This is a genomic window from Streptomyces graminilatus (genome assembly GCF_001418565.1).
Classification (GTDB): Bacteria; Actinomycetota; Actinomycetes; order Streptomycetales; family Streptomycetaceae; genus Streptomyces; species Streptomyces graminilatus.
Genome location: NZ_LIQQ01000103.1, coordinates 1 through 46651, shown reverse-complemented (window position 1 = coordinate 46651; position 46651 = coordinate 1). Strand labels below are relative to the sequence as shown.

Below are 46651 nucleotides of genomic sequence, written 5' to 3'. Positions count from 1 at the left end.
GGACCGTGAACAGCCCCTGTATCTCGGGTCGTTGAAGTCCAACATCGGCCATGCCCAGGCAGCGGCCGGTGTCGCCGGTGTCGTCAAGACGGTGCTGGCGATGCGCAACGGCGTGCTGCCCAGGACCCTGCACGCGGACGAGCCGTCGCCGCACGTGGACTGGTCGGCGGGCGCGGTGGAGCTGCTGACGAGTCAGCGGGAGTGGCCGGAGACGGGACGCCCCCGGCGCGCCGGTGTGTCGTCCTTCGGGATCAGCGGCACCAACGCCCACGTCATCCTCGAACAGGTCCCCGAGGAAGAGGAGTTGACCGCCCTGGCATCGGGCGGCGCCGACACCGCTCCCGCGCTGCCCGTACCCCTGGTCCTCACCGCCGCGACCGAGGAGGCGCTGCGCGCCCAGGCGCGGACACTGCACGCCCGGCTGTCCGCCGGCCCGGAGCACACGGCGCTCGGCGCACTCGGCCGCACACTGGCCGTCGGTCGCAGCGCGCTGCCGCACCGGGCCGCCGTCGTGACCGCCGACCGCGAAGAGGCGCTGGCCGGCCTGGCGGCCCTGGGCGCCGGGAACGACACGCCCACGGCGTTCCACGGGCTCGCCCACACAGGACGCACCGCGTTCCTCTTCACCGGCCAGGGCAGCCAACGGGCCCGCATGGGACTGGAGTTGTACGCCGCCCAGCCCGCCTTCCGCAGCGCCCTGGACGACATCGCCGTACACCTCGACCAGCACCTGGCGCACCCCCTGCTGGAGCTGCTGGCCGACGGGTCGGGACCGCTCGACCGCACCGAATACGCCCAACCCGCCCTGTTCGCCCTCGAAGTGGCCCTGTTCCGGATGCTGGAGCACTGGGGGATCGTCCCCGACCACCTGCTGGGGCACTCCGTCGGAGGGCTCGCCGCCGCACACGCGGCCGGTGTCCTGTCGCTGCCCGACGCCTGCGCGCTCGTCGCCGCTCGCGGCCGGCTGATGCAGGCCCTGCCCGCGACCGGCGCCATGGCGGCCGTCGAGGCCACCGAGGCCGAGATCCTGCCCTCGCTCGCCGGACGCGGACACCGGATCGCGCTCGCCGCCGTCAACGGGCCGTCGGCCGTGGTGGTCTCCGGTGACACCGACGCGGTGCGCGAGATCGCCCGCACCTGGGCGGAGAAGGGCCGCAGGACCCGCGAACTCCGGGTGTCCCACGCCTTCCACTCGCCCCACATGGACGCCATGCTCGCCGAGTTCGAGGCCGTCGCCCGTTCCGTCACCTACCATCCACCGGTCCTCTCCGTGATCAGCGACCTCACCGGGGAGGCGGCCACCGGTACCGACCTGTGCTCACCGGAGCACTGGGTGCGCCACGTCCGGCAGACCGTCCGCTTCCACGACGGCGTACGCGCCCTGCACGCCCTGGGCGTGACCAGGTACGTCGAACTGGGACCCGACGGTGTGCTGTCCGCGACGGTCCAGGACACCCTGGACTCCCTCGCAGAGGAGACGGGCGAGCCGCCCCGCACCGCACCGCTGATCCTGCCGGTGCTGCGCCGCGACCACTCCGAGACGGCGGGCGCCGCCGCCGTACCGGCCCGGCTGCACCTCACCGGCCACACCCCCGACTGGGACGCGGTGTTCGCCGCACACCCGTACGCGCACCCCGACACCCTGCCCACGTACGCCTTCCAGCGCCGCCGCTACTGGGTCGCACCCGGCGCGGCACGCTCCACGACGGCGCCCGGCACGACCCCGCTCGACCACCCGGTGCTCACCACCGCCGTCACCCTCGCCGGTACCGGGCACACCCTCCTCAGCGGTCTGGTCTCCGCGGCCACCCACCCCTGGCTCGCCGACCGCACCGTGCACGGCACCGCGCTCGTGCCGGACGCCGTCCTGCTGGACCTGGCGGTCACCGCGGCACGGGAGACCGGCGCCGGACAGGTGCTCGAACTGCGGCCCGTCACACCGCTCGTACTGCCTGCGACGGGAGCGCTGGAAGCGCAGGTCGTGGTCGGGTCTGGGTCCGGATCCGACGGACACCACCCGGTGTCCGTGCACACCCGGCCAGTCGGCGGCGCCGCCGACTGGACCCGGCACGCCGAGGGCACGCTCGCGCCCGCCCCGCCGGCCGCCCCTGTCACCGGCGACCCCGGACAGCCGTGGCCGCCCAAGGACGCCGAGCTCGTCGAGGACCACCTGGCCGACGGCCCCCACGGCCGGATCACGGCGTACGGCCCCGCGTTCGGCGGACCGCGCGCGGTGTGGCGGCGCGGCGACGAGGTCTGGGCCGAACTCGCGGCGCCCGAGACGGACGGCACCGAACCCGGCGACTTCGCCCTGCACCCGGGACTCCTGGAGAGCGCGCTGCACGCCCTGCGGCTCGCCCGTCCGGACACCACCGAGCCCCGGCTCGCCGTCGAGTACGGCCGCGTCACCGTGTCCGGCCCCGCGACCGGCCCGCTGCGGGCCCGGATCACCCCCGGCGACGGCGACACCGTGAGTGTCCGGATCACCGACGCCACGGGACGTCCTGTGGCGACCGTCGGCACACTCACCCCACGGCCACTGCCGTCCGGCTTCGAGGAGACCACGCGGGCTTCGTACGAGGGGGAGGCCCCCTTCGAGCTGGCCTGGCGGCCCGTCGAACCGGCGCCGCCCGCAGCGGGCGCGCGCTGGGCGGTGCTCGGTGAGTCCGCACTCGTGCCCGCAGGGGCCCTGCCCGACGCCGAACGCCACCCGGACCTGCCCTCCCTCCTCGCGGGCGGCAGCGCACCCGACGTGGTCGTGATCGGCTTCGATGCCAATCCCGAAGCCGTACGGACGGCGAACGAGACGGTGAATGGGGCGACGACCGGCGCGACCGATGTCGTGGCCGCGGCGCGCCGCGCCGCGTACCGGGCCGTTCTGCTGGCCGGTACCTGGCTCGCCGAGGACCGGCTCGCCGACACGCGGCTGATCGTCGTCACCCGAGGCGCGGTCGCGGCGGGTGAGGGCCCCTGCGATCCCGAACAGGCGCCCGTCTGGGGCCTGTTCCGCTCCGCCCAGACCGAACACCCCGGCCGTTTCCTGCTCGTCGACCTGGACGACTCCCTGGCATCGGCAGCCGCCCTGGCCGCCGTACCGGGCTGCGGCGAACCCCAACTCGCCGTACGGCACGGCCGGTTGAGCGCGCCGCGCCTCGTGCGCCCGGCGCGGCCGACCGGCCAGAGGCCGCCTGAGGGCAGCGGTGCCGAGGGGCCCGAGGCGGTTTTCGACCCCGACGGGACGGTGCTGGTCACCGGTGGCACCGGAGCCCTCGGGCGACTGGTCGCCGGGCATCTCGTCGCCCGGCACGGGGTCCGGCACCTGCTGCTGGTCAGCCGCCGGGGCCTCGACACCCCGGAGGCCCGGGAAACCGTCGCCGAACTCACGGCGCGGCCGGGCGTACGGGTCACCGTCGCCGCCTGCGACGCGGCGGACCGCGACGCGCTGGCCGCCGTACTCGCCGACGTGCCCGCCGGGCATCCGCTGACCGGGGTCGTCCACACCGCCGGTGTCGTCCAGGACGCGGTGGTCGAGGCCATCGGCGCGGACGACCTGGACCGGGTACTGCGGCCCAAGATCGACGCCGCCTGGAATCTGCACGAGCTGACCGCCACCGCCGACCTCTCCGCCTTCGTCCTGTTCTCCTCCGTCTCCGGAGTCAGTGGGGCCGCCGGACAGGGCAGTTACGCGGCGGCCAACACCTTCCTCGACACGCTGGCCCAACTGCGCCGGCACCAGGGGCTGCCCGCCCTGTCGCTCGCCTGGGGCCCCTGGGCCCCGACCGGCGGCATGACGGCCGGGCTCACCGGGACCGACCTGCGGCGGATGCGCGACACCGGGCTGCTGCCCCTCGACGCGGCACATGGCCTCGCGCTCCTCGACACCGCCCTGCGGCGGCCCGGCCCCGCGCTGCGGGTGCCGCTGGCGCTGAGCCTGCCGGTCGTGCGCCGCGCGGCCCACGAGGGCCGGGCCCTCCCGCTCCACCGTGAACTGGCCGGCTCCGCCTGGCGAGCCCGCACCGCGACACACACCGACGCCGCGCCGGCCGGTGAGCCCGCCGCCGGGGCGAGCACGCTCGACCAACTCCTCACCGGCCGGACCGCGCAGGAGCAGGAGGACCTGCTGCTCGAACAGGTCCGCGCCCACGCCGCCGCCGTACTGGGCCACCGGGACGGCAGACGGGTCGAACCGGCCCGCACCTTCAAGGAACTGGGGTTCGACTCACTGATGGCCGTCGAACTGCGCAACCGGCTGAGCGCGGCGGGAGGTGTGCGCATGCCGGCCGGGCTGCTGTTCAACCAGCCGACCCCGCAGGCGGTAGCCCGCTACCTGCGCACCCGGATCGCCCCGCCGGACGTGCCCGCGCCCGGCACCCTCGACGCGGAGTTCGCCCGCCTGGAGGAGCTGGTGGCGGGCGCGACCGCCGGCGGGCCGGAGCTGGACCGTACGGCGGAGCGGCTGCGGATTCTGCTCGCGCGCTGCGAGGAGCGGTCCACGGCCACGGTCGGGGACGCGTCCACGGACGCGTCCGGCCCGGGAGAACCGGCCGAAGGCGTCGGGGTCCGCGCGGCGCTCGAAACGGCGAGCCTCGACGAGGTCTTCTCCTTCATCGACCAGGAATTCGGCCAGGAATTCGGCCAGGAGTTCAGTCAGGAATTCGGTACCGGCCGGCAAGAGCTCGGGGAGTGACGGAACATGGCTGAAACAGAGAAGCTGGTCGAATACCTCAAGCGTGTCACGGCCGAACTGCACGAGACGCGGGGCCGGTTGCAGCGCTCGGAGGCGAGCGCGCACGAGCCCGTGGCCGTCGTCGGCATCGGCTGCCGGCTGCCCGGCGGCGCCGAATCGCCCCAACTGCTGTGGGACCTGGTGGCCGCGGGCCGCGACGCCGTCGGCGAGGTCCCGGCCGACCGGGGCTGGGACGTGACCTACCCCGGCGGCTTCCTGTCCGACATCGCCGGGTTCGACGCCGCGTTCTTCGGCATCTCGCCGCGCGAGGCCGCCGCGATGGACCCGCAGCAGCGGCTGCTCCTCGAAACGGCCTGGGAGGCCTTCGAACGCGCGGGGATCGACCCCCGCTCACCCGAGGCTCGCCGCACCGGTGTGTTCGCCGGACTCGTCACCCAGGACTACGGACCCCGGCTCGACGAAGCCGCCGACGACATCGGCGGACACGTCCTCACCGGCAACACCGCGAGCGTCGCCACCGGCCGCCTCGCCTACACCTTCGACTTCGAGGGCCCGGCGGTGACCGTGGACACCGCCTGCTCGTCGTCCCTGGTCGCCCTGCACCTGGCCGCCGCCGCCCTGCGGCGCGGCGACTGCGACCTCGCCCTGGCGGGCGGCGTGGCCGTACTGCCCACCCCCGGGATGTTCCTCAGCTTCGAACGCCAGGGCGGACTCGCGGCGGACGGCCGCTGCAAGGCCTTCGGCGCCGGCGCCGACGGCACGGGCTGGTCCGAGGGCGCGGGACTGCTCCTCGTCGAGCGGCTGTCCGACGCCCGCCGTAACGGGCATCCGGTACTGGCGGTCATCCGGGGTACGGCCGTCAACCAGGACGGCGCCTCCAACGGCCTCACCGCGCCCAGCGGCCCCGCCCAGGAGCGGGTCATCCGGGCCGCGCTCGCCGACGCCGGACTCACGGCCGCCGAGGTCGACGCCGTCGAGGCGCACGGCACCGGCACCCGCCTCGGCGACCCCATCGAGGCCGAGGCCCTGCTCGCCGTGTACGGACAGGACCGTGAACAGCCCCTGTACCTCGGCTCGTTGAAGTCGAACATCGGGCACACCCAGGCAGCGGCGGGCGTCGCCGGGATCATCAAGACGGTCATGGCGATGCGGCACGGCACCCTGCCCAGGACCCTGCACGTCTCCGAGCCCACCCACGAGGTCGACTGGTCCGCGGGCGCCGTCCGACTGCTCACCGAGGACCGGCGCTGGCCGGACACGGGACGGCCACGCCGGGCCGGTGTGTCCTCGTTCGGGATCAGCGGCACCAACGCCCACGTCATCGTCGAAGCACCCGCCGCCGAGGACGACCCCGGGCACGACAACGCACCCGGGGCCGCCCCGGAACCGGCCGCCGGGACGGAGTCCTCCACCGTCCCGCCCTTCACCACCCCGCCCCTCCTGCCCTGGCCGCTCACCGCCCGCTCCGAATCCGCCCTGCGGGCCCAGGCCGACACCCTGCACCGGCACCTCACGTCCACCACGGCGTCCGGCACCTCGGCGGCCGACGTCGCCTGGACCCTGGCGACCACCCGCACGGCGATGGAACACCGCGCGGTGGCCATCGCACCCGGCCGCGACGAACTGCTGGCCCTCCTGGTGCGGGCCGCCGAAGGCGCCACCCCGCAGGGCGTCGTGCGCGGCACCGCCCCCGGCACCACCCGTACCGTTCTCGTCTTCCCCGGCCAGGGCTCCCAGTGGCCCGGTATGGCGGTGGACCTGCTGGACGCCTCGCCGGTCTTCGCCCGCCGCATGGCCGAGTGCGAGGCCGCCCTCGCGCCGTTCGTCGACTGGACACTCACCGACGTCCTGCGCGCCCCGTACGCCGCCGACGCGCTGGCCCGCGTCGACGTGGTCCAGCCGGTGCTGTGGGCGGTCATGGTGTCGCTCGCCGAACTGTGGGCCTCCTGCGGGGTGCGTCCCGACGCCGTCGTGGGGCACTCCCAGGGCGAGATCGCCGCCGCAGTCGTGGCAGGCGGGCTGAGCCTGGAGGACGGAGCCCGGGTCGTCGCACTGCGCTCACGGGCACTGACCGCCCTCTCCGGGCTCGGCGGCATGGTGTCCGTCTCCGCGCCCGCCGCCGCCGTACGGGAACGCCTCGCGGCCCTGGCTGGCCGGGCCGACCTAGCGGCGGTCAACGGACCCGCCTCCGTCGTCGTCGCCGGTGAGCCCGACGCCCTGGACGAGCTGCTGGCGTCCTGCGAACGCGACGGCATCCGCGCCAAGCGCGTCGCCGTCGACTACGCGTCGCACTCCACGCAGGTCACCGCGATCGAGCACGAGCTGGCCGGACTCCTGGCCCCCGTCCGCCCGCGCCCCGCCCCGACCGCCTTCTACTCGGCGCTCACCGCCGGCCGCCTCGACACCACCGGCCTCGACGCCGGCTACTGGTACCGCAACCTGCGCCACACGGTCCGCTTCGAGGACGCCACCAGGTCCCTGCTCGACGACGGGCACACCCTCTTCATCGAGGTCAGCCCGCACCCCGTACTCGTCCACTCCCTCCAGGACACCGTCGACTCCACGGCCGACGACGACACGCCGGGCACGCCCGCCGCCACGGTCCTCGGCACGCTGCGCCGTGGCCCCGGGGGCCGTCCCGAACGGTTCGCCGAGGCACTGGCCGAGGCGTACGCGCACGGTGCCACCGTCGACTGGAGCGCGCTCCTCGCCGGTTCGGGCGCCCGCCGCGCCGAACTGCCCACGTACGCCTTCCAGCGCACCCGCCACTGGCTGGACAGGCCGACGCCGACCGCCACGGACGACCCCGCGTCGACCGCCCTGTGGGAGGCCGTCGGCCGTGGCGACACGGCGGCGGTGGCCGACCAGATCGGCGTACGGGCGGACGACGCGCTCGGCACGACCGTGCGCGCCCTGGCCACCTGGCGCGAGCGCGCCCGCGACGGAGTCGCCGCCGACCGCAACCGCTACCGCGTCACCTGGAAGCCGGTACCCGTCCCCGCGTCGGGGCCGACCCCGCTCACCGGCGACTGGGTACTGCTGGAACCGGACGTCCCCGGCGGATCCGGTGCGTCCGGTGCGTCCGGTGCGTCCGGTGCGTCCGGTGCGTCCGGTGCGTCCGGTGCCTCAGGCGATGGCATCGGTGGCATCGGTGGCATCGGTGACTGGGTGGCCGAGGCGCTGACCGGGCACGGTGCCGCCCACGTCCACCGGATCGTCGTCGGCTCCGACACCGGGCGCGCGGAACTCGCCGCGCTGCTGGCCGGGCACGCGTCGGCCACCGCGATCGTCTCCGTCCTGGGCACCGACATCCGCCCGTACCCCGGCCACCCGACCGTCCCCACGGGCGTCGCCACCACCCTGACCGCCGCCCAGGCCGTCGCGGACACCGGCGGCACCGCACCGCTGTGGTGCCTGACCCGGGGCGCGGTCGCCACCCACGACGGCTCCGACGATCCGGACGGCCCCAGTCCCGAGCAGGCCCAGGTGTGGGGGCTCGGCCGTGTCATCGGCATGGAGAGCCCGGCGGTGTGGGGCGGGCTGATCGACCTGCCCGCGCGGCGCGCCGAACCCGACGCCGACGCCCTGTGCGCCGTACTGGCAGCTCCCGGCGACGAGCAGGAGTGGGCGCTGCGCGAGACGGGCCCCCGGGTCCGCCGTCTCACCCGCGCCCCCCGCGCCGCCGGAACCAGTTGGAAGCCGCACGGTACGGTCCTCGTCACCGGCGGCACGGGCGCGCTGGGCGCCCATGTCGCGCGCCGCCTGGCTCGCGAGGGCGCCCGCCGTCTCGTACTGACCGGACGACGCGGCCCGGACGCGCCGGGAGCCGCCGAACTCGCCGCCGAACTGCGGCAGTCCGGCGTGGACGTGACCCTCGCCGCCTGCGATGTCGCGGACCGCGAGGCACTGGCCGCCGTACTCGCCGCGATTCCGGCCGAGCACCCCCTCACCGCCGTCGTGCACGCGGCCGGCGTCAGCAGCCTCGACCGGTACTCCGCCCTCTCGCCCGCCGACCTCGCCGCGATGGCCGCGGGCAAGGTGGAGGGAGCCCGTCACCTCGACGAACTCCTCGCCGGCCACGACCTCGACGCCTTCGTGCTGTTCTCCTCCGGCGCCGCCGTCTGGGGCGGTGCCCGCCAGGGCGCCTACGCGGCGGCCAACGCCCACCTGGACGCCCTGGCCGCCCGCCGTCGGGCCCGTGGCCTGGCCGCCACCTGTGTGTCCTGGGGGAGTTGGGCCGACGGCGGCATGGTCGACGCCAAGACGCAGCGCGTGTTCGACCGGATCGGCGTACGCGCCATGGCTCCGAGGACCGCGCTCACCGCGCTGTTCGACGCCGTGGGCGCGGGCGAACTCCAGCTCACCGTCAGCGACATGGACTGGCAGACCTTCGCGTCCGGGTACACCCTCGCCCGCCGCCGCCCGCTCCTCGACGACATCCCCGAGGCCGCCCTCCCGGCGCCGGCCGCCGAAACGGTCCCGTCGGCCGTCTCCCCGCTCACCGAGCGGCTGAACGGCCTCACCGACCGCGACCGCGACCGACTCCTGCTGGGCCTCGTACGGTCCGCCGCCGCCGGCGCCCTCGGCCACGAGAGCCCCGACGCGGTCGGCGCCTCCGACGCCTTCCGCGACCTCGGCCTGGACTCGGTCACCGCCGTGGACCTGCGCAACCGGCTCGCCGACGACACCGGACTGCGCCTGCCGACCACCCTCGCCTTCGACCACCCCACCCCGGCCGCCGTCGCCGCCGAGTTGCGCACCCGGCTGCTCACGGCGCCGACCGCCGCCCCCACGGACCAGGTACCGGCCGCCGTACGGCCCGTCGACGACCCGGTGGTCGTCGTCGCCATGGCCTGCCGCTATCCCGGGGACGTGCGTTCGCCCGAGGACCTGTGGCGCCTGGTCGCCGAGGGCCGCGACGGCATCACCGGCTTCCCCGCCGACCGGGGCTGGCGCGTCAGCGACTCCCTGCCCACGGCCGAGGGCGGGTTCCTCCACGACCTCGCCGACTTCGACGCCGCGTTCTTCGGCATCTCGCCTCGCGAGGCCCTCGCCATGGACCCCCAGCAGCGGCTCCTGCTGGAGACGTCCTGGGAGGCCCTGGAGCGCGCCGGTATCGACCCGCTGTCCCTGCGTGGCAGCCGCACCGGCGTCTTCGTCGGCGCGGGCAACTTCGACTACGCCACGGTGGCCATCAACACCGAGGAGGGCAAGGACTACGCCCTCACCGGTTCGGTGGGCAGCGTCGCCTCCGGCCGTATCTCGTACACCCTGGGCCTGGAGGGCCCGGCGGTCACCGTCGACACGGCCTGCTCGTCCTCGCTCGTCGCGCTCCACTCGGCCGCCCGCGCCCTGCGCGACGGCGAGTGCGGCCTCGCCCTCGTGGGCGGCGCCGCCGTCATGGCCACCACCACCGCCTACGAGTCCTTCGCCCGGCAGGGCGGCCTCGCCGCCGACGGCCGGTGCAAGGCCTTCTCCGACGATGCCGACGGCACCGGCTGGGGTGAGGGGGCCGGTGTTCTGGTGGTGGAGCGGTTGTCGGACGCGCGGCGCAACGGGCATCCGGTGCTCGCGGTGGTGCGGGGGTCGGCGGTGAACCAGGACGGTGCGTCCAACGGGCTCACCGCACCGAACGGGCCGTCCCAACAGCGGGTGATCCGGGCTGCGTTGGCGAGTGCGGGACTCACCACCGCCGATGTGGACGCGGTTGAGGCGCACGGTACGGGAACCCGGCTCGGGGACCCGATCGAGGCGCAGGCACTGCTCGCGACGTACGGGCAGGACCGTGAACGGCCCCTGTATCTGGGCTCGTTGAAGTCGAACGTGGGTCATACGCAGGCCGCTGCGGGTGTCGGTGGCGTCATCAAGACAGTGCTGGCACTCCAAGAAGGTGTACTGCCGCCCACGCTGCACGCGGACGAACCCTCGGGTGAAGTCGACTGGTCGGCCGGTTCGGTGGAACTGCTCACCGAGGCCCGGGAATGGCCGGAGACGGGCCGTCCGCGCCGGGCGGGTGTCTCGGCGTTCGGCATCAGCGGCACCAACGCCCACGTCATCCTCGAACAGGCCCCGCAGGACGCGAAGGCTTCGCAGGATGTGCCGCCTTTGGCAGCCGCTCCCGAACTGCCGTTGCCCGCCGTCCCGTTGCTGCTGTCCGCCCGGGGCGCCGCAGCCCTGCGCGCACAGGCAGAGACTCTGCGGGACTTCCTCGACGGCGCGGCCGAGGCCCCCGCCCTCCAGGACATCGGCCTGACGCTGGCGGCCCATCGTGCCGCCCTCGATCACCGTGCCGCCGTGGTGGTCACGGACGGGGAGACGCTCCGCGCCGCCCTCGACGCACTCACCGAGGACCGTCAACACCCGGGCCTCGTCACGGGATCGGCCGCACAGGGCGACCTGGCGGTGGTCTTCTCCGGACAGGGATCGCAACGGGTCGGCATGGGAAGGGAGTTGTACGAGGCCTTCCCGGTGTTCGCCGCCGCCTTCGACGAGGTGTGCGCCGCCTTCGACGGGCTGCTGCCGGACCCGCTGAAGGAGTCGGTGTTCACCGGTCCGGCCGACCGTCTGGACGGCACCGGACTGGCCCAGCCCGCCCTGTTCGCCGTGGAAGTGGCCCTGTTCCGGCTCCTGGAGTCATGGGGCGTACGGCCTGACGTCCTGCTGGGACACTCGCTCGGCGAACTGGTCGCCGCACACCTGGCCGGGGTGTGGTCGCTCGGCGACGCCTGCCGGGTGGTGGCCGCCCGTGGCCGCCTGATGGAGGCACTGCCGTCGGGCGGCGCGATGTGGGCGGTCGAGGCGACCGAGGACGAGATCGCCAACGCCGACCCGAATGAGGACGGGCACCCGGCGGACGTGTCGGTGGCCGCCGTGAACGGGCCGTCGTCACTGGTGCTGTCGGGCGCCGAACCGGCGGTACGGGAGGTGGCGGACCGGTTCGCCGCCGAGGGCCGCCGGGTGAAGCGCCTCGCCGTCAGCCACGCCTTCCACTCCACGCTGATGGAGCCGATGCTCGCCGAGTTCGCCGAGGTCCTGCGCCAGGTGGAGTTCGCCGAGCCCGTCGTCGCCGTCGTGTCGAACGTGACCGGCGAGGTCGCGGGGGAGGAGCTGTCCACCCCCGAGTACTGGGTGCGGCACGTCCGCGCCACGGTCCGCTTCGCCGACAGCGTGCGCACCCTGCGCGCCCAGGGCATCGGAACCGTTCTGGAGTTGGGCCCTGGAGGCTCCCTGGTCCCGATGGTCGAGGCGACCGAGCCGGACCTCGCCGCACTGCCGGCCCTACGGCGTGACCGGCCCGAGCCGACCGCCCTGCTGGCGGCCCTCACCCAGGCCCACGTCCAGGGCGTACGGGTGGACTGGTCCGCCGTGTTCGCCGGTACCGGCGCCCGCCGCGTCGAGCTGCCGACGTACGCCTTCCAGCGCCGCCGCTACTGGCCCGCGACCGCCGGTACGCCCGCCGCCGAAGCGCTGGCCGCCGTCGGACTCGGGGCGGCCGAGCACCCGCTGCTGAACACGTGGCTCGTCGCCGCCTCGGGCGGTGAGGCGATCGCCACCGGACGTCTCTCCCTCGCCACGCACGCCTGGCTGGCGGATCACACCGTGCTCGGCACCCCTCTGCTGCCCGGCACCGCGTTCGTGGACCTGGCCTGCTGGGCCGGACAGCGCCTCGGCTGCCCGGAACTGGCCGAACTGACCCTGTACACCCCCCTGGCGATCGAGGGCGACACGGCGTCCGATCTGCAACTCGTCATCGGCGCGCCCGATGGGACGGGACGGCGTACCGTCGCCGTCTATTCCCGGCCCGCCACCGCCGGTTCACGGCTCGACGACTCCACCTGGACCCGGCACGCCGAAGGCGCCCTCGCGCCGGCTGCCGACCGGGAGACGGAGGCCGCCTTCGACGCGCTCGTGCCATGGCCGCCCGCCGCGGGCACCCGGGTACCGCTCGACGGCTTCTACCCCGGCCTGATCGAGGCGGGCTTCGACTACGGGCCCTCCTTCCAGGGACTGCGCTCGGTGCTGCGCTCCGAGAACACGCCCGAGGTGCTGTTCGCCGAGGTGGAACTGCCCGAGGAGGAGCGGGAGTCGGCCGCCGCGCACACCGTGCACCCCGCGCTGCTGGACGCCGCCCTGCACGCCCTGGGCGTGGACCTCCCAGCCGGTACCCCGGCACGGCTGCCGTTCACCTGGACCGGCGTACGCGTCCACGCGACCGGCGCGGACGCCCTGCGCGTCCGCCTGAACCGGGCCACGGACGGGACTGTCACCCTCACCGCGGTCGACGTCGAAGGCGGCCCCGTCGTCACCGTCGACGGACTGGTGCTGCGCGAGGTGACGGCCGACCGCCTGCCCGGCCGCGCCGCGCCGGACCGCGACGCCCTCTTCCGGATCGAGTGGACGGCCCTGGCGGCAGTAGGAGACCCCGTGCACGCCGAGCCGGTACTCCTGCCGCTCGACGCCGACGGACAGCCCGACCTCCACCGGCTCGACGGCACCCCCGCCGCCGTGACCGTCCGCTGCCCGTCCGGTGAGGTCGCCGACGTCACCGCCTTCGTCCTGCGGGCGCTCCAGGAGTGGCTGGCCGACGAACGGTACGCCGACACACCCCTCGTGGTCGTCACGCACCGGGCCGCGACCGTGCGCGAACCGGGACTGCTCACCGAGACCCGGGCAGCCGCCGCAGGTGACCCGCACGAGGCGCTCGCCCACGCGGCCGCCGCCGGACTGGTCCGCGCCGCCCAGGCCGAACACCCCGGCCGCTTCGTCCTGGTGGACACCGACGGCGAACTGCCGTCGCCCGCACAGGTCCTGGCGTACGGCGAACCCGATCTCGCGGTCCGCGCCGGGCGTTTCCACGGCCGACGGCTGGTACGCGCCACGGATAACGCGCCGTTGGTGGCACCGGCCGGCCCCTGGCGGCTGGACGCCACCCGGCGCGGCTCGATCAGCGACCTCGCGCTGGTGGACGACACGGGGGCGGGGGAGCGGAAGCCAGGACCCGGCGAGGTCCGGATCGCCGTCCGGGCCGCCGGAGTCAACTTCCGCGACACCATGATCGCCCTCGACATGTATCCCGGACAGGCCGAACTCGGCATCGAAGGCGCCGGAGTCGTCCTGGAGACCGGGCCCGGAGTCACCCGCTTCGCCCCCGGCGACCGGGTGATGGGCCTGCTCGACGCGGCCTTCTCCGCCACGGCCGTCACCGACCACCGGCTCCTCGCCCCCGTGCCCGCCGACTGGACGTTCGCTCACGCTGCCGCCGCGCCCGTCGCCTATCTGACCGCCTGGTACGGACTGCGCGACCTCGCCAGCGTTGCATCCGGCCGACGGGTCCTGGTGCACGCCGGAGCGGGCGGAGTCGGCAGCGCCGCCGTCCGGCTCGCCCGGTACCTGGGCGCCGAGGTCTTCGCCACCGCGAGCGCGGCCAAACAGCCGGCGCTGCACGCGGCCGGGCTCGACGCCGAGCACATCGCCGACTCCCGCGACACCGGATTCCGCGAGCGGTTCCTGGAGCGCACGGGCGGACGCGGCATGGACGCGGTCCTCAACTCGCTCGCCGGTGAGTTCGCCGACGCCTCCCTCGAACTCCTGCCGCACGGCGGCCACTTCATCGAGATCGGCAAGACCGACGTACGCGACCCCGACCGGGTCGCCGCCGACCACCCCGGAGTGCGCTACCGCGCCTTCGACCTCGGTGACGCGGGACCCGACCGCATCCAGGAGATGCTCGGCGAACTGACCGAACTCTTCGCCGCCGGACTCCTCGCCCCGCCGCCCGTCACCACCTGGGACATCACCAGGGCACCCGAGGCATTCCGGGCCGTCGCCCAGGCCCGGCTGGTCGGCAAGGCCGTCCTCGTCGTCACCCCGCCGCCCGCCGACGACGGCACGGTTCTCGTCAGCGGCGGAACCGGCACCCTCGGTGCCCGCGTCGCCCGCCATCTGGCCGGCCGGCACGGCGTACGCCGTCTCGTGCTCACCTCACGGTCCGGTACGGACGCGCCCGGGGTACCCGAGCTGCTCGCCGACCTCGCGGCGGACGGCGCCACCGCGCAGGTCGCCGCCTGCGACATCGGCGACCGGGCGGCCGTGGCCGCCCTGCTGGACCGGCTCGCCGCCGACGGCCACCGACTCACCGGCGTCGTGCACTGCGCGGGCACCGTCGACGACGGCGTCCTGACCTCCCTCACCCCCGAGCGACTCGCCCCCGTCCTGCACGCCAAGGCCCACGGCGCCCGGCACCTGCACGAACTGACCCGAGGCCTGGACCTGGACCACTTCGTGCTCTTCTCCTCCGCGTCCGCCACCTTCGGCGCGGCGGGACAGGCCAACTACTGCGCCGCCAACGCCTACCTCGACGCCCTCGCCGAACAGCGCACCGCGCGCGGACTGCCCGCCGTCGCCATCGCCTGGGGACTGTGGGAGGAGACCAGTGGCATGACCGCCGCACTCGGCGAACGCGACCGGGAGCGGCTGCGCCGCACCGGAACAGCCGCGCTCCCCACCGCACGCGCCCTCGCCCTGTTCGACACCGCGCTCACCGCCACCGCGGCCAGTGTGACGGCGGCCCCGCTCGACCCGGCGGCCCTGCGCGCCCGGTACCGGGACCAGCCGGTCCCCGCGCTCCTGCGCGACCTCGCCGGCCCCGCGCCGCGTCGAGCGGCAGCCACCGCCGTGCGCCAACTCACCGACCCCGGCCCTGACTTCGCGGCCAAGCTGGCCGCGCTGCCCGAAGAGGACCGCCACTCGTACGTCCTCAGGCTGGTCCTGGACCGCACCGCGCAGGTCCTGGGGCACACCGGCGTCGCCGAGGTCGATCCCGACCAGGCGTTCAAGGACCAGGGCTTCGACTCCCTGACCGCCGTGGAGCTGCGCAACCAGCTCCGGGCGGCCACCGGGCTCGCCGCCCCGGCGACGCTGATCTTCGACCACCCCTCGCCCGTGGCCCTCGCCGAGCACCTGCTCCGGCAGGCGGTACCCGCCGGGCCCGCCCCCGAGGAACTGCTGCGGCGCGACCTCGACCGGCTGGAGACCGCAGCGGAAGCGCTGGCCTCCGACGATCCGGCCCACGCCGAGGTGGCCGACCGCCTGCGCAGGATCCTGCGCCGTCTCGACGCGGCGACGACGCCCACCGAGACCGACCCCGACGACGACGCCACGCTCGGCGCGGCAAGCGCCGACGAGGTCCTCGCCTATATCGACAGCCAGTTCGGCGACCTCACCTGACCCCCGTACCGCCTGACCCCTGTACCGCACGGTCGAATCGGAGTACCAGTGGCGAACGACGACAAGGTTGTTGACTACCTCAAGCGGGTGACCGCCGACCTTCAGCGCACCCGTAAGCGGTTGCAGGAACTGGAGGCGGGGCAGCGGGAGCCGGTGGCGATCGTGTCGATGGCCTGCCGCTTCCCCGGCGGGGTGAACGCCCCCGAGGATCTGTGGAACCTGGTCCGCGAGGGGCGGGACGCCGTCGGCGCGTTCCCCGAGGACCGGGGCTGGCGCACCGACGGGCTGGCCGCCGCCGGAGTCCGCCTCGAAGGCGGATTCCTGTCCGGCGCGGCCGAGTTCGACGCCGAGTTCTTCGGCGTCTCACCGCGCGAGGCGCTGGCGATGGACCCGCAGCAGCGGCTCCTCCTGGAAACCTCCTGGGAGGCCGTCGAACGCTCCGGCCTCGACCCGGCCGCGCTCAAGGGCACCGACGGCGGAGTGTTCGTCGGCATGGCCGACCAGAAGTACGGGCCGCGCGACGACGAGGCGCTGCGCGAGGTGGAGGGCCATGTCCTCACCGGCACCACCAGCAGCGTCGCCTCCGGCCGCCTCTCCTACTTCTACGGCCTCGAAGGCCCCGCGCTGACCGTCGACACCGCCTGCTCGTCCTCCCTGGTCGCCCTGCACCTCGCCACCCGCGCCCTGCGCGCCGGGGAGTGCTCCCTCGCCCTGGTCGGCGGCGCCGCCGTGATGGCCAACTCCGGTCTGTACGAGGAGTTCCTGCTCCAGGGCGGACTGGCCGGCGACGGCCGCTGCAAGTCCTTCGCGGACGCCGCCGACGGCACCGGCTGGGGCGAGGGCGTCGCCGTCCTCGTCCTGCGCAGGCTGTCCGACGCACGGCGCGACAACCAGCCCGTGCTCGCCGTGGTGCGCGGCACCGCCGTCAACCAGGACGGCGCGTCCAACGGACTGACCGCCCCCAACGGGCCCGCCCAGCAGCGGGTCATCCGCGCGGCCCTCGCCGACGCCGGGCTCAGCCCCGCCCAGATCGACGCCGTCGAGGCCCACGGCACGGGCACCCGGCTCGGCGACCCCGTCGAGGCACAGGCCCTGCTCGCGGCGTACGGCCAGGACCGCCCCGAGGGACAGCCGCTGTGGCTGGGCTCCCTCAAGTCGAACATCGGTCACACGCAGGCCGCGGCCGGCGCCGGCGGTGTCATCAAGACGGTGCTGGCACTGCGGGAGGGCGTCCTGCCGCGCACGCTGCACGTGGACGAGCCCACGGCCGAGGTCGACTGGTCGTCGGGCGCGGTCGAACTGCTGACGAGTGAGCGGGAGTGGCCACGGACGGGACGTCCGAGGCGTGCGGGTGTGTCGTCGTTCGGCATCAGCGGCACCAACGCCCATGTGATCCTCGAACAGGCACCCGACGACGAGGCGCCCGCCCAGGACACCCCGCAGTCCGGCACCCCCAGCGCGGACACCCCTGGCACGGACACCCCTGGCACGGACACCCCCGTGGCCCTGCTGCTCTCCGCCCGCGACCTGGAAGCGCTGCGCGCCCGGGCCGCCGACCTGCGCGACCTCGTCGAGTCCCCGGCGGCCCCGGCACCCCTGCCCCTCGCGCGCGCCCTCGCCGGGACACGGCCCCGGTTCACGCACCGCGCCGTCGTCGTCGGCACCGGGCACGAGCAGCTCCGTACCGGACTCGACGCCCTCGCGCTCGGCCGCCCCGACGCCCGGGTGGTGCGCGGCACCGAGGCACCGGCCGGACCGCTCGCCTTCCTCTTCACCGGCCAGGGCGCCCAGCGGGCCGGCATGGGACGCGAACTGTACGCCGCGCACCCGGTGTTCGCCGAGGCCTTCGACGCCGTACGCGACCGGCTCGACCGGCACCTGGAACTGCCCCTGGAGGAGGCCCTCGCCTCCGACGAACTGCTCGGCCGGACCGCGTACACGCAGACCGCCCTGTTCGCCTTCGAGGTCGCCCTCTACCGGCTCCTCGAACACTGGGGACTGACCCCCGACTACCTGCTCGGCCACTCCATCGGCGAACTGGCCGCCGCGCACGTCGCCGGAGTGCTCTCCCTCGACGACGCCTGCACCCTGGTCGGGGCACGCGCCACCCTGATGCAGGCACTCCCCGAAGGCGGCGCCATGCTCGCCGTGGAGAGCGCCGAGGACGACGTACCCGCCCTCCTCGACGCGAGCGGAACCACCGGTCTCCTCGCCGTCGCCGCCGTCAACGGGCCCCGCGCCACCGTGCTCTCCGGCCCGGCCGACGCCGTCGACACCCTGGCCGCCCTCTGCGAGGAACGCGGCCTGCGCACCCGCCGCCTCCAGGTCAGCCACGCCTTCCACTCCCCGCTGATGGAACCCATGCTGGACCGGTTCCGCGAGATCGCCGCCGGCCTCACCTTCCACGCGCCGCGCATCCCCGTCGTCTCCAACGTCACCGGCGTCCTCGCCACCGACGAGCAGCTCCGCTCGCCCGACTACTGGGTGCGGCACGTCCGCGAGACCGTACGGTTCCACGACGGTGTCCGCGCGCTCGGCGAACTCGGTGTCGGCGCCTGCCTGGAGATCGGCCCCGGCGGTGTCCTCAGCGTCCTGGCCCGCGAATGCCTGCCGGACGCGGCGACGGCCCCCGCCCTCGTCGCCTCCCTGCCGCGAGACCAGCACGAACCGACCGCCCTGCTGACCGCCCTCGGCGAACTCCACGTCCGTTCGGTCGCCGTCGACTGGACCGCCGTGCTCGGGCCCGCCGACGGACCCCGGGTGGACCTGCCGACGTACCCGTTCCGCCGCGACCGCTTCTGGCTCCCGGCGACCGCGGGTACGGGCGGCCCTCTGCTCGGTACTCCCCGGCCCGCCGCCGAACCACGGCCGACGGCTGCCGACCGGCCCACCGGGACCGGCCCGGTACTGGACCTGGAACTCGTCCGCAGCGTCACCGCCGCCGTGCTCGGTCACTCCTCCCCGGATGCCGTCCGCGCGGACCGCACCTTCAAGGAACTCGGCTTCGACTCCCTCTCCGCCGTCCGGTTCCGCGACCGGCTCGCCGAGGAGAGCGGACTGACACTGCCCGCCACCCTGGTCTTCGACCACCCGACCCCCGAGGCGGTCGTCGCCCACTACAACGGCGAACGCGCCGACTCGCCCGAGGCCGCGCGCGCCCGCCACACCGACGAACCGCTCGCCCTGGTCGGCATGGCCTGCCGCTACCCGGGCGGCGTCACCGGCCCCGCCGACCTCTGGCGACTGGTCGCCTCGGCGGGCGACGCCGTGACCGCCTTCCCCCGCGACCGGGGCTGGGACCTCGCGGCACTGCGCCAGATCGACGGCGGCTCCCCGGCCACCGGCGGATTCCTCCATGACGCGGCCGACTTCGACGCCGACTTCTTCGGCATCTCACCGCGCGAGGCACTGGCCATGGACCCCCAGCAGCGACTGCTGCTGGAGACCTCCTGGGAGGCCCTGGAGCACACCGGTCTCGACCCGGCCTCCCTGCGCGGCACCCGTACCGGCGTCTTCGCGGGCATCGCGGGCTCCGACTACGCGGAGGTGCTCGCCGCCACCCCGGAGGCCGAGGGCCACCTCATGACCGGCACCGCCGGCAGCGTCGTCTCCGGCCGGGTGTCGTACGTACTGGGCCTTGAGGGTCCGGCGGTGACGGTGGACACGGCGTGCTCCTCGTCGCTGGTCGCCCTGCATCTGGCCGGGCAGGCACTGCGCGCGGGGGAGTGCGACCTCGCACTCGCCGGAGGCGTCACCGTGATGAACACCCTCGGCGGCTTCCTGGAGTTCGCCCGCCAGGGCGGCCTCGCCGCCGACGGCCGCTGCAAGGCCTTCTCGGACACGGCCGACGGCACCGGCTGGGCCGAGGGCGTGGGCGTCCTCGTCGTGGAGCGACTGTCGGACGCGCGCAGGAACGGCCATCGCGTGCTGGCCGTGATGCGCGGCTCGGCGGTGAACCAGGACGGCGCGTCCAACGGGCTGACCGCCCCCAACGGCCCGTCCCAACAGCGGGTCATCCGCGCCGCGTTGGCGAGCGCGGGACTGTCGACCGCCGACGTGGACGCGGTCGAGGCACACGGCACGGGAACCCGCCTTGGCGACCCGATCGAGGCCCAGGCCCTGCTGGCGACCTACGGCAGCGACCGCGCCGGGGACCAGCCCCTGTGGCTCGGCTCACTGAAGTCCAACATCGGCCACAGCATGGCCGCCGCCGGTGTCGCCGGGGTCATCAAGACGGTGCTGGCGCTGCGCGAAGGCGTACTGCCGCGCACGCTGCACGTGGACGAGCCGACGCGCCAGGTGGACTGGTCCGCCGGTACGGTACGGCTGCTGACGGAACAGCGTGCGTGGCCGGAGACCGGGCGCCCCCGCCGCGCCGCCGTCTCGGCGTTCGGGATGAGCGGCACCAACGCCCACGTCATCCTCGAACACGACCCCGAGAGCGTGGTCGACGCGGACCAGCAGGCTCAGGTGGACGACGGCCCTGCCGTGCGCCCGTGGCTCCTCTCCGCCCGAGCCCCGGAGGCCCTGCGTGCCCAGGCCGCACGCCTAGCGGACCATCTCGACGGGCCCGGCACTGACATCACGGTGTCGTCCGTGGGCAAGGCACTGCTGCACAACCGCTCGCTCTTCGACCACAGGGCGCTCGTCATCGGCACCGACCGTGCCGAACTCCTGACCGGCCTGCGCGCCCTCGCGGACGGCACGGCCACCGCCCCCACGGTGATCACCGGAGCGGCCGGCCCGGTCGGCCGAGGCCCTGTCTTCGTGTTCCCGGGCCAGGGGTCGCAGTGGGTGGGCATGGCGGTGGAGCTGCTGGATTCCTCGCCGGTGTTCGCGGCGCGGATGGGGGAGTGCGAGCGGGCGCTGTCGGAGTTCGTGGACTGGTCACTCGCTGAAGTGCTGCGCAACGAGCCTGAGTTGGGTCGCGTGGACGTGGTCCAGCCGGTGCTGTGGGCGGTGATGGTGTCGCTCGCGGAGGTCTGGCGCTCGTACGGCGTCGAGCCGGCTGCTGTGGTCGGTCACTCGCAGGGTGAGATCGCCGCCGCCGTCGTGGCGGGTGCGTTGTCACTCGAAGACGGTGCCCGCGTGGTCGCCCTGCGTTCGCGGGCGATTCTCGCCCTCTCAGGCCAGGGCGGCATGGCCTCTGTGCAACTGCCCGTCGATGACGTACGGGGTCTGACTGCCGTACTGGATGGCCGTGTTGAGGTGGCCGCTGTGAACGGGCCTTCCTCGGTGGTCGTGGCCGGTACGCCGGAAGGCCTGGACTCGGTGATCGCCGAGGCAACCGCCCGGGGGGCTCGCGCCAAGCGGGTTGACGTGGACTACGCGTCGCACTCCGCTCAGGTGGAAGGCATCCGCGATGAACTGATCGACGTACTCGGCGGGTTGGAGCCGGTCGCGTCGAGCGTGCCGTTCCATTCGACGGTCGTTGCCGAACGCCTGGACACGGCCGGTCTGGATGCCGAGTACTGGTACCGGAACCTTCGCTCGACGGTCCGTCTCGAAGAAACCGTGACAGGCCTGGTCGAGGCCGGACACCGCGTGTTCGTCGAGATCAGCCCCCACCCCGTGCTGACCTCTCCCATCGCGGAGACCATCGAGCGTGCCGACGTCGAGCCGCTCGTCGCGGGCACGCTGCGCCGGGGCGAAGGTGGCCTCGCGCGGATATTCGCCTCGATGGCCGAACTCTCCGTGAGCGGGATACCCGTGGACTGGACCTCGGCCTATGGCGCCGATGGCCGCTCCCAAGTGTCCGGTGCCCAGGTCGAGTTGCCGACGTACGCCTTCCAGCGGCGCCGCATCTGGCCGCAGACCCTCCCGGGCGCCCCGCTGGCCGATCCGGCGCACGAGGAGTTCTGGCAGGCCGTCGAACAGCAGGACATCGGAGCCGTGGCCACCGCACTCGCCCTGCCCGCCGACGAACCCGCCCTGCGCACTCTCCTGCCCGCGCTGTCGACCTGGCGGCGGGGGCGCCGCGAGCGCAACGCCGTGGACGCCTGGCGGTACACCGTCGACTGGCGTCCGCTGACGCCGACGGCCGCTCCCGCCGTACTGCCCGGCACCTGGCTGGTGGCCGTACCGGCGGCGCTGAGCGACGATCCGGCGCTCGCCGGGGTCGCCGCCGCCGTGCTGGAGCGCGCCGAACACGGCGTGCTGCTGACCGTGGGCGCCGACGACGACGCCGACACCCTCGCCGGGCACGTGCGGACCGCCGCGCCGACCGGCGTGATCGCCCTCACCGGCGCCGACACCACCCCACACCCGGCCCACCCGGCGGTGCCGACCGGCCTCGCCACCACGCTGTCGCTCTTCCAGGCACTCGTCAGGACGGGCACGGCCGCCCCGCTGTGGTGCGTCACCCGGGGCGCCATGAGCACCGCCGACGACGCGGGTCCCACCGACCCCGCCCAGGCCGCCGTCTGGGCGCTCGGGCGCTGCGCCGCCGTCGAACTGCCCCAGCACTGGGGCGGGTTGATCGACCTGCCGACCACCGTCGACCCGGCCGTCCACGAGCGGCTGATCGCCGTCGTGGCCGCCGGTGACGGGGAGGACCAGGTCGCGCTGCGGCCCACCGGAGTCCTCGCCCGCCGACTCGTCCACGCCACCGCACCGGCGTTCCCGGAGGGCGGCTGGACACCGCGCGGCACCGTCCTGGTCACCGGAGGCACCGGCGCCCTCGGCGCCCATGTCGCCCACTGGCTCGCCCGTGACGGCGCCGAACACCTGGTCCTGCTCAGTAGGCGGGGCGCGAGTGCCCCCGGCGCCGCCGAACTCCGCGCCGAGCTGGAGGAGTCGGGCATACGCGTCACCCTGGTCGCCTGCGACGCCAACGACCGTGACGCCCTCGCCACCGCCCTCGCCGACGTCGAACGCGACGGCGACCGGATCCGTGCCGTCGTGCACGCGGCGGGCGTCGGTGTCCTCGGTCCGGTCGCCGAGGCCCCGTTCGAGGACCTGGCCACCGTGCTGGCCGCCAAGGTCGCCGGCATCGAGAACCTCGAAGCCGTCATCGACCCCGGGCAGCTCGAAGCCGTCGTCTACTTCTCGTCCATCACCGCCGTCTGGGGGGCGGGCGACCACGGCGTGTACGCGGCGGGCAACGCCGTGCTCGATGCCCGCGCCGAACGGCGCAGCGCCGACGGCGTGCCCACCCTCTCCGTCGCCTGGGGCCCCTGGGCGGGCGGCGGCATGGTCTCCGACACCATCTACGACCAGCTCCGCCTGACCGGCCTGCCCGTCATCGACCCGCAGACCGCGATCGCCGGTCTGCGCACCGTCCTCGCCGACGGCGAGACCGCGGTGATCCTCGCCGACGTCGAATGGGAGAGGTTCACCGAGGTCTTCACCAGCGCCCGGCCCAGCCACCTCCTGGACGACATTCCCGAGGCCCGCCCCGCCGCGGTCGAAGAGACATCGGGCGCCCCGGCGTCCGCGCTCGCCGGCCGGCTGACCGGCCTGGACCAGGCGGCACGCACCCGCGCCCTGCGCGACCTGGTGCGCGAACACGCCGCCGCGGTCCTGGGCCACCCGGGCGCGGACTCCGTGGACGCCAAGCGGGCCTTCAAGGAACTCGGGTTCGACTCGCTCACCGCGGTCGACCTCCGCAACCGGCTCGCCGCCGCCACCGGTGTACGGCTGCCCAGCACGCTCGTCTTCGACCACCCCACCCCGACCGCGCTGGCCGGTTTCCTCGGCGACCGTCTGTTCGGCGCGCAGGACCGCGCGGCGGCGGCACCGGTCGTGGTCAGGACCGTCGACCACGAGGACCCCATCGCCGTCGTCGCCATGGGCTGCCGCTATCCCGGCGGAGTCGGGTCCCCCGAGGACCTGTGGCGGGCCGTCAGCGAGGAGGCGGACCTCATCACCGCCTTCCCCACCGACCGTGGCTGGCCGCTGCACCGCCTTTACGACCCGGAAGGCGTCTCCGCCGAGTCCAGCTACGTCGACCACGGTGGCTTCCTCGGCGACGCGGCCCTGTTCGACCCGGCCTTCTTCGGTATCTCGCCGCGTGAGGCGCAGGCCATGGACCCGCAGCAGCGGCTCCTGCTGGAAACGTCCTGGGAGGCCCTGGAGCGCGCCGGCATCGATCCGTCGGAGCTGCGCGGCAGCCGTACGGGCGTGTATGTCGGCCTGAGCGAACAGGGGCACACCGCCCGGCTGCTGGACGCGGCGAGCGACGTGGAGGGCTACTTCGCCACCGGCGCCGCCGCCAGCGTCGCCTCCGGCCGGATCTCGTACACCCTGGGCCTGGAAGGCCCGGCGGTCACGGTCGACACGGCCTGCTCGTCCTCGCTGGTCGCCCTGCACCTCGCCGTACAGGCCCTGCGGGCCGGAGAGTGCGACCTCGCGCTCGCGGGCGGTGCGACCGTGATGTCCGAGCCCGCGTCCTTCGTCGGGTTCAGCCGTCAGCAGGCGCTGTCCCGCGACGGCCGCAGCAAGTCCTTCGCCGCCGCCGCCGACGGCTTCGCCCTCGCCGAGGGTGCCGGGGTGCTGGTGGTGGAGCGGTTGTCGGACGCGCGACGCAACGGGCATCCGGTACTCGCGGTCGTGCGGGGCTCGGCGGTGAACCAGGACGGCGCGTCCAACGGGCTCACCGCGCCGAACGGACCTTCGCAGCAGCGGGTGATCCTCGCCGCGCTGGGGGACGCCGGTTTGACCACGGCTGATGTGGATGCTGTGGAGGCGCATGGTACGGGGACCCGGCTGGGCGACCCGATCGAGGCACAGGCCCTGCTGGCGACATATGGCCAGGACCGTGAACGGCCGCTGTATCTCGGGTCGTTGAAGTCGAACGTGGGCCACACGCAGGCCGCTGCGGGTGTCGGTGGCGTCATCAAGACGGTGCTGGCACTCCAGGAAGGTGTGCTGCCCGCGACACTGCACGTGGACGAGCCGACTCCCGAGGTGGACTGGTCGGCCGGTTCGGTGGAACTGCTCACCGAGGCACGGGAGTGGCCCGCGACCGGGCGTCCCCGCCGGGCAGGTGTCTCGTCCTTCGGGATCAGCGGCACCAACGCCCACGTCATCCTCGAACAGGCCGAGCCCGCAGCCGAACCGGCGGAGCCTGTCGGCCCGGCCGTGACGCCGGCCGCCGTGCCGGTCGTCGTCTCAGCGCACGACCCGGCGGCCCTGAAGGCCCAGGCAGGACGGTACGCCGAACTCCTGGACCGGAAACCGGAGATCAGCCTGCCCGACCTGGCGTACTCCCTCGCCACCACCCGGACCGTCCTGCCCAGCGCCGTGGTCCTGGTCGCCGCCGACCACGACGAACTCCGGCAGGCGCTCACCACCGTGGACGCCGTCACCCCCGACGAACCCTCGACCGGCGGCCTCGGCCTGGTGTTCTCCGGGCAGGGATCGCAACAGGTCGGTATGGGCCGGGAGTTGTACGAGGCCTTCCCGGTGTTCGCGACCGCCTTCGACGAGGTGTGCGCCGCCTTCGACGGGCTGCTCCCCGGCCCGCTGAAGGAGACCGTGTTCACCGGTCCGGCGGACGTGCTCGACACCACGGGCTGGGCCCAACCCGCCCTGTTCGCACTGGAAGTGGCGCTGTTCCGGCTCATCGAGTCGTGGGGCGTACGCCCGGACGTCGTGTTCGGGCACTCGCTGGGCGAACTCGTCGCCGCACATGTGGCGGGCGTGTGGACGCTCGCCGACGCCTGCCAAGTGGTCGCCGCGCGCGGCCGGTTGATGCAGGCGCTGCCCCCGGGCGGGGCGATGTGGGCGGTCGAGGCCACGGAGGGGGAGATCCCCGAGACGGCGGACGTGTCGGTCGCCGCCGTGAACGGGCCCTCGTCGGTGGTGCTTTCGGGCACCGAGGAAGCCGTCCGCGAGCTGGCGGACCGGTTCGCCGCCGACGGCCGCCGCGTCAAGCGGCTCGCCGTCAGCCACGCCTTCCACTCCGCCCTGATGGCCCCGATGCTCGACGACTTCGCCGAAGTGCTCTCCTCGGTGGCCTTCCACGAACCGACGGTCCCCGTCGTGTCCAACGTCACCGGTGAGATCGCCGGAGCGGAACTGCTCACCCCCGGGTACTGGGTACGGCACGTCGGGGCGACCGTCCGCTTCGCCGACGGAGTCCGCGCTGTCCACGCCCAGGACGTGGGCACCGTACTGGAGTTGGGCCCCGACGGCTCCCTCACCGCCATGGTCCGGGAGAGCGCGCCCGGTCTCCTCGCCCTCGGCGCCCTGCGCAAGGGGCGCGACGGGACACGCACCCTGGCCGCCGCCCTCGGCCGCCTGCACATCAACTCCGTACCCGTGGACTGGCAGGCCTACCTCGCCGGAGCCCGCCGGACGGACCTGCCGACGTACGCCTTCCAGCACGCCACCTACTGGCTGGAGACGACCCGGCACCAGGACGCCCCCGACACCGCCGAGCAGGATCTGTACACCCTGTCCTGGCAGCCCGTCGAGGCGGTCACGGAACCGGCGTCCAGGATGAACTGGGTCGTTCTCGGCAGGTCGGAGGGCCGCGCGGGCGCACTGGCCAAGGCGTTCCCCGATGCGGCCGGCACCGCCCAGGTGCACGCCGGGCCGGAGACCGTCGACGCGGCCACCGACCTGATCGTCCTGCCGGTGGACACCGCGCCGGACGAGCGGGACGACACGGCGGACGACGACCCCGCCGCCGTACGGCGCCTGACCCACCACACGCTCGCCCGGGTGCAGGAACTCCTCGCCCAGGACCGGCTGTCGGGCTCCCGCGTCGCCCTCGTCACCAGCGGTGCCACCACCGGCGACCCGGCCCAGGCGGCGGTCCAGGGCATGCTGCTGTCGCTCCAGCAGGAACACCCCGACCGGTTCCTCCTGGTCGACCTCGCCGACGACACCACCGACGCGCCCGCCCTGACAGCGGCCGTCGCCACCGCGCTGAGCAGCGGAGAACCGCAAGTCGCCGTACGCGGAGGCGAGTTGTTCGTACCGAGGCTGATATCGGCCCCGACCGCGCCACTCGACGCGGCACCGCGTACGCACGGCACGGTCCTGATCACCGGCGGGACCGGTGAACTCGGCGGGCTCGTCGCCCGGCACCTGGCCGGCGACCACGGCGTACGCGACCTGCTGCTCGTCGGCCGGCGCGGCGCCGACGCCCCCGGAGCCGACGAACTGGCCGCCGACCTCGAACGCGCTGGTGCCCGGGCCGTCTTCGCCGCCTGCGACGTCGGCGACCGAGACGCGCTCGCCGCGCTCCTCGCCGGGATACCGGCCGACCGGCCGCTGACCGGCGTGGTCCACACGGCGGGCGTCGTGGACGACGGCGTCGTCACGGCACTCACCCCGGAACGCGTCGACAGCGTCCTCGGCCCCAAGGCCGACGCCGCCCACCACCTGCACGAACTCACCCGGCACCTGGACCTGACCCACTTCGTGCTCTTCTCCTCCGCCGTGGGCACCCTCGGTGGAGCGGGCCAGGCCAACTACTCGGCCGCCAACGCCTACTTGGACGCCCTGGCCCGCCGCAGGCAGGCGCACGGGCTGGCCGCCACCTCGCTGGCCTGGGGGCTGTGGGGAACCGGCGGCGGCATGGGCGGCCGGCTCGCCGACGTCGACCTGCGGCGGATGGCGCGGGCCGGTGTGCTGCCGCTGGACGCCGGGCAGGGCCTCGAACTCTTCGACCGGGCCTGGGCGGGCGACGAAGCCGCCCTCGTCCCGCTGCGCACCGACTCCGGTGTGCTGCGCGGCCGGGCCACGGCAGGCACTCTCCCCGCGATCCTGCGCACCCTGGTCCCGGCACCGCAGGAACAGCCGGGCGGTCAGGCAGACGGCGGCTTCGGGCCCGGGAACACCGAACGGCTGGCGGCACTGCCTCCCGCCGAGCGCGCCCGGACCCTGCTCGACCTCGTCAGGGCGCGCGCCGCGGTGGTCCTCGACTACCCGTCGGCCGAGAGCCTCGACCCGCGCAGGTCGTTCCGGGAGGTCGGGTTCGACTCGCTGACCGCGGTGGAGCTGCGCAACAGCCTCGCCGCCGCGACCGGCCTGCCGCTGCCCGCCGCCCTCGTCTTCGACTACCCCACCCCGGCGGCGCTGGCCGAACAACTCGACCGGCGTCTCCTCGACCACGCCGGCCCGTCCGGCCCGCAGCGCCGCCTGGCCGTCCCCGACCTCGTCGACCAGCTGGAGGCCGCCCTCGCGGAGCTGTCGGCGGAGGACCCGGGACGCCCCGCGATAGCCGCCCGGCTGCGCACCCTGGCCGCCGAGGACACCCCGGTGGCCGGCGGGGACGACGACGCAGTCGATGTCGACACCCGGCTCGCCGCGGCGTCGGACGACGAGCTGCTCGACTTCATCCGCTCAGAACTCGGCAAGGAGTGAACGGTTCACATGGCTGATGGCAACGAACTCCGCGACTACCTCAAGCAGGTCGCCGCAGACCTGCACAGGACGCGCAGGCGCCTGAGCGAGCTGGAGTCGGCGGCCCGGGAACCGATCGCCGTCGTCGGCATGGCCTGCCGCTACCCCGGCGGTGTCCAGTCGCCCGACGACCTCTGGCGGCTCGTCGCCGAGGGCCGCGACGCGGTGGGTTCCTTCCCCGACGACCGGGGCTGGGACCTGGCCGCCCTCTACGACCCCGACGCGTCGAAGGAAGGCACCTGCTACGTCCGCGAGGGCGGCTTCCTCGACGACATCGCCGCCTTCGACGCGGCGTTCTTCGGGATCTCGCCGCGCGAGGCACACTCCATGGACCCCCAGCAGCGCCTGCTGCTGGAGGCGTCCTGGGAGGCCCTGGAACGCGCCGGCCTCGACATCCGCACCCTGAAAGGCAGCCGTACCGGCGTCTTCGCGGGCGTCTCCCAGCAGGACTACGCCAGCCTGCTGGTCGCCACCGAGGGCGGCATCGACGGCCACGGCTCCACCGGCGTCTCCAACAGCGTGCTGTCGGGCCGTATCTCCTACGTGCTCGGGCTCGAAGGCCCGGCGCTCACCGTCGACACCGCCTGCTCGTCCTCGCTGGTCGCCCTCCACCTCGCGGTACGGGCGCTGCGGGCGGGCGAGTGCGATCTGGCACTGGCGGGCGGCGCCACCGTGATGTCCACGCCGGACGTCCACGTGATGCTCTCCCAGCAGCGGTCGCTCTCGCCCGACGGCCGGTGCAAGGCCTTCGGCGCGTCCGCCGACGGAGCGGGCTGGAGCGAGGGCGCCGGAGTCCTCGTCGTCGAGCGCCTGTCCGACGCTCGCCGCAACGGGCACCCGGTGCTGGCGGTCGTACGCGGCTCGGCGGTCAACCAGGACGGCGCGTCCAACGGACTGAGCGCCCCCAACGGGCCCTCGCAGCAGCGCGTCATCAGGGACGCGCTCACCGACGCCGGGCTTACGGCGGCCGAGATCGACGCCGTCGAGGCGCACGGCACCGGCACCAAGCTCGGCGACCCCATCGAGGCCGACGCCCTGCTCGGCACCTACGGGGCCGCCCGTCCCGAGGGACGGCCGCTCTGGCTGGGCTCGCTGAAGTCCAACATCGGCCACACCCAGGCCGCGGCGGGGGTCGGCGGCATCATCAAGATGGTGCTGGCGCTGCGTGAGCGCACCCTGCCCCGCACTCTGCACGCCGACGACCCGACACCGTTCGTCGACTGGTCCTCGGGCACCGTACGGCTGCTCGACCAGGCCCGCGCCTGGCCGGACGGCGACACCCCGCGCCGGGCCGGCGTCTCCGCCTTCGGCGTGAGCGGCACCAACGCGCACGTGATCCTCGAACAGGCGCCCGCCGCCGAGGAACCCACGGGCGACACACCCGGGCCGGACCCCCTGCCCGAGGGCCGGCCCGCCGTGCTGCCCGCGCTGCTGTCCGCTCGTGGCTCCACCGCCCTGCGCGCACAGGCCCGTAGCCTCGCCGACCACCTCATCGAGCACCCCGAGCTCCCGTTCGCCGACGTCGCCCACTCGCTGGCCACCACCCGCACCCCCCTCGACCAGCGCGCCGCGCTCCTCGCCGCCGACCGCGACACCCTGCTCGCCGGTCTCGCCGCGCTCGCCGAGGGCCGCCCGCACGACACCCTCACCGACGCCTCCGCGCTCACCGGCGGAGCCGCGTTCGTGCTGCCCGGCCAGGGCTCCCAGTGGCTCGGCATGGCCCGTGAACTCCTCGACACCGAACCGGCGTTCGCCGAGAAGGCCCATGCGTGCGCCGCCGCCGTGCAGGAACTCGTCGACTGGCCCGTCCTCGACGTGCTGCGCGGCGAACCCGGCGCCGTCGACACCGACCGCATCGACGTCATCCAGCCCGTCCTGTTCACCGTCATGGTGTCGCTGGCGGCGACCTGGCAGGCGTACGGCGTCGAACCCGACGCCGTGGTCGGGCACTCGCAGGGCGAGATCGCCGCCGCGCACATCGCGGGCGGCCTCACTCTTGAGGACGCGGTACGCGTCGTCGTCCTGCGCAGCCGCGCGCTGCGGACCCTGACCGTGCGTGGCGGTATGGCCTCCGTGCTCCTGCCCGAGGAACGCGTCCAGGAGCGGCTCGCCCCCTGGGCAGACCGGCTGTGGATCGCCGCCGTCAACGGACCGGTCTCCGTCGCGCTCACCGGTGACCCCGACGCCTGCGACGAGTTCGTGGCCGCCTGCGCGGCCGACGGTGTCCAGGCCCGCCGTATCCCGGGCGCCGCCAGCCCCGGGCACTCCCCGCATGTCGAACCCCTCCGCGAACAGCTCATGGCGGACCTCGCCGGGCTCCGCCCCCTCCCCGGCCGGGTGCCCTTCTACTCCACCGTCACGGGCGGCCTCCAGGACACCGCGGCGCTCGACGCCGCCTACTGGTGCCGCAACATGCGCGAGCCGGTCCGCTTCGAGTCCGCCGTACGGGCCCTGCTGGCCGACGGACACCGGCTGTTCGTCGAGCCGAGCCCGCACCCCGTCCTCGTCACCTCCGTCCAGCAGTGCGTCGAGAACGACGACCACGAGGCCGCGGTGACCGGCACCCTCCGCCGCGGCGAGGGCGGAACGGGACGGCTGCGCACCGCTCTCGCCCAGGCCTGGACCGGCGGCGCGCCCGTCGACTGGGCGCGCGTCTTCGCCGGCACCGGCGCCCGCCGCGTCGACCTGCCCACGTACGCCTTCCAGCGCCGCCGCCACTGGCCCGACGGGCCGCGCCGGGGCGCCGACGTCAGCGCCGTCGGCCTCGACCCGCTGCGCCACCCCCTGCTGGGCGCCATGGCGCGGCTCGCCGACGACGGGGGAGCGGTCCTCACCGGCCGGATCTCCCCGCACGACCACCCCTGGCTCGCCGGGTACTCGCTCGGCGACCGGGCGGTGCTGCCCGGCACCGCCTTCGTCGAACTCGCCGTACTCGCCGGTGACCGGTTCGGCTGCGCGCGGATCGAGGAACTCACCCTCCACACACCCCTGTTGCTGCCCCCGGAGGGCTCCGTCGGCCTCCAGGTGCGCATCGGTGCCGACCAGGGCGGCCGCCGCACCCTCGCCGTCCACTCCTCGTCCGGCACAACCGACTCCTCCGACACGTCCGACGCGTCCGGGTGGACCCTGCACGCCTCCGGCACCCTCGTCCCCGAAGCCGGTGACCCCGCCGCCGACCTGACGGTGTGGCCGCCGGCCGGCGCCGAGCCCGTACCGGTCGCCGAACTGCACGAGCGGCTCGCCGCCGACGGCTTCTCCTACGAGGAGCACCTGCTGACCGAGCTGTGGCGCACCGACGGCGAGGTCCACGCCGAAGTACGGCTGCCCGCCGGACAGGGCACTGAGGCCGCCCGCTTCGGCCTCCACCCCGCCCTCTCCGAGGCCGCCCTGCACGCCCTGTACGCACTCGCCGGAGACCAGCGGGAATCGGCCGTCCCCTTCTCCTGGAGCGGCGTCGAACTCCACGCCACCGGCGCCACCCGGCTGCGCGTACGGCTGACCCGCACCGGCGACACCACCGTCTCGGTGCTGTTCGCCGACAGCACCGGCGCCCCCGTGGCCACCGCCGACGCCCTGCTGCTGCGTCCCACCGGCCCGGCCGGACTCATCGGCCCCGCCGCCACCGACAGCCGGGCAGGCACCGGTCCCGTCCCGGCGGCCCGGCCCGTCCGCGCCCGGCGCGCCGTCGTCACCGAGGCGACGGGCGGCGACGACGGATCCCTGCGCGGACGCCTCACCCCCCTCACCGAGACCGAACGCACCGGCGTCCTGCTGCGTCTGGTCCGTGACACCGCCGCCGCCGCCCTCGGACACGAGGACGCCGACGCCGTCCAGGCCACCAGGCCGTTCAAGGAACTCGGCTTCGACTCGCTGACCTCCGTGGACTTCCGCAACCGGCTCGCCACCTCCACCGGACTGCGCCTGCCCGTCTCGGTCGTCTTCGACCACCCCTCGCCCCGGCGCATGGTCCAGGCCCTGTACGCCGAACTGTTCGGCACCCGGGCCGACGCGTCCGTTCCCGCCCCCACGGCAACAGTCCCGGCCCGTCGCCGCCCCGCCGCCGACGGTGAACCCCTCGCGATCGTCGGCATGGCCTGCCGCTTCCCGGGCGGTGTCACCGACCCCGACGAGCTGTGGAGCCTGCTCACCGAGGGCCGCGACGGCATCACCGGCTTCCCGCGCAACCGGGGCTGGCGCGCCCAGGACGCGGCACGGGGCGGCTTCCTTGAAGACGTCGCAGGGTTCGACGCCGGATTCTTCGGTATCACCCCCCGCGAGGCCCTCACCATGGACCCGCAGCAGCGGCTGCTGCTGGAGACGTCCTGGGAGGCGATCGAAGGCGCCGGCATCGACCCGACGACCCTGCGCGGCACGCGTACGGGCGTCTACGTCGGCGCCGCCGGACTCGGCTACTCCCTGCTCTTCCCGCCCGGCTCCGAGCAGATGGCGGGATACGCCGTCACCGGCACCGCCACCAGCGTGGTCTCCGGCCGTGTCTCCTATGTCCTCGGACTGGAGGGCCCGGCGGTGACCGTCGACACGGCCTGCTCGTCCTCCCTGGTCGCCCTGCACAGCGCGGCCCAGGCACTGAACTCCGGCGAGTGCGACCTCGCGCTCGCGGGCGGTGTCTGCGTGATGCCGGACGCCTCGCTCTTCGCCGACTTCGAACGCCAGGGCGGCCTCGCGGCGGACGGCCGCTGCAAGGCCTTCGCGGGCTCCGCCGACGGCACCGGCTGGTCCGAGGGCGCGGGAGTGCTGCTCGTGGAGCGGCTGTCGGACGCCCGCAGGAACGGTCACCGGGTGCTCGCCGTCGTACGGGGTTCGGCGATCAACCAGGACGGTGCGTCGAACGGTCTGACCGCCCCCAACGGGCTGGCGCAGCAGCGGGTCATCCGCGATGCGCTGGAGGCCGCCGGGTTGAAGGCGGCCGAGGTCGACGCCGTGGAGGCGCACGGCACCGGTACCCGGCTCGGCGACCCGATCGAGGCGCACGCCCTGCTCGCCACGTACGGGCAGGACCGTGAACAGCCCCTGTACCTGGGGTCGTTGAAGTCCAACATCGGCCACACCATGTCGGCCGCGGGCGTCGGCGGCATCATCAAGACGGTGCTGGCGATGCGCAACGGCGTACTGCCGAAGACCCTGCACGTCGACGAGCCCTCGCCCCAGATCGACTGGTCCGCCGGAGCGGTGGAGCTGCTCACCGAGGAGCGGGAGTGGCCCGAGACGGGACGGCCCCGCCGCGCGGGTGTGTCCTCGTTCGGGATCAGCGGCACCAACGCCCACGTCATCCTCGAACAGGCCCCCGAAGACGAGGAGTTGACCGCACCGGCACCCACACCTCGCCCCTGGCCCCTGCTGCTCTCCGCCCACGACGAAACCGCCCTGCGCGCCCAGGCCGCCCGTCTCCTCGACCGGCTGACGGACGCTCCCGAGACCGCCGACCTCACCCACGCCCTCGCCACCACCCGGGCCGCCCTCGAACACCGCGCCGCCGCCACGGTCCACGACCTGGCCGGCGCGACCGCCGCCCTCACCGCCCTCGCGGCCGGCGAACTGCCGCCCGGCATACTGCGCGGCACCGCTCGCGAAGGGGCACTCGCGGTCCTCTTCACCGGACAGGGCGCCCAACGGTTCGGTATGGGCCGGGAGTTGTACGACGCCCACCCGGTGTTCGCCGAGACCTTCGACGCCGTGTGCCTGCACCTCGACCCCGAACTGCCGCGTCCGCTCGCGGAGATCGTCCTCGGTACGGGCGGAGACACCCCCGACGAGGAGGCCGTCCACCGCACCGAGTACACCCAGCCCGCCCTGTTCGCCTTCGAAACGGCCCTCTACCGGCTGCTGGAGAGCTGGGGCGTGCGCGCCGACTACCTCCTCGGCCACTCCGTCGGCGAGATCACCGCGGCCCACATCGCCGACGTACTGACCCTGCCCGACGCCTGCCGGCTGATCGCCGCCCGGGGCCGTCTCATGCAGCAACTGCCCGCAGGCGGGGGCATGCTGGCCGTCTCCGTCGACGAGGAGCAGGTCACCGGAAAGCTGCCCCCGTCGGTCGCGGTCGCCGCGGTCAACGCGCCGGGCTCCGTCGTCCTCTCCGGACCGACCGAGGAACTGGCGTCGCTGGAAGCCGAGTTCAGTGAACAAGGCCTGCGCACCCGCAATCTGACGGTCAGTCACGCCTTCCACTCGCCGCTCATGGAACCCATGCTCGACGAGTTCGCCCAGGTCGTCGCGGGCCTCGACCTGCGCCCGCCGACCATCCCCGTCGTCTCCGACGTGACCGGCGCCCTCCTCACCCCCGAGCAGGCGTGCTCACCCGACTACTGGGTCCGGCACGTCCGCGAGACGGTCCGCTTCGCCGACGGGGTACGCACCCTGACCGCCGAGGGCGTCACCGTCCTCCTGGAGGCCGGCCCCGACGGCGTACTCACCGGCATGGCCCAGAACTGCCTCGACGCGAACACGGCCGACACCGCCGAACCCCCGGTGTGCGTGCCCGCACAGCGCCGGAACGCCCCCGAGGACGAGACCCTCACCACCGCCCTCACCCACATCCACCTCGCCGGAACCGGCGTCGACTGGTCCGCGTTCTTCGCGGGCAGCGGAGCAGGCCGACTCGACCTGCCGACGTACGCCTTCCAGCGCGGCCACTACTGGCCCGAACCCCGGCCCGCCGCCACCGGCGATCTCGCCGCGCTCGGCCTCGGCCCCGCCGGGCACCCGCTGCTCGGCGCCCGTATCGCGTCGGCCACCGACGGCACCACCCTGTTCACCGGCGAACTGTCCACCTCGGCACAGCCCTGGCTGACCGACCACGCCGTACTGGACACCGTCCTCTTCCCCGGCACGGGCTTCGTCGAGCTCGCCCTGTGGGCCGGCGGCGAGGTCGGCTGCCACCACCTCGACGAACTCACCCTGGCCGCCCCGCTGCTGGTGCCCGCCGACGCTCCGGTCCAGGTCCAGGTCCAGCTCACCGTCGGCCCGGCCGACGACACCGGCCACCGCACCCTGTCCGTGCACGCCCGTACCGCCCCCGACGACCCGTGGACCGCCCACGCCGAGGGAACCCTGGCCCCGACCGCACCCGACGCGCCCACCACGCCGCCGCTCACCGCCTGGCCCCCGCAGGACGCCGAACCGGCCGCCCTCGACACCTTCTACGAGGACCTCGTCGACCACGGCTTCACCTACGGGCCCGCCTTCCGGGGCCTGACCGCCGTCTGGCGGCGCGGCACCGAGGTGTTCGCCGAGGTGGCACTGCCCGAGCGGGCCGGCGGCGGCTTCGCCGTCCACCCCGCCCTCCTCGACGCGGCCATGCACTCCCTGGCCTTCCGCCCCTCGGCACCCACCACGGGCGGCCCCCTGCTGCCGTTCGCCTGGCGGGGAGTCACCACCTACGGACAGGGCGCCACCCTGCTGCGGGTCCACGTCCGTGACCTCGCCGAGGACCAGGTGGCCGTCGAACTCACCGACCCGTCCGGCCGTCCCGTCGCCTCGGTGGCCGCCCTCCACATGCGGCCCACCTCCACCGACCGGCTGGAGACCGTGCGCATCCGCCCCGAATGGCTGCTGCGCACCGAGTGGACCGGCCTCGACGACATCCCCGCCTTCCCGGGCGGGCAGGTCCCCGGCCGGTATGCGGTCCTCGGAGACCTAGCCGCCCGCGCGCAGGCGGAGCCACTCCTGACGGCCGCCGGGGACGTCGAACACCTCGCCGACCTCGCGGCACTGCGCGCCGCCGCCTCGCCGCCCGATGTGGTCGTCGTCCCGCTGCCGCGCGCCGAGCCGACGGCGGCAGCCGCCCGCGACGCCCTGCACCGCGTCCTCGCCCTGCTCCAGGAGTGGACGACCGACGACACCCTGGCCGGCACCCAACTGGTCCTGGCCACCTCGGGCGCCGTACGGACCGGCACCGACGACACCGTCCACGACCCGGCGGGCGCCGCCGTCTGGGGAATGGCCCGCTCCGCCCAACTGGAGAACCCCGGCAGCGTCCTGCTCATCGACCACCTGCCCGGCGCCACCACCCCGCTGCCCCTGGCCGTCGCCACGGCACTCGCCACCGGGGAACCCCAACTGGCCCTGCGCGCCGACACCGTCCTGGTGCCACGCCTCGCCCGCCTGCCCCAGGCCACCGAGACACCGGCCGTCCCCTGGCCCACCACCGGGACCGTCCTGGTCACCGGGGCCACCGGCACCCTCGGCCGCCTGGTCGCCCGGCACCTGGTCACCAAGCACGGCGTGCGCGACCTGCTGCTCGCCGCCCGACGCGGCCCGGACGCCCCCGGCACCGCCGAACTCCTCACCGAACTCGGTGAACTCGGCGCGACGGCACGCGCCGTGGCCTGCGACGTCACCGACCGCGCCGCGCTCGCCGCACTCCTCGGCACCGTCGACGACCTGCGGGCCGTCGTCCACACCGCGGGCACGGTCGACGACGGCACCCTCACCGCCCTCACCCCCGCACAGCTCGACACCGTCCTGCCGGTCAAGACCGACGCGGTCGAGCACCTGCACGAACTGACCGCCCCGCTCGGCCTGGACGCCTTCGTCGTCTTCTCCTCCCTCGCCGGCACCATGGGCGGCGCGGGACAGGCCAACTACGCCGCCGCCAACGCCTTCGCGGACGCCCTGTGCCACCGCAGGGCGGCGGACGGACTGCCCGCCCTCTCCCTCGCCTGGGGCCCCTGGCAGCGCGGCGAGGGCATGACCGCGGGCGTCGCCGAGAGCGACCTCAAGCGCATCGCCCGCGCGGGACTGCGCCAGCTCGACTTCCGCGAGGGCATGGCCCTCTTCGACGCCGCCGTCACGGCCGGCGAGAGCGTCGCCGTCCCCGTACGGCTCGACACCTCGGCCCTGGACGCCGACTCGCCCGCCACCCCCGTACTGCTGCGCGGCCTCGCCGCCGACAACGCGGGACCCCGCACCGGCAACCGCCCGGCCGTCTCGGCGGCCGGCCTGCGGGAGCGGCTGCTGCCGCTCTCCACGGCCGACCGCAGCGCCGCCCTCGTGGAACTGGTGCGCGCCGAGACCGCCACCGCGGCCGGCCTGCCCAGCGCGGAGGCCGTACCCCAGGCCAAGCCGTTCAAGAACCTCGGCTTCGACTCCCTCATGGCCGTCGACCTGCGCAACAGGCTCTCCGCCCTCACCGGCCTGCGCCTGCCCGCGACGCTCATCTTCGACCATCCGACACCCAAGGACCTGGCCGAACTCCTCCACGAGGGGCTCGACCTGACCCCGGTGGAGGCACCCGACCCGGCCCTGCTCGCCCTCCAGTCCCTCGAAGCGGCCCTGCGGACACCCGGCGACGACCCCGGCCGCGAGGCATCGCTCGCCGTGCGTCTGCGTGTGCTCCTCACCAAGCTCGAAGAGACCCCCGGCAGCCCGGGAGCGGCCGGCCCGCAGGACGACGCCGACGAACTCGACGCCGTGAGCACGGAAGAACTTCTCAGCCTCATCGGAGACGAGTTCGGCATCCACTGAATCCGGATCCGGTGACCCCACCGGATCCGACCCCGCCGCCCCCTAGAGGACCCCGGGAACTCTAGGGGGACGGCAGGCCCCTTCTGGGGGTTACAGCCCCCGACCAGCCCCATAGCGTCAACAACCAGGCCCGCAGCGGAGCGTCCGAACGCCCGGAGGCAGGCGGAGAAGCCCCTTTCCCTCCGCCCGTGCCAGGCGCGGCAGGCAGAAACCAGCGGCAGAACCAGTGGGAGCCAGAGGCATGAACACATCCCTCGACGAGGTCATCGACGCACTGCGCGCCTCCTTGGTGGAGAACGACCGCCTGCGCAAGCAGAACCACCGGCTCACCTCCGCCGCCGCCGAACCCCTGGCGATCGTCGGTATCGGCTGCCGCTTCCCCGACGGCGCCGACAGCCCCGAGGAACTGTGGAAGCTCGTCGCCGAAGGCCGCGACGCCATGACCGGCCCGCCCGCCGGACGCGGCTGGGAACAGCGCGCCACCTTCGACCCCCGCCACCAAGGCGCCTTCCTCGACACCGCCGCGGACTTCGACGCCGGGTTCTTCCGCATCTCGCCCCGCGAGGCCCTGGCCATGGACCCGCAGCAGCGACTGCTGCTCGAAGTGTCCTGGGAGGCCGTGGAGCGCGCGGGCATCAACCCCTCGGCCCTGCGCGGCAGCCGCACCGGAGTCTTCGTCGGCGGCGCCCCCCAGGAGTACGGCGCCCTCCTCGCCGAATCGCCCGAGGACACCGACGGCTACGCCATCACCGGCCTGCCCGCCAGCATCATGTCCGGCAGGATCGCCTACCTGCTGGGACTTGAGGGCCCCGCCCTCACCATCGACACCGCCTGCTCCTCGTCCCTGGTCGCCCTCCACCTCGCGGGCCGCTCCCTGCGCTCTGGCGAATGCGACCTCGCCCTCGTCGGCGGCGTCCTCGTCATGACCACCCCCACCATCTACGGCGAGTTCGACAGCCAGGGCGGATCCGCCTCGGACGGCCGCTGCAAGGCGTTCTCCGACGAGGCCGACGGCACCGGCTGGGGCGAGGGCGCCGGCGTACTGGTCGTCGAGCGGCTGTCCGACGCCCGCCGCAACGGCCACCAGGTGCTCGCCGTCGTACGGGGCACGGCGGTCAACCAGGACGGCGCGTCCAACGGGCTCACCGCACCGAACGGACCCTCCCAACAGCGCGTGATCCGCGAGGCGTTGGCAAGCGCCGGCCTCACCCCAGCAGACGTCGACGCGGTCGAGGCACACGGCACGGGAACCCGGCTGGGCGACCCGATCGAGGCACAGGCCCTGCTCGCCACGTACGGCCAAGGGCGCCCGCCGGAGCGGCCGTTGTGGGTCGGCTCCGTCAAGTCGAACATCGGACATACCCAGTTCGCCGCCGGAGTGGCGGGCGTCATCAAGACCGTCATGGCACTCCAGCGGGGAGTACTGCCCCGCACTCTCCACGTCACCGCGCCCACCCGGCAGGTGGACTGGTCCGAGGGCGCCGTCGAGGTCCTCACCGAGGAACAGACCTGGCCGGAGACGGGACGGCCCCGCCGGGCCGGTGTCTCGTCGTTCGGGATCAGCGGCACCAACGCCCACGTCATCCTCGAACAGGCCCCCGAGGACGCGCCGGAGACCGCCGCCGACGACACCGCCCGTCCCCTTCCCGCCGTACCCGTCACCTTCAGCGCACGCGGCGAGGCCGCCCTCCGCGAACAGGCCGTCCGTCTCCTCGGCCACCTCGAAGACCACCCCGGCCTGTCACTGCCCGACCTCGCCTACTCGCTTGCCACCACCCGTGGCCGCATGGACCACCGCGCGGCCGTCGTCACCACCGACCTGCCCGGCCTGACCGCCGGACTGCGCGCCCTCATCGAAGGCGAGGACGCGCCGGGACTGTTCCGCGCCACCGGGTCCGAGGGCGGCCTCGCGCTGGTGTTCTCCGGCCAGGGCTCCCAGCGGATCGGCATGGGCGCACAGTTGTACGAGGCGTTCCCGGTGTTCGCCGCTGCCTTCGACGAGGTGTGCGCCGCCTTCGAGGGACTGCTGCCGGGCCCGCTCAAGGAGACGGTGTTCGCCGGTTCCCCGGAACTGCTGCGCTCCACGGGCTGGGCGCAGCCCGCGCTGTTCGCCCTGGAAGTCGCGCTGTACCGCTTGACCGAGTCCTGGGGCGTACGCGCCGACGTGGTGTTCGGGCACTCGCTGGGCGAACTGGTCGCCGCCCATGTGGCAGGCGTGTGGTCGCTCGCCGACGCCTGCCGGGTCGTCGCGGCGCGCGGACGGCTGATGCGGGCGCTGCCCGAGGGCGGCGCGATGTGGGCCGTCGAGGCGGCGGAGACGGAGGTGCCGGAAACGGCCGACGTCTGGATCGCCGCCGTCAACGGGCCCTCGTCCCTCGTCCTCTCGGGCGCGGAGGACACCGTACGGGAGGTGGCGGACCGGTTCGCCGCCGACGGCCGCCGCGTGAAGCGGCTGGCGGTGAGCCACGCCTTCCACTCGGGACTGATGGACCCGATGCTGGACGACTTCGCCGCCGTGCTGAACGAGGTCGAGTTCTCGGACCCGGTGATCCCGGTCGTGTCCAACGTGACCGGGGAGATCGCGGGCGAGGAGCTGTGCTCGTCGGACTACTGGGTGCGGCACATCCGCGCGACCGTCCGCTTCGCCGACGGAGTACGTGCCGTACGCGCCCAGGGCGTGGGCACGGTACTGGAACTGGGCCCCGACGGCTCGCTGGTGTCCATGGTCGAGGAGACCGAGCCGGACCTGACCGGTGTGCCGGCGCTGCGCGGCGACCGGGACGAGCCGGGCGCCCTGCTGTCCGGCATCGCGCGGGCACATGTGCTCGGCGCCCCCGTGGACTGGCCCGCGCTGTTCACCGGCACCGGGGCACGACGGGTGGACCTGCCGACGTACCCCTTCCAGCGCCGCCGCTACTGGCCCCGGGCGGGCTCGGCCGTGGGCCGGGGACGGAAGGTCGACGACTGGCGCTACCGCCTCACCTGGAGCCGCCACGTCCCGGAAACGACCGGGTCACCGGCCGGCCGCTGGCTCCTGATCACGTCCCGTGAGGACGCCGGAGCCAGGGTGGCCGAAGCACTGCGGGCCACGGGCAACGACGTCGAGATCGCGACGGGCGTCGTCCCCGGGGACTTCACCGGAGTGGTGGCCCTGCCGGACTCCGTCGCGGACGCCGTCGCTCTCGTACAGGAACTGCGCTGCACGGAACTCAAGGTGCCGCTGTGGTGGCTGACGGAGAACGCGGTCGCCGTCGCCGGAGACGACACCGTGCGACCCGACGCCACGCAACTGTGGGGACTGGGACAGGTGGTGAGCCTGGAGGAGCCGTCCTGGTGGGGCGGTCTCGTCGACCTGCCCGCCGCATGGGACGACACCACGGGCACCACGCTCGCCTCGCTCCTCGGAGCCGCGCCGGGCGGCGAGGACCAGCTCGCCGTGCGCGGCACGGGCGTGTTCGCCCGCCGGCTCGTACGGGCGCCCCTGACCGGACGTGAACCGGTCCGCGCGTGGCAGCCGAGGGACACGGTCCTGGTCACGGGCGGTACGGGCGGGGTCGGCGCGCATGTCGCCCGCTGGCTGGCCACCGACGGCGCCCGGCATCTCGTACTGACCAGCCGTCGCGGCGCCGCCGCGCCCGGAACCGACGAACTCGCCCGGGAACTGGAGGCGTTGGGCGCGCGCGTGACCTTCGCCGCCTGTGACGCCGCCGACCGCGAAGCGCTGGCCGCCGTACTCGCGGACATCCCCGAGGAGACCCCGCTCACCGCAGTCGTCCACGCCGCAGGCATCGTCCGCTACACCAAGGTGCGCGACCTGACCACGGCGGAACTCGACGAGGTGATCCGAGGCAAGGCGGACGGCGCCCGGCACCTCGACGAACTCACCGCCCACCTGGACCTGGACGCCTTCGTCCTGTTCTCCTCCGGAGCCGCGACCTGGGGCGGCGGATCCCAGGGCGCCTACGCCGCCGCGAACGCGTACCTCGACGGACTCGCCCACGACCGCCGCACCCGTGGTCTGCCCGCCACCTCACTGGCCTGGGGCACCTGGCGCTCCGAGGGCATGGCCGGCGACCTCGACGAACAGTCCCTGGCCCGCATGGGACTCGGGCTGATGGAACCGGCCCTCGCCCTGTCCGTCATGCGGGAGGCCGTCGAACACGGCGAGACCGCCCTCACGGTCACCGACACGGACTGGTCCCGCTTCACCCCCGTCTACACGGGCGCCCGCCGCCGCCCGCTCATCGAGGACATCCCGGAAGCCGCCCTCGCCCTCACCCCCGAGGCGGACGAGGAGCCCACCGACACCGCCACACCCGCCGACACACTCCGCCGCAAGCTCACCGGCCTCACGGACGGAGAGCGCCACGCCACGCTGCTGGACCTCGTACGCACCCGGTCGGCGACCGTACTCGGCCACTCCGACGTGGCGGAGATCGCGCCCGGCCGCCCGTTCAAGGATCTCGGTTTCGACTCGCTGACGGCGACCGAACTGCGCGACCGCCTGAACGCGGCGACCGGTCTGCGCCTGCCCGCCACGATGGTCTTCGACCACCCCACCCCCATCGCCCTCGCCGGCCTCCTGCTCCAGGAACTCCTGGGCGGCCCGGAAACGGCCGCTCCCACGGTCGTCGTACGACAGGTCGACGCCGACGACCCCCTGGTGATCGTCGGCATGGCCTGCCGGCTCCCCGGCGGCGTCACCGGCCCCGAGGACCTGTGGCGACTGGTCACCGAGGGCCGCGACGAGGTGTCCTCGTCACCGGATGACCGGGGCTGGGACGCCTGGGGAGCCTCCGGCGACCAACAGGGCGGCTTCCTCTCCGAAGTCGCCGGGTTCGACGCGGAGTTCTTCGGCATCTCCCCGCGCGAGGCCCTCGCGATGGACCCCCAGCAGCGACTGCTGCTCGAAGTGTCCTGGGAGGCCGTGGAGCGCGCGGGTATCGACCCGTTGTCGCTGCGCGGCAGCCGCACCGGCGTCTTCGTCGGCGGCTCACCCACCGGCTACGGAGCCCTCCTCGGCGACGCCGACGCCGCCGCGGGCGGCTATCTGCTCACCGGCAACAGCGGAAGCGTCATGTCCGGCCGTATCTCCTACGTCCTGGGCCTGGAGGGCCCGGCCCTGACCGTCGACACCGCCTGCTCCTCCTCCCTGGTCTCCCTCCACCTCGCCGGACAGGCCCTCAGAGGAGGGGAGTGCGACCTCGCGCTCGTCGGCGGTGTCGCCGTCATGCCCACACCCGGCGCCTTCGACGAGTTCGCCCGTCAGGGCGGCCTGGCCTCCGACGGCCGCTGCAAGGCCTTCTCCGACGACGCCGACGGCACCGGCTGGTCCGAGGGCGCCGCGTTCCTGGTCGTGGAACGGTTGTCGGATGCGCGGCGGAACGGTCACCGGGTGCTGGCGGTGGTGCGGGGTTCGGCGGCGAATCAGGACGGTGCGTCGAACGGTCTGAGTGCGCCCAGTGGTCCCGCGCAACAGCGGGTGATTCGGCAGGCGTTGGCGAGTGGGGGGTTGTCGGCGTCGGATGTGGACGCGGTGGAGGCGCACGGTACGGGGACCCGGCTGGGTGACCCGATCGAGGCGCAGGCGTTGTTGGGTGTGTTCGCCGGTGGTGAGCGTGAACGGCCTTTGTTCGTGGGGTCGTTGAAGTCGAACATCGGTCATACGCAGGCGGTGTCCGGTGTGGCCGGTGTGGTGAAGACGGTGATGGCACTGCGGGAAGGAATCCTTCCGCGGACCCTGCATGTGAGTGAGCCGTCGTCGGAGGTGGACTGGTCCTCCGGTGCGGTGGAGTTGCTGACGGAGGAGCAGGCGTGGCCGGAGACCGGACGTCCACGGCGCGCGGGTGTGTCGTCGTTCGGGATCAGCGGGACGAACGTCCACGTGATCCTCGAACAGGCCGAAGAGACGGAACAGACCGCAGAGGCCGAAGAGTTCGAGCCGTTGTCGGGTCCTGTGCCGTGGACGGTGTCCGGGGCGACCGCGCCGGCGCTTCGTGATCAGGCCCGCCGTCTGCACGACCACCTGACCGAACACCCGGAACTGCCCATCGACTCCGTTGCCCTCTCTTTGGCGTCGTCGCGTGCGGTGTTGGGGCATCGGGCTGTGGTGGTGGGTGGTGGTCGTGAGGGGTTGTTGCGTGGTGTGAGGGCGTTGGCGGAGGGGTTGCCGGACGCTGGTGTGGTGCGGGGTCGTGCCGGTGACGGTGGTGTGGTGTTCGTGTTCCCGGGTCAGGGGTCGCAGTGGGTGGGGATGGCGGTGGAGCTTTTGGGTTCCTCGCCGGTGTTCGCGGCGCGGATGGCGGAGTGTGAGCGGGCGCTGTCGGGGTTCGTGGACTGGTCGCTGACCGAAGTGCTGGGCGATGAGGTCGAGTTGGCTCGGGTGGATGTCGTTCAGCCCGTGTTGTGGGCGGTGATGGTGTCGCTGGCGGAGGTGTGGCGCTCGTACGGCGTCGAACCGGCCGCCGTCGTCGGTCACTCGCAGGGTGAGATCGCCGCTGCCGTGGTCGCGGGTGCGTTGTCCCTCGAAGATGGCGCCCGTGTGGTGGCGCTGCGTTCGCGGGCGATTCTTGCCCTGTCGGGTCGGGGTGGTATGGCTTCCGTGCAACTGCCCGTCGATGAGGTGCGGGGTCTGACTGCGGTGCTGGACGGCCGTGTTGAGGTCGCCGCCGTGAACGGCCCCTCCTCGGTCGTGGTGGCCGGTACGCCTGAGGGGCTGGACTCGGTGATCGCCGAGGCGATCGCCCGGGGCGCGCGTGCCAGGCGTGTTGACGTGGACTACGCCTCGCACTCCGCGCAGGTGGAGGGCATCCGCGACGAACTCCACTCACTGCTGGGCGAGTTGTCGCCCGCACCCGCTCATGTTCCCTTCCACTCGACGGTCGTTGCCGAGCGTCTCGACACGGCTGGTCTGGACGCCGAGTACTGGTACCGCAACCTCCGCTCGACGGTCCGTCTCGAAGAAACCGTGACAGGCCTGGTCGAGGCCGGGCACCGCCTGTTCGTAGAGATCAGCCCCCACCCTGTCCTGACGGCTGCCGTCCAGGAGACGGCGGAGTCGGTGGGCCGGGAGGTCGCGGTCACCGGAACGCTCCGCCGTGGCGAGGGCGGCCCGGAGCGGCTGCTGCTGTCGCTGGGCGAGGCGTATGTCCACGGCGCGACGGTCGACTGGACGGAGTGGTTCGCGGGGAGTGGTGCGCGACGGGTCGAGCTGCCGACGTACGCCTTCCAACACGAGCGCTACTGGCCCGAGTTCACCCTGGCCGCCGGTACCGCCGGCCGGGCCTCGGACTCCTGGCGCTATCGCGTCGTATGGCGTCGGAGCCCTGGTGCTGATGATCAGCCGCTGACCGGACGCTGGCTGCTGATCTCCACGCCGGACGGTGTCGCCGAAGCGCTACGGACCGCCGGGGCGGAGACCGAGGTCGCGGCAGGTGTCGTCCCCGGCGACTACGCGGGCGTGATCGCCGCCCCGGCCTCCCTCGACGAGGCCGTGGCACTCCTGAAGGAGCTGCACGCGGCCGACGTGAAGGCACCCCTGTGGTGGTTGACCCAGGGCGCCGCCGCCGTCACCCCCGACGACGCGGTGCTCCCGGAAGCGGCGCAACTGTGGGCGCTCGGCCAGGTGGTCGGCCTGGAGGAGCCGAACTGGTGGGGCGGCCTCGTCGATCTGCCCGCCGAATGGAGCGACGGCGCGGGCAGCTCCCTCGCCACCGTCCTCGGGGCCGCCGCGACCGGCGAGGACCAGGTCGCCGTTCGGGAGTCGGGAGTCTACGTACGACGGCTGGTGCGAGCCGTGCCGACCGGACGTGAGCCGGTCCGCGCGTGGCAGCCGAGGGGAACGGTCCTGGTCACGGGCGGTACCGGCGGGGTCGGCGCGCATGTCGCCCGCTGGCTGGCCACCGAGGGGGCGGAGCACCTGGTCCTGGCCGGCCGTCGTGGCGCCACCACTCCGGGCGCGGCCGAACTGGGCAGGGAACTGGAGGCGTTGGGGGCACGCGTGACCCTCGCGGCCTGTGACGTGGCCGACCGGGACGCGCTGGCCGCCGTACTGGCGGACATCCCGCAGGACACCCCGCTCACCGCCGTCGTTCACGCCGCCGGGGTCGCCACCTTCTCCGACGCGCTGTCCATCGAGCCGGAGGAACTGACCGGCGGCACCACGGCCAAGGTGGACGGCGCCCGTCACCTGGACGAACTCACCGCCGGGCTCGACCTCGACGCGTTCGTGCTCTTCTCGTCCGGCGCGGCGATCTGGGGCAGCGCGGGCAACGGCACGTACGCCGCCGCCAACGCGTACCTCGACGCCCTGGCCCACCAGCGCCGCGCCCGAGGGCTGCGCGCCACCTCGCTCGCCTGGGGAGGCTGGGCCGGCGGAGGCATGCTGGAGGGCTCCGAGGCCGTCGCGGGCCAGTTGGAGATGATGGGCGTACGGCAGATGCAGCCCGAGCTGGCCATCGAGATCATGCGGGACGCGGTCGGTCACGACGAGACCACACTCGCCGTGACCGACATGGACTGGCGGCGGTTCGCGCCCGTCTACGCCCTGTCCCGGCGCCGCCCGCTGATCGAGGAGATCCCCGAGGCCGCCGACGCCCTGCGGGGCGGCGGCCAGGACGGCCCCGGCGACGGGGCGGAGGCCGACGAGACCGCCGCCCGGCTGCGGGACAGCCTCGGTGGACTCACCGAGGTGGAACGCCAGGACGCCCTGGTGGACCTCGTACGGGTGCACGCCGCCGCTGTTCTCGGGCACGCGACACCGGACGTCCTCACCCCGGACCGGCCGTTCAAGGACCTCGGGTTCGACTCGCTGACGGCGACCGAACTGCGCAACCGCCTGGGCGCGGCGACCGGACTGCGGCTGCCCGCCACCCTCGTCTTCGACCACCCCACCCC

At 74.1% G+C, this 46651-nt stretch carries 5 protein-coding genes; all 5 read left to right on the top strand.

Going from position 1 to position 46651, the window contains the following annotated elements; all coding sequences use genetic code 11:
- Positions 1-4687 (top strand): type I polyketide synthase (locus AOK08_RS10535; RefSeq protein WP_157876635.1); only part of this gene is annotated, 4687 nt, incomplete at its 5' end.
- Between the two features lie 24 nt (positions 4688-4711).
- Positions 4712-15913, top strand: coding sequence for a type I polyketide synthase (locus AOK08_RS10530; RefSeq protein WP_479683317.1), 11202 nt, complete (start codon positions 4712-4714; stop codon positions 15911-15913).
- 48 nt (positions 15914-15961) lie between these two features.
- The gene (locus AOK08_RS10525; protein WP_079053961.1) at positions 15962-28231 is read left to right on the top strand and encodes a type I polyketide synthase; all 12270 of its coding nucleotides are present in this window, start codon (positions 15962-15964) and stop codon (positions 28229-28231) included.
- A gap of 9 nt (positions 28232-28240) precedes the next feature.
- Positions 28241-37756, top strand: a complete 9516-nt coding sequence (locus tag AOK08_RS10520) for a type I polyketide synthase (protein WP_055525222.1) — start codon at positions 28241-28243, stop codon at positions 37754-37756.
- Between the two features lie 226 nt (positions 37757-37982).
- Positions 37983-46651: type I polyketide synthase (locus AOK08_RS47180; RefSeq protein WP_479683316.1), on the top strand; the 8669-nt coding region annotated here is incomplete at its 3' end.

Excerpts from the sequence above, each read along its gene's own strand:
- AOK08_RS10520 (WP_055525222.1), top strand. The coding sequence starts at position 28,241 with ATGGCTGATGGCAACGAACTCCGCGACTACCTCAAGCAGGTCGCCGCA.